The sequence below is a fragment of the Marinobacter sp. GH_1 genome, assembly GCF_048595985.1.
In the GTDB taxonomy this organism is placed as follows: domain Bacteria; phylum Pseudomonadota; class Gammaproteobacteria; order Pseudomonadales; family Oleiphilaceae; genus Marinobacter; species Marinobacter shengliensis.
Genome location: NZ_CP184460.1, coordinates 806,039 through 862,598 on the forward strand (window position 1 = coordinate 806,039; position 56,560 = coordinate 862,598).

53 protein-coding genes (2 of these 53 cut by a window edge) are annotated in these 56,560 nt (G+C 57.3%); 40 read left to right on the plus strand and 13 right to left on the minus strand.

The genetic code is table 11. The features are described from left to right. Window positions 1-208: the 3' portion of a PilZ domain-containing protein gene (locus ACNSOI_RS03720; protein ID WP_072678321.1), read on the plus strand. 161 nt of this gene lie to the left of the window's left edge; only the last 208 of its 369 coding nucleotides appear in the window; its start codon lies off the left edge, out of view; its stop codon occupies window positions 206-208. 199 nt (window positions 209-407) lie between these two features. On the opposite strand, the gene radA is transcribed toward ACNSOI_RS03720, so the two are convergent. Continuing rightward, entirely contained in the window at window positions 408-1,784 is a 1,377-nt protein-coding gene (radA, locus tag ACNSOI_RS03725) for a DNA repair protein RadA (RefSeq protein ID WP_420195164.1), read from the minus strand. A gap of 69 nt (window positions 1,785-1,853) precedes the next feature. Then, window positions 1,854-3,515 carry an energy-dependent translational throttle protein EttA gene (gene ettA, locus ACNSOI_RS03730; RefSeq protein ID WP_342631849.1) on the minus strand — a complete coding sequence of 554 codons (1,662 nt, stop codon included), beginning with the start codon at window positions 3,513-3,515 and terminating at the stop codon, window positions 1,854-1,856. A gap of 464 nt (window positions 3,516-3,979) precedes the next feature. On the opposite strand from ettA, the gene glyA reads away from it, so the two are divergent. The 8 genes from glyA to ACNSOI_RS03770 all read left to right on the plus strand — a co-directional run bounded on the left by glyA (window position 3,980) and on the right by ACNSOI_RS03770 (window position 10,594). After that, entirely contained in the window at window positions 3,980-5,233 is a 1,254-nt protein-coding gene (glyA, locus tag ACNSOI_RS03735) for a serine hydroxymethyltransferase (RefSeq protein ID WP_420195165.1), read from the plus strand. Between the two features lie 72 nt (window positions 5,234-5,305). Next, window positions 5,306-5,824, plus strand: a complete 519-nt coding sequence (gene nrdR, locus ACNSOI_RS03740; RefSeq protein ID WP_420195166.1) for a transcriptional regulator NrdR — start codon at window positions 5,306-5,308, stop codon at window positions 5,822-5,824. Next, window positions 5,821-6,936: a bifunctional diaminohydroxyphosphoribosylaminopyrimidine deaminase/5-amino-6-(5-phosphoribosylamino)uracil reductase RibD gene (gene ribD / locus ACNSOI_RS03745; protein ID WP_061332375.1), complete on the plus strand. Its 1,116-nt coding sequence runs from the start codon at window positions 5,821-5,823 to the stop codon at window positions 6,934-6,936. The genes nrdR and ribD overlap by 4 nt, the downstream gene beginning before the upstream one ends. A gap of 63 nt (window positions 6,937-6,999) precedes the next feature. Continuing rightward, window positions 7,000-8,115 (plus strand): bifunctional 3,4-dihydroxy-2-butanone-4-phosphate synthase/GTP cyclohydrolase II, encoded by a 1,116-nt coding sequence (ribBA, locus tag ACNSOI_RS03750; RefSeq protein WP_072678407.1) that lies wholly within the window; start codon window positions 7,000-7,002, stop codon window positions 8,113-8,115. Between the two features lie 48 nt (window positions 8,116-8,163). Continuing rightward, the gene (ribE, locus tag ACNSOI_RS03755; RefSeq protein WP_058091279.1) at window positions 8,164-8,640 is read left to right on the plus strand and encodes a 6,7-dimethyl-8-ribityllumazine synthase; all 477 of its coding nucleotides are present in this window, start codon (window positions 8,164-8,166) and stop codon (window positions 8,638-8,640) included. Beyond that, window positions 8,640-9,116 (plus strand): transcription antitermination factor NusB, encoded by a 477-nt coding sequence (nusB, locus tag ACNSOI_RS03760; protein WP_072678316.1) that lies wholly within the window; start codon window positions 8,640-8,642, stop codon window positions 9,114-9,116. The genes ribE and nusB overlap by 1 nt, the downstream gene beginning before the upstream one ends. 3 nt (window positions 9,117-9,119) lie before the next feature. Further along, on the plus strand, window positions 9,120-10,070 hold the full coding sequence (gene thiL / locus ACNSOI_RS03765; protein WP_420195167.1) for a thiamine-phosphate kinase: 951 nt from the start codon (window positions 9,120-9,122) through the stop codon (window positions 10,068-10,070). Window positions 10,071-10,084: 14 nt separating this feature from the next. Continuing rightward, window positions 10,085-10,594, plus strand: a complete 510-nt coding sequence (locus ACNSOI_RS03770; RefSeq protein ID WP_061332431.1) for a phosphatidylglycerophosphatase A — start codon at window positions 10,085-10,087, stop codon at window positions 10,592-10,594. A gap of 49 nt (window positions 10,595-10,643) precedes the next feature. On the opposite strand, the gene ACNSOI_RS03775 is transcribed toward ACNSOI_RS03770, so the two are convergent. Then, window positions 10,644-10,847 carry a DUF6316 family protein gene (locus tag ACNSOI_RS03775; RefSeq protein WP_058091282.1) on the minus strand — a complete coding sequence of 68 codons (204 nt, stop codon included), beginning with the start codon at window positions 10,845-10,847 and terminating at the stop codon, window positions 10,644-10,646. Between the two features lie 262 nt (window positions 10,848-11,109). On the opposite strand from ACNSOI_RS03775, the gene ACNSOI_RS03780 reads away from it, so the two are divergent. Beyond that, window positions 11,110-11,760 (plus strand): DUF2057 family protein, encoded by a 651-nt coding sequence (locus ACNSOI_RS03780; RefSeq protein WP_420195168.1) that lies wholly within the window; start codon window positions 11,110-11,112, stop codon window positions 11,758-11,760. Window positions 11,761-11,798: 38 nt separating this feature from the next. Here the strand turns inward: ACNSOI_RS03780 and ACNSOI_RS03785 are convergent, their stop codons facing one another. Together ACNSOI_RS03785 and ACNSOI_RS03790 are read right to left on the minus strand one after the other, a co-directional pair. Continuing rightward, entirely contained in the window at window positions 11,799-13,325 is a 1,527-nt protein-coding gene (locus ACNSOI_RS03785) for a WS/DGAT/MGAT family O-acyltransferase (RefSeq protein WP_420195169.1), read from the minus strand. 93 nt (window positions 13,326-13,418) lie between these two features. Beyond that, the gene (locus ACNSOI_RS03790) at window positions 13,419-14,333 is read right to left on the minus strand and encodes a LysR substrate-binding domain-containing protein (RefSeq protein WP_420195170.1); all 915 of its coding nucleotides are present in this window, start codon (window positions 14,331-14,333) and stop codon (window positions 13,419-13,421) included. A 214-nt stretch (window positions 14,334-14,547) separates the two neighbouring features. On the opposite strand from ACNSOI_RS03790, the gene ACNSOI_RS03795 reads away from it, so the two are divergent. Then, window positions 14,548-15,534, plus strand: coding sequence for a glutathione S-transferase family protein (locus tag ACNSOI_RS03795; protein ID WP_420195171.1), 987 nt, complete (start codon window positions 14,548-14,550; stop codon window positions 15,532-15,534). Window positions 15,535-15,581: 47 nt separating this feature from the next. Here the strand turns inward: ACNSOI_RS03795 and ACNSOI_RS03800 are convergent, their stop codons facing one another. Further along, on the minus strand, window positions 15,582-16,550 hold the full coding sequence (locus tag ACNSOI_RS03800) for a polyprenyl synthetase family protein (protein ID WP_420195172.1): 969 nt from the start codon (window positions 16,548-16,550) through the stop codon (window positions 15,582-15,584). Between the two features lie 241 nt (window positions 16,551-16,791). Here ACNSOI_RS03800 and rplU point away from each other — a divergent pair, with 241 nt between their 5' ends. The 4 genes from rplU to proB all read left to right on the plus strand — a co-directional run bounded on the left by rplU (window position 16,792) and on the right by proB (window position 19,884). Further along, the gene (gene rplU / locus ACNSOI_RS03805) at window positions 16,792-17,103 is read left to right on the plus strand and encodes a 50S ribosomal protein L21 (protein ID WP_061332366.1); all 312 of its coding nucleotides are present in this window, start codon (window positions 16,792-16,794) and stop codon (window positions 17,101-17,103) included. A 35-nt stretch (window positions 17,104-17,138) separates the two neighbouring features. Continuing rightward, window positions 17,139-17,399, plus strand: coding sequence for a 50S ribosomal protein L27 (gene rpmA, locus ACNSOI_RS03810; RefSeq protein ID WP_022987754.1), 261 nt, complete (start codon window positions 17,139-17,141; stop codon window positions 17,397-17,399). A 136-nt stretch (window positions 17,400-17,535) separates the two neighbouring features. Further along, the gene (cgtA, locus tag ACNSOI_RS03815) at window positions 17,536-18,729 is read left to right on the plus strand and encodes an Obg family GTPase CgtA (RefSeq protein ID WP_106693195.1); all 1,194 of its coding nucleotides are present in this window, start codon (window positions 17,536-17,538) and stop codon (window positions 18,727-18,729) included. A 30-nt stretch (window positions 18,730-18,759) separates the two neighbouring features. Further along, window positions 18,760-19,884 (plus strand): glutamate 5-kinase, encoded by a 1,125-nt coding sequence (gene proB, locus ACNSOI_RS03820; protein ID WP_420195173.1) that lies wholly within the window; start codon window positions 18,760-18,762, stop codon window positions 19,882-19,884. A gap of 72 nt (window positions 19,885-19,956) precedes the next feature. Here the strand turns inward: proB and rpsT are convergent, their stop codons facing one another. After that, window positions 19,957-20,226, minus strand: a complete 270-nt coding sequence (gene rpsT / locus ACNSOI_RS03825; RefSeq protein WP_058091292.1) for a 30S ribosomal protein S20 — start codon at window positions 20,224-20,226, stop codon at window positions 19,957-19,959. A 270-nt stretch (window positions 20,227-20,496) separates the two neighbouring features. Between rpsT and murJ the strand changes: the two genes are divergently transcribed. From murJ to ACNSOI_RS03880, 11 genes are all read left to right on the plus strand, one after another. After that, entirely contained in the window at window positions 20,497-22,086 is a 1,590-nt protein-coding gene (murJ, locus tag ACNSOI_RS03830; RefSeq protein ID WP_420195174.1) for a murein biosynthesis integral membrane protein MurJ, read from the plus strand. A gap of 122 nt (window positions 22,087-22,208) precedes the next feature. Beyond that, window positions 22,209-23,177, plus strand: coding sequence for a bifunctional riboflavin kinase/FAD synthetase (gene ribF / locus ACNSOI_RS03835; RefSeq protein ID WP_420195175.1), 969 nt, complete (start codon window positions 22,209-22,211; stop codon window positions 23,175-23,177). Window positions 23,178-23,211: 34 nt separating this feature from the next. Next, window positions 23,212-26,031, plus strand: a complete 2,820-nt coding sequence (ileS, locus tag ACNSOI_RS03840; RefSeq protein ID WP_420195176.1) for an isoleucine--tRNA ligase — start codon at window positions 23,212-23,214, stop codon at window positions 26,029-26,031. Next, complete coding sequence (gene lspA, locus ACNSOI_RS03845) at window positions 26,031-26,555, plus strand: signal peptidase II (RefSeq protein ID WP_106693200.1); 525 nt, start codon at window positions 26,031-26,033, stop codon at window positions 26,553-26,555. The genes ileS and lspA overlap by 1 nt, the downstream gene beginning before the upstream one ends. A 5-nt stretch (window positions 26,556-26,560) precedes the next feature. Next, a complete protein-coding gene (gene fkpB, locus ACNSOI_RS03850) occupies window positions 26,561-27,013 on the plus strand; it encodes an FKBP-type peptidyl-prolyl cis-trans isomerase (RefSeq protein WP_420195177.1) in 453 nt (150 codons plus the stop codon). A gap of 190 nt (window positions 27,014-27,203) precedes the next feature. Next, window positions 27,204-28,157 (plus strand): 4-hydroxy-3-methylbut-2-enyl diphosphate reductase, encoded by a 954-nt coding sequence (ispH, locus tag ACNSOI_RS03855; protein ID WP_420195702.1) that lies wholly within the window; start codon window positions 27,204-27,206, stop codon window positions 28,155-28,157. A 139-nt stretch (window positions 28,158-28,296) separates the two neighbouring features. Next, window positions 28,297-28,785: a GspH/FimT family pseudopilin gene (locus tag ACNSOI_RS03860; RefSeq protein WP_413639200.1), complete on the plus strand. Its 489-nt coding sequence runs from the start codon at window positions 28,297-28,299 to the stop codon at window positions 28,783-28,785. Continuing rightward, on the plus strand, window positions 28,770-29,258 hold the full coding sequence (gene pilV, locus ACNSOI_RS03865) for a type IV pilus modification protein PilV (protein WP_319634765.1): 489 nt from the start codon (window positions 28,770-28,772) through the stop codon (window positions 29,256-29,258). The genes ACNSOI_RS03860 and pilV overlap by 16 nt, the downstream gene beginning before the upstream one ends. Next, window positions 29,255-30,289: a PilW family protein gene (locus ACNSOI_RS03870; RefSeq protein WP_420195178.1), complete on the plus strand. Its 1,035-nt coding sequence runs from the start codon at window positions 29,255-29,257 to the stop codon at window positions 30,287-30,289. The genes pilV and ACNSOI_RS03870 overlap by 4 nt, the downstream gene beginning before the upstream one ends. Next, window positions 30,286-30,804 (plus strand): pilus assembly PilX family protein, encoded by a 519-nt coding sequence (locus ACNSOI_RS03875; protein WP_083557625.1) that lies wholly within the window; start codon window positions 30,286-30,288, stop codon window positions 30,802-30,804. The genes ACNSOI_RS03870 and ACNSOI_RS03875 overlap by 4 nt, the downstream gene beginning before the upstream one ends. A 23-nt stretch (window positions 30,805-30,827) precedes the next feature. Beyond that, window positions 30,828-32,297 carry a hypothetical protein gene (locus ACNSOI_RS03880; RefSeq protein ID WP_420195179.1) on the plus strand — a complete coding sequence of 490 codons (1,470 nt, stop codon included), beginning with the start codon at window positions 30,828-30,830 and terminating at the stop codon, window positions 32,295-32,297. 72 nt (window positions 32,298-32,369) lie between these two features. On the opposite strand, the gene ACNSOI_RS03885 is transcribed toward ACNSOI_RS03880, so the two are convergent. Beyond that, on the minus strand, window positions 32,370-33,671 hold the full coding sequence (locus tag ACNSOI_RS03885; RefSeq protein WP_420194073.1) for an IS1380 family transposase: 1,302 nt from the start codon (window positions 33,669-33,671) through the stop codon (window positions 32,370-32,372). A gap of 171 nt (window positions 33,672-33,842) precedes the next feature. On the opposite strand from ACNSOI_RS03885, the gene ACNSOI_RS03890 reads away from it, so the two are divergent. From ACNSOI_RS03890 to ACNSOI_RS03900, 3 genes are all read left to right on the plus strand, one after another. After that, window positions 33,843-35,855, plus strand: a complete 2,013-nt coding sequence (locus ACNSOI_RS03890; protein WP_420195180.1) for a pilus assembly protein — start codon at window positions 33,843-33,845, stop codon at window positions 35,853-35,855. Between the two features lie 66 nt (window positions 35,856-35,921). Beyond that, the gene (locus tag ACNSOI_RS03895; protein WP_319634761.1) at window positions 35,922-36,326 is read left to right on the plus strand and encodes a type IV pilin protein; all 405 of its coding nucleotides are present in this window, start codon (window positions 35,922-35,924) and stop codon (window positions 36,324-36,326) included. 28 nt (window positions 36,327-36,354) lie between these two features. Beyond that, complete coding sequence (locus tag ACNSOI_RS03900; protein WP_319634760.1) at window positions 36,355-36,633, plus strand: hypothetical protein; 279 nt, start codon at window positions 36,355-36,357, stop codon at window positions 36,631-36,633. An 18-nt stretch (window positions 36,634-36,651) separates the two neighbouring features. Here the strand turns inward: ACNSOI_RS03900 and ACNSOI_RS03905 are convergent, their stop codons facing one another. The 3 genes from ACNSOI_RS03905 to ACNSOI_RS03915 all read right to left on the minus strand — a co-directional run bounded on the left by ACNSOI_RS03905 (window position 36,652) and on the right by ACNSOI_RS03915 (window position 40,354). Then, window positions 36,652-37,158 carry a GspH/FimT family pseudopilin gene (locus ACNSOI_RS03905; protein ID WP_420195181.1) on the minus strand — a complete coding sequence of 169 codons (507 nt, stop codon included), beginning with the start codon at window positions 37,156-37,158 and terminating at the stop codon, window positions 36,652-36,654. A gap of 109 nt (window positions 37,159-37,267) precedes the next feature. After that, complete coding sequence (locus tag ACNSOI_RS03910) at window positions 37,268-38,653, minus strand: sigma-54-dependent transcriptional regulator (protein ID WP_420195182.1); 1,386 nt, start codon at window positions 38,651-38,653, stop codon at window positions 37,268-37,270. Between the two features lie 54 nt (window positions 38,654-38,707). After that, on the minus strand, window positions 38,708-40,354 hold the full coding sequence (locus ACNSOI_RS03915) for a sensor histidine kinase (protein ID WP_420195183.1): 1,647 nt from the start codon (window positions 40,352-40,354) through the stop codon (window positions 38,708-38,710). 93 nt (window positions 40,355-40,447) lie between these two features. On the opposite strand from ACNSOI_RS03915, the gene ACNSOI_RS03920 reads away from it, so the two are divergent. Then, window positions 40,448-42,112 carry an NAD+ synthase gene (locus tag ACNSOI_RS03920; protein WP_420195184.1) on the plus strand — a complete coding sequence of 555 codons (1,665 nt, stop codon included), beginning with the start codon at window positions 40,448-40,450 and terminating at the stop codon, window positions 42,110-42,112. A gap of 66 nt (window positions 42,113-42,178) precedes the next feature. Here ACNSOI_RS03920 and ACNSOI_RS03925 read toward each other — a convergent pair whose 3' ends face one another. Then, window positions 42,179-43,012 carry an outer membrane protein assembly factor BamD gene (locus tag ACNSOI_RS03925; protein WP_106693210.1) on the minus strand — a complete coding sequence of 278 codons (834 nt, stop codon included), beginning with the start codon at window positions 43,010-43,012 and terminating at the stop codon, window positions 42,179-42,181. A 63-nt stretch (window positions 43,013-43,075) separates the two neighbouring features. Between ACNSOI_RS03925 and rluD the strand changes: the two genes are divergently transcribed. From rluD to clpB, 3 genes are all read left to right on the plus strand, one after another. Beyond that, a complete protein-coding gene (gene rluD / locus ACNSOI_RS03930) occupies window positions 43,076-44,053 on the plus strand; it encodes a 23S rRNA pseudouridine(1911/1915/1917) synthase RluD (RefSeq protein WP_420195185.1) in 978 nt (325 codons plus the stop codon). Further along, window positions 44,043-44,801, plus strand: a complete 759-nt coding sequence (gene pgeF, locus ACNSOI_RS03935; protein WP_420195186.1) for a peptidoglycan editing factor PgeF — start codon at window positions 44,043-44,045, stop codon at window positions 44,799-44,801. The genes rluD and pgeF overlap by 11 nt, the downstream gene beginning before the upstream one ends. A gap of 341 nt (window positions 44,802-45,142) precedes the next feature. Continuing rightward, window positions 45,143-47,719: an ATP-dependent chaperone ClpB gene (gene clpB, locus ACNSOI_RS03940; RefSeq protein WP_106693212.1), complete on the plus strand. Its 2,577-nt coding sequence runs from the start codon at window positions 45,143-45,145 to the stop codon at window positions 47,717-47,719. 75 nt (window positions 47,720-47,794) lie between these two features. Here the strand turns inward: clpB and ACNSOI_RS03945 are convergent, their stop codons facing one another. Beyond that, window positions 47,795-48,274, minus strand: a complete 480-nt coding sequence (locus tag ACNSOI_RS03945; protein WP_061332346.1) for a DUF4124 domain-containing protein — start codon at window positions 48,272-48,274, stop codon at window positions 47,795-47,797. Between the two features lie 470 nt (window positions 48,275-48,744). On the opposite strand from ACNSOI_RS03945, the gene ACNSOI_RS03950 reads away from it, so the two are divergent. From ACNSOI_RS03950 to ACNSOI_RS03980, 7 genes are all read left to right on the plus strand, one after another. Further along, window positions 48,745-50,463 (plus strand): acetolactate synthase 3 large subunit, encoded by a 1,719-nt coding sequence (locus ACNSOI_RS03950; RefSeq protein WP_061332345.1) that lies wholly within the window; start codon window positions 48,745-48,747, stop codon window positions 50,461-50,463. A 2-nt stretch (window positions 50,464-50,465) separates the two neighbouring features. Next, complete coding sequence (gene ilvN, locus ACNSOI_RS03955; protein ID WP_058091315.1) at window positions 50,466-50,957, plus strand: acetolactate synthase small subunit; 492 nt, start codon at window positions 50,466-50,468, stop codon at window positions 50,955-50,957. Between the two features lie 63 nt (window positions 50,958-51,020). Continuing rightward, complete coding sequence (gene ilvC, locus ACNSOI_RS03960; protein ID WP_061332343.1) at window positions 51,021-52,037, plus strand: ketol-acid reductoisomerase; 1,017 nt, start codon at window positions 51,021-51,023, stop codon at window positions 52,035-52,037. Window positions 52,038-52,127: 90 nt separating this feature from the next. After that, window positions 52,128-52,940, plus strand: a complete 813-nt coding sequence (gene pssA / locus ACNSOI_RS03965; RefSeq protein ID WP_420195187.1) for a CDP-diacylglycerol--serine O-phosphatidyltransferase — start codon at window positions 52,128-52,130, stop codon at window positions 52,938-52,940. Window positions 52,941-53,712: 772 nt separating this feature from the next. Further along, entirely contained in the window at window positions 53,713-54,990 is a 1,278-nt protein-coding gene (gene ltrA, locus ACNSOI_RS03970) for a group II intron reverse transcriptase/maturase (protein ID WP_420194047.1), read from the plus strand. A gap of 127 nt (window positions 54,991-55,117) precedes the next feature. Beyond that, a complete protein-coding gene (gene msrP, locus ACNSOI_RS03975; RefSeq protein WP_106693214.1) occupies window positions 55,118-56,089 on the plus strand; it encodes a protein-methionine-sulfoxide reductase catalytic subunit MsrP in 972 nt (323 codons plus the stop codon). Then, window positions 56,089-56,560 carry the 5' portion of a sulfite oxidase heme-binding subunit YedZ gene (locus tag ACNSOI_RS03980; RefSeq protein ID WP_286253912.1) on the plus strand. Its footprint extends 152 nt past the window's final position, so 472 of the gene's 624 nt are visible here — the first part of the coding sequence; the start codon lies at window positions 56,089-56,091; its stop codon lies off the right edge, out of view. The genes msrP and ACNSOI_RS03980 overlap by 1 nt, the downstream gene beginning before the upstream one ends.

Consider the following 56,560-nt stretch of genomic DNA (forward strand, 5'->3'; position numbering starts at 1 on the left):
CAAGCCTTGTGAGGTGGTGATTCACCTGAATGAACATGAAGCCGCGATTGTGATGGCGGTGGAGTTGAAGCACGTGGAGGATCACCGGCTGGGATTTCGGTGTCAGTATATTGATCTTGAAAGTGCCACGCATTTGAAGCGGCTGGTTGAGTTAAATCTTGGGGATCAGGCGCTGTTGGAGCGGGAGTTTGCGCATCTGATTGACTGATGCGGATGTGTTTGTATTTCTCTGTTGGATTAGCGGTTTGCACGACTGATAGAGAGGGTGGTGTTGGGTGACCTTTCAAAAAATCTCGTAGGCCATGGATGGCCGGAGCGAAGCGCACAGGGATGTGCTCGTAGCGTTTTTTTGAAAGGTCACCCAACGCCGCCCTAACTCCAAGCCTGGGAAGGCTGGGTGCTAGAGCCTAAAGTTCCTCTAAAGCCGAAAGAGCATCAGAAAGCTTGGTCACCGGAATGACCTTCATGCCTTCCACAGGCTTGCGCGGAACGTTAGCCTTGGGAACCAAAGCCCGAGTGAAGCCGTGCTTGGCTGCCTCGTAAATCCGCTCCTGGCCATTCGGCACCGGCCGGATCTCACCGGACAGGCCCACTTCTCCGAAAATCACCAAATCCTGCGGCAACGCCCGATTCCGGAACGACGACACCACCGCCGACAACAGGGCAAGGTCCGCGCTGGTTTCGTTGACCTTCACACCTGCCACCACGTTCACGAACACATCCTGATCGGCTACATGCATACCGCCATGACGATGCAACACCGCGAGAAGCATCGCCAACCGGTTCTGGTCGGTACCCACGGCCACACGGCGCGGATAGCTGCCCTGGGCCATGTCCACGAGTGCCTGGATTTCCACCAGCATCGGCCGGGTGCCCTCCCAGACCACCATCACCACACTGCCGGGAGCAGCGTCTTCGCCCCGGTTCAGGAAGATGGCGCTGGGGTTTTTCACTTCTTTCAGGCCCTGTTCCAGCATGGCGAACACGCCCAGCTCATTCACTGCACCAAAGCGGTTCTTGATGCCCCGCAGGGTGCGGTAGCGGCTGTCGCTGGAGCCTTCGAGCAGGATGGAGCAGTCGATCATGTGCTCCAGCACCTTCGGGCCGGCCAGGCTGCCGTCTTTGGTAACGTGGCCAACCAGCAACAAAATCGTACCGGTTTGCTTGGCAAAGCGGGTGAGGAAAGCGGCGCTTTCCCGGACTTGAGAAACCGAACCCGGAGCGGATTCGATATCGGCCACGTGCATTACCTGAATACTGTCGATTACCAGGATGCGAGGCTTCTCCATTTCCGCCACCTGTATCAGCCGCTCCACAGAAGTTTCCGAGAGCATTTTCAGGTCTCTGGTGGGCAAGCCCAACCGTTTGGCGCGCATGGCCACCTGTTGCAGGGATTCCTCACCGGTGACGTAAAGCGCCGGGTGCTGCTCGGCTAGTTGGCAAACCGCCTGGAGCAGCAGGGTGCTTTTGCCCGCGCCGGGGTGCCCGCCCATCAACACTGCGGAGCCCTCCACCAGGCCGCCGCCCAGCACCCGGTCGAACTCCTGCATGCCGGTGCTGATGCGGGCCTGCTCGGCCAAGCTGACCTCATCGAGGCTTTTGACCTCAGACAGGCTGCCGGCGTAGCCCTCAAACCGGGCACTGCGGGCGCCCTTGCCTGGGCCGGAAACGCCGCGTACTTCGCTGATGGTGTTCCAGGCCTGGCAGGCCGTGCACTGGCCCTGCCACTTGGAGTAATCCGCACCGCACTCGGTGCATACAAAGGCGGTTTTGGCTTTGGCCATGGCAGAATTCCGTATCGGGCAAATCGGGGCGGGAGGAGCGAGCCGGCAAACGCCGGCTCAGTACCACAGTTACGCCAGCTTCTTGTACTTCATGCGCTTGGGCTGCATGGCAGATTCCCCTTTGCGCTTCTTGAAGTCGGCGTCGTAATCGGTGAAGTTGCCTTCAAAGTACACCACCTCACCGTCATCCTCGAACGCCAGAATGTGGCTGGCCACACGGTCCAGGAACCAGCGATCGTGCGAGATGATCAGAGCGGAGCCGGGGAAGTTCAGAATGGCTTCTTCCAGTGCGCGCAGGGTTTCCACGTCCAGATCGTTGGTGGGTTCGTCCAGCAGCAACACGTTGCCGCCTTGCTTTAGCAGCTTGGCCAGGTGCAGGCGGTTACGCTCACCACCGGAGAGATCACCTACCCGCTTTTGCTGGTCGGTGCCCTTGAAATTGAAGCGGCCCACATAAGCGCGGGAAGGTGTTTCGTAGTTGCCAACCTTGATGATGTCGTTGCCGTCGGACAGCTCTTCCCACACGGTTTTACTGCCGTCCAGGTCGCGCATCTGGTCTACGTAGGCCAGTTCCACGGTTTCGCCCACGGTAATGGTGCCGGAGTTTGGTTGGTCCATGCCGGCAATCATTTTGAACAGCGTGGATTTACCCGCGCCGTTACCACCGATAATGCCAACAATGGCGCCCGGCGGTACGCTGAAAGACACGTTTTCATATAGCAGGCGATCATCGAAGGCCTTGCTGATGCCCTCCACTTCGATCACCTTGCCACCCAGGCGTGGTCCGGGCGGGATATACAGTTCGTTGGTCTCGTTACGTTTCTGGAACTCCTGAGAGCTCATCTCCTCAAAGCGGGCCAGGCGGGCCTTGCTCTTGGACTGGCGGCCCTTGGCGTTGGAGCGCACCCACTCAAGCTCCTGCTTGATGGCTTTCTGGTGCGAGGCTTCCTGCTTGGCTTCCATTTCCAGGCGTTTTTCTTTGTTCTCCAGCCACTGGCTGTAATTGCCCTCGAACGGGATGCCGTGGCCACGGTCCAGTTCCAGAATCCAGCCGGCGACGTTGTCGAGGAAGTAACGGTCGTGGGTGATGGCGACCACAGTGCCGTCGTAATCGTGCAGGAAGCGCTCCAGCCAGGCCACGGACTCCGCGTCCAGGTGGTTGGTCGGCTCGTCCAGGAGCAGCATGTCCGGGCCAGACAGCAGCAGGCGGCACAGGGCCACACGGCGGCGCTCGCCCCCGGACAGCACTTTGACTTTCTGATCCCAGGCTGGCAGGCGCAGCGCATCGGCGGCCACTTCCATCTTGCGTTCGATATCGTGCCCGTCAGTGGCCTGGATGATGGCTTCCAGTTCGCCCTGCTTTTTGGCCAGGGCGTCGAAATCGGCATCCGGCTCTGCGTATGCGGCGTATACCTGGTCCAGTTCGGCCAGGGCGTTGTGCACGTGGGCAACGGACTCGTCGACGATTTCCTTGACGGTTTTCTCTTCGTCCAGCTCCGGCTCCTGTGGCAGGTAGCCTACATTGATCCCGGGCTGGGGCCGGGCTTCGCCGATGTAATCCTGGTCGACACCCGCCATAATACGGAGCAGGGTGGATTTACCGGAGCCGTTCAGGCCCAGCACGCCGATTTTGGCGCCCGGGAAGAAGCTCAGGGAAATGTCTTTCAGAATCTCCCGCTTGGGTGGTACCACCTTGCCCACGCGGTTCATGGTGTATACGTACTGGGCCATCTTGGCTTAAACCTCTTTTTGCTGGGTTTTGCCACGGAAGAACACGGAAGGACACGGAAAAATGAAAGACAAATACTTTTTGCCACGAAATCCACGAAAGAACACGAAAATTAACTGCATAAAAGAAAAGCTTTTTATCTTTTCCTTTCGTGTCATTTAGTGGATTTCGTGGCAAAACTATCTTTAATCTTCTTTCCGTGTCCTTCCGTGGATTCCGTGGCAAAAAGTCACTAAGGCAGGCCCACTCACAACCTGCCTGAAAACAGAACCCCGTAAGGTATCTAAACCCCAAAGGGATAGCAATTGAGCAAAAACCGGGATCACCGGTGTGCCGGTATCTGCGGACGGCATAAAGGATGATTTTTAACCCGCTTTCGGGATAGAATAGCGGCCCAATTTTTCAGGGGTTACGGCATGCACAGAGGCAGCGCCGGGCCAGCCATACAGACAGGGGCAGCACATCCATGTTTAATCGTGATATGAAAATCGCCGGTTTCGATGACGAACTGTGGAACGCCATGCAGGCGGAAGAGAAGCGTCAGGAGGCGCACATCGAACTGATCGCGTCTGAAAACTACACCAGCCCGCGGGTGATGGAAGCCCAGGGCAGTGTGCTGACCAACAAATACGCCGAAGGCTATCCGGGCAAGCGCTACTACGGTGGCTGCGAGTTTGTCGATATTGCCGAGCAGCTCGCTATTGACCGCGCCAAGGAGCTGTTTGGTGCCGCCTACGCCAACGTGCAGCCGCACTCCGGCTCCCAGGCCAACTCTGCCGTGTTCATGGCCCTGCTCAAGCCCGGCGATACCGTTCTCGGCATGAGCCTGGCCCACGGTGGTCACCTGACCCACGGTGCCAGCGTCAACTTCTCTGGCAAGATCTATAACGCCGTTCAGTACGGTATCAACACCGACACCGGCTTGCTGGACTACGACGAAATCGAGGCGCTGGCGGTTGAGCACAAGCCGAAAATGATCATCGCGGGCTTCTCTGCTTACTCGCAGGAGCTGGACTTTGCCCGTTTCCGTGCCATCGCCGACAAGGTAGGCGCGTATCTGTTTGTTGACATGGCCCACGTGGCCGGTCTGGTCGCTGCTGGCGTGTACCCGGACCCGGTACCTCACGCCCACGTGGTTACGACCACCACGCACAAAACCCTGCGCGGCCCACGTGGCGGCCTGATCCTGGCCTGTGACGACGAAGACCTGCAGAAGAAACTGAACTCTGCCGTGTTCCCGGGTGGCCAGGGCGGCCCGCTGATGCACGTGATTGCCGCCAAGGCCGTGTGCTTCAAGGAAGCCATGAGCGACGAGTTCAAGGCCTACCAGCAGCAGGTAGTAAAGAACGCCGCCGCCATGGCTGACGTGTTTGTCGAGCGTGGCTTTGACGTGGTTTCCGGTGGCACCAAGAACCACCTGTTCCTGGTCAGTCTGATCAAGCAGGACATCACCGGTAAAGACGCCGATGCCGCGCTTGGCAAAGCGCACATCACCGTGAACAAGAACGCTGTCCCGAATGACCCGCGCTCGCCGTTTGTGACCTCTGGTCTGCGCATTGGTACCCCCGCAGTCACCACTCGTGGTTTCAAGGAAGGGGAGTGTCGTGATCTGGCCGGCTGGATGTGTGACATCCTCGACAACCTCGAAGACGAAGCAACCATCAGCCGCGTGCGTGAGCAGGTAGAAGCGGTGTGTGCCCGCTTCCCGGTCTATGGCTAAGTGATAGCGTAACAAGACTGCCCGGGCGTTCTTGCGGAGCCCCGGGTTCTTCCTTTCCGGAGCATCTGAATTATGCATTGTCCTTTCTGTGGTGAGGCCGATACCAAGGTGATTGATTCCCGCCTGGTGGCTGAAGGTGATCAGGTTCGCCGCCGCAGGGAGTGTTTGTCCTGCCGGGAGCGGTTCACTACGTTTGAAAACGCCGAGCTGGTGATGCCCCGCGTGGTCAAGCAGGACGGCACCCGGCAGCCATTCGATGAAGAAAAACTTCGGGCAGGCCTGATGAAGGCGCTGGAAAAGCGGCCGGTCAGCATTGAGGAAATCGACGCTGCCCTGAATCGCATCAAGTACCGCCTGCGTTCCACTGGTGAGCGTGAAGTAAAGTCTATGCAGCTCGGTGAGGAAGTGATGACCGAGTTGCGTCAGCTCGACAAAGTGGCCTACGTTCGCTTTGCCTCTGTTTATCGCAGCTTTCAGGACATCAACGAGTTCAAGGAAGAGATTGAGCGATTGTCTCAGGGTAATGGTGAAACCGCGGCTGATGTGGCAAGGGCGTTGGCCGACAAGCAGTCCGAAAAAGGCAAGGCATGATTGCAGACCGTGACCGGGCGATGATGGCCCGGGCCATTCAGTTGGCCTGGCGTGGTCGCTATTCTACCCACCCCAACCCCCGGGTTGGCTGCGTGATTGCCAAGGGCAACCGCATCGTCGGGGAAGGCTGGCACGAACGTGCCGGAGAGGCTCACGCAGAAGTTCGCGCTCTGAGTCAGGCAGGCCAGGATGCCCGTGGGGCGACCGCGTATGTCACCCTGGAGCCTTGCAGCCATTATGGCCGAACGCCGCCCTGTGCCAGAGCGCTGATCGATGCTGGTGTGGCGCAGGTATTTGCCGCAACCAAAGATCCCAATCCGTCAGTGTCTGGCCGGGGGCTGGACATGCTCCGGGATGCCGGCATCAAGGTGACCGAGGGGTTGATGGCCGATGAAGCGGTTCGCTTGAACCCCGGTTTTATGAAGCGCATGAATACTGGCCGGCCCTGGGTTCGCCTGAAAATGGCCGCCAGCCTGGATGGCCGTACTGCCATGGCCTCTGGCGAAAGCCAGTGGATCACCGGGACCGAAGCCCGGAGGGACGTGCAGCGGCTGCGCGCCATCAGCGATGCTATCCTGACGGGAGTAGGTACCGTTCTGGCGGATGATCCATCGTTGACGGTGCGTCGGGATGAAATGGGGGAGATTGGTGATGCCACGGACCCCTCACGCCAGCCTCTGCGGGTTATTGCAGACCGGGACGCCCGCACACCGGCGACGGCGCGTATTCTCCAGGGGGGCAATGTTCAGGTGTTCTGCGCCAGTTCGGCACTGGCATCGGCGCCGGCGCAGGATCTGGCCGCGCTGGGCGTTAGCCTGACCGGTGTGGCCTGGAAAGATAATGGTGTTGACCTTGCTGAGCTGCTGGATGCCCTGGGCGAACTTGGCATCAACGAATTATTGGTAGAGGCGGGGCCAACACTGGCCGGAACGTTCATTCGGGAAAACCTTGTGGATGAACTCTGGTTGTATCAGGCGCCGGTATTTCTGGGCAGCACCGGGCGACCAACCGCTCATCTGCCGCTTGAAACAATGGCTGATAAAGTGCAATGGAAAGTGCTGGATCGGCGTCAGGTGGGTGAGGATCAGAGGCTGATCCTGGCCCGCAGCTAATCATTCAATTCATTCCCTTCGGTCGCAGCAAGATGCGGCCAGGGTGACAGGGTGCAGAACCGTATGGCACTGAACAGCATTGAAGACATCATCGAAGACATCCGCCAGGGCAAAATGGTGATCCTGATGGACGATGAGGATCGCGAGAACGAAGGCGATCTGGTCATGGCGGCAGAACATTGCACGCCGGAAGCGATCAATTTCATGGCTCGCTTCGGCCGGGGCCTGATCTGTATGCCGATGACCCGCGACCGGTGCGAACAGCTGGGCTTGCCGTTGATGGTGCAGCAGAATGCTTCCGGCTTCGGCACCAAGTTCACGCTGTCTATCGAGGCGCGTGAAGGCGTGACCACCGGTATCTCTGCGGCTGATCGCGCCCGCACGGTACAAGCGGCGGTTGCCCGCAATGCCAAGGCGTCAGACCTGGTTCAGCCGGGCCATATTTTCCCCTTGATGTCTGATCCTGGTGGTGTTTTGAGCCGGGCCGGGCACACCGAAGCCTCCTGTGACCTGGCGGCTCTTGCCGGTTGCGAGCCTGCCGGCGTGATCTGTGAAATCATGAATGACGACGGTTCCATGGCGCGCCGTGAAGACCTGGAAAGATTCGCAGAAGAGCATGACCTGAAAATCGGCACCATCGCAGATCTGATCCACTACCGCACCATGAATGAAAAAACCGTGGAGTGCGTGGAAGAGCATGACCTGGATACCGAGTATGGTCTTTTCAAGTTACGTACCTACCGAGACAACATTCAGGGTGCTACCCACCTGGCCATGGTGATGGGAGATATTGCTCCTGAAGAGCCTGTGTTTGTGCGTGTACACATCACCGATACCCTTCGGGATCTGCTGGGTGCACGCCGAAAGGACTCGCGCAGTTGGCCATTGCATCATGCCCTTGAGAAAGTGGCTGAGGAAGGGCGTGGCGTTGTGGTTCTGCTGAACAGCGCTGAAGACAGCTATAACCTGGAAGACCGAATCCAGGAATTCTACGACGAGGGCACAGCATCTGCCGGGAAGGGCAGTTCTGGCGTGTACTTCACCGTCGGAACCGGTTCCCAGATTCTGCGGGATATCGGCGTAGGCAAAATGCGCTTGTTGAGCCCGCCGGTAAAGTTCTCTGCCATTTCCGGTTTCGATCTGGAAGTTGTGGAATACGTACCCTACACCCCCGAATGATAAACCCGGCTGCGGCTCTGAGTGCCGCAGCTCGCGAAGGAGCCCAAGATGGCAGATATCAAAGTAATTGAAGGTGATTTTACCCAGTGCAGCGGCCGTTACGCGCTGGTGGTTGGCCGGTTTAACGGTTTTGTGGTTGAAAGTCTTGTAGATGGTGCTGTAGACACCCTGTTGCGCCACGGTATTTCCAAAGACGACATCGCCATCATCCGGGTACCGGGTGCCTATGAAATGCCGCTGGCCGTCAAGCGCGTAGCCGAAACCTCCGACTACGATGCCATCATCGCCCTGGGCGCGGTTATTCGTGGTGGCACGCCGCACTTCGAATACGTCGCCGGCGAAGCCTCCAGTGGTTTGGGCGCGGTCAGCCTGGAAACCGACGTTCCGGTTACCTTTGGCGTATTGACCGTCGATTCGATCGAACAGGCCATTGAGCGCTCAGGCACCAAGGCCGGCAACAAAGGCGCGGAAGCGGCCATTACTGCCCTGGAAATGGTCAGTCTGTTCAAAAAGTTGGGTGAGTAATGAACGAAGCGGGTGATACCTCCCCCCAGCCGGGGAAAACCGGCCAGCCCAAGGCTGGTGATCGGCGCAGGGCACGGGCCCTTGCCATGCAGGGCCTGTACCAGCGGCACTTCAGCAAAACGCCGATCTCTGACATTGAAGCGGAGTTCATGGTCGATAATGACATGAGCAAAGTAGACATCATGTATTTCCGGGATTTGTTGCGGGGCATCCATCGGGAACAGGCCGAGCTGGATAAACTGATCGAGCCTTTCCTTGATCGGCCCCTGAAAGAGGTGGATCCGGTTGAGCTGGCGATTGTCCGCCTGGGCACCTATGAGCTGAAGCATCGGATTGATGTGCCCTACAAGGTGGTGATTAACGAAGGCATCGAGATGGCCAAGCGTTTTGGCGGTACCGAAGGCCACAAGTTTGTGAACAGTATTCTGGATAAACTGAGCCAGCGCCTGCGCCTGGCAGAGACTCGCCCGCGTTGATTCATGGGTGAATTCGAGCTGATCCGTCGCTTCTTTGTGCCCCTGGCCAACAAGGCCATGACAGATCAGCTTGTGCTCGGCCCCGGGGATGATTGCGCTATCCAGCGCGTTCCCGAGGGCCGGGATCTGGTCTTCTCAGTGGATACGCTGGTTGAAGGCGTTCATTTTCCTGCTAACTATTCCCCTTTCTGTCTGGGATGGCGAGCGCTGGCGGTAGCCACCAGTGATTTGGCTGCCATGGGCGCTACACCTGTTTGCTTTACCCTTGCACTGACATTGCCTGAGGCGCAGCCTGAATGGTTGGCGGATTTTGCCCACGGGCTTGCTAAGGCCAGCGATGCTTTCGGGATTTCCCTGGCCGGTGGCGATACTACCCGGGGGCCGTTGGCGGTCTCCATCCAGGTACACGGTACGGTGACACAAGGCTCTGCTATCCGGCGCTCTGGCGCCCGCCCGGGTGATCTTATCTGCGTGTCCGGACCATTGGGTGCCGCCGGCGCCGCACTCGAATTTCTGGAGGCAACCGCCCCAGCTTCCGACGAGAAAGCCGTGCTGGCTCGCTACCATTTTCCTGAGCCCAGGCTGGCGCTTGGCCAACAGCTGATTGGCAGGGCTTCAGCGGCGATCGATATCTCCGATGGCTTGCTGGCGGATCTTGAACACATTCTCGAGCAGTCCGGTGTGGGTGCTGAGCTGGACGCCAATAGCATTCCAATGTTGCCGGAGTTGCGCCGACTTAAAGGGGGTGCGGCGCTCAGTCTGGCGTTGACCGCAGGCGACGACTATGAATTGTGCGTGGCCATCGCGCCTGATCAATACGCTGCCCTGGCACCGGAGGTGCAGGGTGGGTTGATTATTATAGGGCGTATTCAGCAGGCGTCGGGGCTGCGCGTTACGGGAGCGGACATGACGGAATCACCCGCCGGATTTGATCATTTTGGGAGATCGGTTTGAAGGACGAAGATCTGATGCATGAACCAGACAGTCCAACGGCTATACTGCCACCGGGCTTTTTGCGACACCCAGTGCATTTTCTGGCCTTTGGCTTCGGCAGTGGCGCCATGCCAAAGGCGCCCGGCACCTGGGGGAGCCTGGCGGCGATACCGGTATGGTACACCTTCGCCTGGTTGCCCCCGGTTGCCTATTGGCTGGTGGTTCTGGCGGCTTTCCTGGTGGGTATCTGGTTGTGTGGGAAAACCGCAGACGCGCTCAAGGTGCATGACCATGGAGGTATCGTCTGGGACGAGTTTGTAGGCATGTGGATAGCCCTTGGCCTGTTCCCGGACCAGATCTACGGTGTATTGATGGCGTTTCTGCTGTTCCGGCTGTTCGATGTGGTCAAGCCCTGGCCCATCAGTTGGCTGGATGCCCGGATGCCAGGAGGGCTGGGGATCATGGTGGATGATGTGGTGGCCGGATTCATGGCCCTGGTCTGCTTGTGGGGTATCGATGTATGGGTAATGCCCTTCATCATCTGAAGAACATTACCCGGCGGATGGGCCAGCCGGAGCTTCCGTTCGGCCAGGTTTAATGGAGTTGCTGTTCTTCCGGTAGCATCCTGACCACGTGCAGAAATCGCTTGAGGCCGATCTCTGCACGTTCCCGGGACGCAAAGGGACCGCTGTCAAAGCCTTCCCGGGTGGTGAAATACCATTTGCTACCTACACAGAAAAAACGACTGCTGCGAAAGGGTGCCGGGCCTTGTTCCCCGGTCCTGCGCTGAGTGTCCATGGTTGCTCCTGAGCCCGCTTATTCTTTTCTTCTCGGGCAACGCGTTTTGTTTGCCGACCTGATTAAAATTAATCCAATTGCCGCTTAATTCAACAATTTTTTACATTCTTGTGATCGGCGTTGCATGAGCCCGGTAAAAACCTCCGGTGCTTGGCGCCCGTATATCAAAGCTTTGCTTGCTCCCCATGGCCTGGATGGTCAGAATGCGAGAGCGTGTGATCCCGTCATGGCCGCCCAGGCCTCTCAAGGAAAAGGAGATGAAATGAGTATGTGTCACGTTTCCAGGGTTTTCAAGTTGGTTGCCCTGATGCTGAGCGTTACCCTGGTAGGTTGTGCATCATCACTGACACGAGTGGATGCCTGGCAGGGCGACCCCGAGGGGGCGGCGACCCCGGCAGTGTTGAAAGCCCCGGGTGAAATCCAGGTAGCTGCCATCAACGGCAGAAGCATGACCCGCTTCATGTTGGACGATCTGGCTCTGGACTACGGCTTGTTGCCCGGCGAAACCGAGGTCGTCTTTACCTACAAGACCATATGGGCCCGTACTGGTGTGGTTCGTGATGGTGAATCCAAAGTTCACACGGTTGAGAGCGAGCAACAAGTGGTGCGCTTCGATGCCCAACCGGGAGCGGAATATCGCTTCCGTTTCGACAAGCCGTCGTCGCGGCAGCAGGCTGAAGCCATGATGGCAGACTTTTCCGCAGCCATTATCGATAGTAACGGGGCGCTGGTGGCTGAATCCAGCAAGTGGGATGGGGCGTCTCAGGGCAGCGCTTCTCGCACGCCGTTGGCGGCATCTGGCGGTAGCGCCGGCAGCGAACCTGGCTCGACCACGCTGGAGCGCCTGAAAGCTCTGTGGGAAGACGCTACCGAGGAAGAGAAGCGAACCTTCCTTCGCTGGGCGTTTGAGTAATATTGTCGGCGGGCCGGGCGTTTGGTGCCCGGCCCGAGCTATCGGCGAAAGCGCTGAAGCCCGCCCTTGATCATGTTTTCAAGCGCCCCTAGTACCTCATCGGTCAGGTTTTGGCCGCTGCCGTGCGGAGTCTCCAGGCCCTGATCGGGGCCGAGGTCATGCAGGCATTCCTCGATCCCGGTCAGGCTATCCTCAATCAGGTCTTTCAGACTGTCTCCATCGGGAACCACGTCCGGGCACAGGGTAAAATTCAAAGTCAGTTGCCCCTGATAGCTTACGGCCACAATGACCAGCCCAAGGCTATCGAACAGCGGGGCCGTGTTGTATTGCCGGATCAGTCGCGCGCCTTGCAGGAACAGCGGAACCTGTGGTCCGGGTACATTGGTGATCGGCAAGTTGAAGAGCGGGTGATAACGCTGCGCCACCTGCAGTTCGGAATATAGCCGGGCAGACAGCGCCAGCAGGGTGGATGGCAGCAGTTCTGTCAGCCGGTCGGCGGCAATGGCTTCTCGGTAGGGTTCAGACTCCACCGCGTTCTGATGGATTCGCCGGATCCGGGCCGCGGGATTGGGTTCGTTAGTGGCAAGATCCAGCAGCATCGCAGACATCTGGTTGCCGGTGGCCTTGCGCAGGCTGCTGGAGCGCACGGAAATCGGCGTCATCGCTACCAGCGACTTGTCTGTGTCGCCACCCTGTTGTTTGAGGTAACGGCGCAGGGTTTCAGCGCATAATCCGAGCACAACGTCGTTCAGGGTGACATCTCCGAGGCTTGCCTTGATCGCTTTGAGCCGGGACAGGCTGACACTGGCGGAGACTATGCGTCGGTTGGCGGTAATCTGCCGGTTAAACGGGCTGTGGGGTGCGGTAAACAGGGGGAAGGGTACCGGCAGCTTCTGCAGCTGTTTCTTGACCAGGCCCCGGGCGGTGGCTTCTGCTGCGTTGTAAGCGAGTGAGGCAACCTGCATGGGGGTTTTGAGCATATTGGCGCCGGCCTGAAGAAATACACGCTCCTCGGATGGCTCCGGGCGTGCCAGCCAGGGGCGTGGTGGTGCGATGGGTCGGGGCTCCGGTGTGTATTCCAGTAACTTGCCCATGATCTCCTCGCCACTGAAGGCATCAATGGCGGCATGGTGCAGCTTGACGATCAGCGCAAAACCTTGTTTGTCGCCTTCCGGGTCGTCAATGCGAAAGCCGTCGACAAACGTGATGTGCCAAAGGGGCCGGTCACGTTTGAGCGGCTCTTCCATGATTTTTGACGCCAAAGACATCAGGCTCGCCTGTTTACCATGTTCACCCAGATTAACGTAGGCCAGGTGCCGCTCAATGCTGAAGCCGGGGTCATCGATCCAGTAGGGGCGCCCCAGGCGCAGGGGGATTTCCTTGAGTTTTTGCCGGAACAGGGGCACTACGTGCAGGCGGCTACGCAGGTATGACACAAACGTACTGAAGGCCAGGGGATCGCTCAGGCCGCTGGCGTCGAACAGGTACACACCGCCAATGTGCATGGGGGTGGTTTCTGACTCCAGGTAGAGAAACGAGGCATCCAGTTCCGACAGCTGACGCATCCAGCGCACTCCCTTGTGTGTCACGGTTAAGGTTGCGGGCCTTGGAGTATAGCCCATGGCATGATCGGGCCTATTGGCCCCGATGCCCCGATTTTATTCCGGTTGAAGCCATTTGTGGATGGTCTCATCGTTGCTGAGTCTGTCCCAGAACCACATCAGTGCCTTGCCTTTGTCTTCGCTGTGGCGGGCCAGATGTACGCTGATGGCGGCGCGGGGTTCACTCGTCTCTTTGGCAATAAGCGAGCCCCGAGCAAGCTGTTCCCGGATTCGCGGGTAGGGGAGCCAGCCAACGCCCAGGCCTGCCTCCTGGGCCAGAATTTTTTGGTCAATGTTGCTGACGGTGAGGGTTCTCTGGCGCCGGAATATTCCCGCATGGCCGGGTGGCAGCGAGCGCGACGTATCCGCCGCTACCGCTGCAGGATACTGTGCAATATCCGCTTCGGCCAGCGGGCCGGTCTCACTGGCGAGAGGGTGTTCTGCGCCTACGGCAAACACAAACGGTACCTCCCCCAGTGATTTGGTGGCGAAAGCTCCGGCAGGTTTGCTCAGCAGGTCAGCCCCGACAACCATATCAACGCGACGGCTTTGCAGGGCATCCCAGGCACCGGCGAAGACTTCTTCGATAATCTGCACATCAACCGGAACCCCGAGCTGATGAAAATCCCGAATGGCCGGAAACAGGCATTCAGCCGGCAGCAGCGAGTTAAAGCCAATACGCAGCCGGGTTTCCCAGCCCTGGGCCACCTGCCGCGTGGTATGGGCAAGGTTCTCAGCGGCTTCCAGCAGTGAACGCCCCTCCTCGAGCAGATACCGCCCCGCCGAGGTCAGCACAGCCTTATGGCCGCTGCGGTCAAAGATACTGACGTTCAGATCCTCTTCGAGCTTCTGAACCGTGTAACTGATGGCGGATGGCACCCGGAACAGCTCCGAGGCAGCCCCGGCAAAACTGCCCTTGCGGTCAATGGCGTCCAGCACTTTGAGTGCGTCAATCGTAATGGCTGTATGCATGTTCGAATAATCTGAAAGTGTTTGCCAGAAATGCTTGCTATCAGCCTACCAGCCCACCCGGTAACCTGTCTCCAACATTTGTAAACGGGGTCAGACCCCTGTGAATTAATGTGGACAAATAAATTGGGGTCAGACCCCTGTTGATAAATTGGGGTCAGACCCCTGTTGATAAGTCTGCAGTTATTCACAGGGGTCTGACCCCAGGGGAGGTTTTATGGGTTTGTTGGTTGATGGTCAGTGGCACGATGAGTGGTACGACACCGAGAAAACCGGTGGTAAGTTTGAGCGGGAAGCGGCGCGGTTCCGTAACTGGGTGACCGCGGACGGCTCGCCCGGCCCGGCCGGGGAGGGCGGTTTTGCAGCGGAGAGTGGGCGCTACCACCTGTATGTGTCGATGGCCTGCCCCTGGGCGCACCGGACACTGATTTTCCGGAAGCTTAAGGGGCTTGAGCAACACATTGGGGTGTCGGTTGTGCATCCGGATATGGTGGAGAATGGCTGGGAGTTCCGGGAGGATGACCCGGCTCACCATGATCACCTCTACCAGTCGCAGTTTATGCATCAGATTTACACGCGGGCCGCGCCAGACTATTCCGGGCGGGTGACCGTACCGGTGTTGTGGGATAAGCGCCAGGAAACCATTGTCAGTAATGAGTCTGCCGATATCATCCGGATGTTCAATTCCGCGTTTAACGGCCTGGAAGGCGTGAATTCCGGTCTGGATCTATACCCGGAGCAGCTGCACCAGCAGATCGATTCGGTGAACGAGCGGGTTTATGACACCGTTAACAATGGTGTTTACAAGGCCGGCTTCGCGACTGCACAGGACAAATACGAAGAAGCCTACAGCGCGCTGTTTGATTCTCTGGACTGGCTTGAGCAGATCCTGGCGGGGAAGCGCTATCTGACCGGCAGTCAGCTTACCGAAGCAGACTGGCGCTTGTTCACCACGTTGGTTCGGTTTGATGCCGTGTATTACAGCCATTTCAAGTGCAATCGACAGCAGATCAGGGATTATCCGAACCTGTCAGGTTATGTGCGGGAGTTGTACCAGGTGCCCGGCGTGGCCGAGACCGTGGATATTCGGCAGATAAAGCGGCATTACTATGTCAGCCAGCGCACGATCAACCCGACACAGGTGGTGCCGGTGGGCCCAGAGCTGGACTTCGATGCGCCCCATGGCCGCGAGCAGGTTGGCTAAGGCACTAGAACGGGCGGCGCCTGATGGTTTGCCGCCCGGCTCGATAGTCAGCTGACTCGGGCTACCGCCACTTCAGTCAGCAACTCCAAGGCCTTCCGGTGCTCAGACTCGGGCAGGGAGTTGAGCAGGTTGCAGGCGATCTGTGCCTGTTCCTTTGCCTTGGCCATGGTGTATTCAATGGCGCCGGAGGCTTTGACAATCTCCAGTACCTTGGGCAGGTCGTCCAGACCGCCCTTGCGGATGGCCTGTCGAATCAGTTGTCGCTCTTCGTCGCTGCCGTTGGCCATGGCGTAAATCAGAGGCAGAGTGGTTTTGCCTTCGGCCAGGTCGTCGCCCACGTTTTTGCCCATGGCTTCGGCGTCGCCCAGATAATCGAGAACGTCGTCCACCAGCTGGAACGCCAGGCCCAGGTGCTTGCCGTAGTCTTTCAGTGCAGCTTCCTGTGTGTCATCGGCACCCGCCAGCAGCGCGCCGGTATGGGAGGACGCCTCGAACAGCATGGCGGTCTTGTTGTGAATGACGACCATGTACTGCTCTTCGGTAAGATCCGGGTTTTTTACATTCATTAACTGCATTACTTCGCCTTCGGCAATCACCGCCGTGGCGTGGGACAGCACGTTCATGATCGGCAGACTTTCCAGTTCCACCATCATCTCGAAGGCTCGGGCGTAGAGGAAATCACCTACCAATACACTGGGAGCATTGCCCCATTTTGCGTTGGCGGTGCTGCGGCCCCGGCGCATGTCGGAGGTATCCACTACGTCGTCATGCAACAGGGTGGCGGTGTGCAGGAATTCAATGACGACGGCCAGCTTGAGGTGTTCGCTTTCGCTGTAGCCTGCGGCCCGGCTGGATAGCAGTACCAGAAGCGGTCTCAGGCGTTTGCCGCCGCTTTCAATGATGTATTGAGCGATCTTCTCAACCATCGGGACGTCAGAGGCAAGCCGCTGGATTATCAGGTCATTGACGCGGCTGAAGTCTTCCGCCACGGTGTCGTGGATACGCTGGGCTGTCATCGGGCTGGTACGTCCCTTGCTGGTGTTTTCGTTGAGTTTTCGGGCAGGACGCGGCAATGCTAGGTATTGCTGCCTACAGTGTCAACTTGCCCGGGAATCTGACTTGTATTGCCCGGCGGCTTTTCGTACAATCACGCGCCCAACTCATCCCAACCTGCGCTCCCTGCAATAGGGTCGCCAGAGCGCCTCCCTTAGAACCAGGTGGATAAGAGCAGGGATGGGTCAATCGCGGAGACTATGAATGTACGCAGTTATTGTTAGCGGTGGTAAGCAGCACCGTGTAAAAGAAGGCGAAACTCTGAAACTGGAAAAGCTGGAAGTTGAAACCGGCGGCTCTGTTGAGTTCGATCGTGTTCTTCTGGTTGCCAACGGTGACGACGTTAAAGTCGGTGCCCCGGTAGTTGATGGCGCCAAGGTGACCGCTGAAGTGGTTAGCCACGGTCGTCACGACAAGATCAACATCATCAAGTTCCGTCGTCGTAAGCATCACATGAAGCGTCAGGGCCACCGTCAGTGGTTTACTGAAGTCAAGATCACGGGTATCCAGGGCTAAGCCCTCGAATAACCCCTTAATGAAGGAGGCTGGTAATGGCTCATAAAAAGGCAGCAGGTAGTACCCGTAACGGTCGCGATTCCGAGTCGAAACGACTTGGTGTCAAGCGCTACGGCGGTGAGACTGTCACTGCAGGCAGCATCATCATTCGTCAGCGTGGCACCCGTTTCCACGCTGGCAGCAACGTAGGCATTGGCAAGGACCACACCCTGTTCGCGAAAGCGGAAGGTCAGGTGAAGTTCGAGACCAAAGGCCCGCAGAACCGCAAGTTCGTGAGCATCGTTCCGGCTGCGTAAGCAGCGGCGATCCGGTTCTGTCGAACCTTGGATGAGCCTGATATGCTGATCTGATCAGCCCTCAGGTGAATCCGGAGCCCCGCAAAGCTTCCATGAGGCTGCGGGGCTTTTTAGTTTATGCAAAGGCATCAGGCGTATGAAATTTGTAGACGAAGCCACCATCATTGTTGAAGCCGGTAAAGGCGGCCATGGCTGCTTGAGTTTCCGGCGGGAAAAGTATGTACCCAAGGGTGGTCCCGACGGCGGTGACGGCGGGGATGGCGGTTCCGTCTATCTGGAGGCAGACAGCGCTCTGAACACGCTCATCGATTACCGCTTCCAGCGCAAACACAAGGCCCAGAATGGCGAGCCGGGTGCTGGCCGTAACTGCACGGGTAACAAGGGTGAAGACCTTGTTCTGCCGGTACCGGTGGGCACCACCGTTGTCGATATGGATACCCACGAAGTGCTGGGCGATCTCACCAAAGAAGGTCAGCGCCTGAAAGTGGCCCAAGGTGGTTTTCATGGCCTGGGGAATACCCGTTTCAAGTCATCAGTCAATCGTGCCCCACGACAGACCAGCAAAGGCTCGGAAGGTGAGACCCGTAATTTGCGCCTGGAGCTGAAGGTTCTGGCGGATGTCGGTTTGCTGGGTATGCCCAATGCCGGAAAATCTACTTTCATTCGTTCGGTATCTGCGGCAAAACCAAAGGTGGCTGACTACCCGTTTACCACGTTGGTACCAAATCTGGGTGTGGTTAGTGTTCAGGCTCATCAGAGCTTTGTTATTGCGGATATTCCGGGGTTGATCGAAGGCGCTGCCGAGGGCGCAGGGCTGGGTATCCGCTTCCTTAAACATCTGGTGCGTACCCGCTTGTTGCTGCACTTGGTGGATGTGGCGCCTTACGATGGTTCGTCCCCCGTGGAGGCGGTAAAGGCCATTGCTCACGAGTTGGAGAAGTTCAGTGAAACCCTGGCGAGCCGCCCCCGCTGGCTGGTGCTGAACAAGGTCGATATGGTGCCAGAAGAAGATCGTGAAGCCCGTTGCCAGGCCATCGTGGATGAGCTTGGCTGGGAAGGTCCGGTATTCCGCATCTCGGCATTGAGTGGTGAAGGCACCAAGCCGTTGGTTCAGGCGGTGATGCGCTGGATTGAAGAGCAAGCGGAGCAGGAAGCTGAGAACCCAGAAGTTGCCGAGCAGGAGGCCGCTCGTCGCCGCCGGATGGACGAAGAGGCACGCGCCAGAATTGAAGCTGATCGACAGGCTCGCAGGGCTGCGCGAGAAGCCGATGACGATGATGACTTTGACGACGACGATTACGACGTCGAAGTCGTCTACGCCCCTGAGTAAACTGCAACCCCAAGGGACAGAATCACAATCATGAGTGAACGCCTCCAGCTCCGAAAGGCTCGACGTCTGGTTATCAAAATTGGTAGTGCCTTGCTTACCGATGATGGCAAGGGGCTGGATGTCGCGGCCCTCGGGTTGTGGGTAGACCAGATTGCGGAGCTGATTGCCGAAGACGTGGAAGTGGTGGTGGTGTCCTCGGGTTCGGTGGCTGAAGGCATGAGTCGACTGGGCTGGAGCTCGCGGCCCCAGCATTTGCACGAGTTGCAGGCCGCTGCGGCAGTTGGTCAAATGGGCCTGGTGCAAACCTGGGAGGCGCAGTTCAAGCGCCATGATATTCACACCGCCCAGATCCTGCTCACCCACGATGACCTCTCGGATCGCAAGCGTTATCTGAACGGCCGTAGCACGCTGCGCACCCTTCTGGATTATGGTGTGGTGCCCATCGTCAATGAAAACGACACGGTGGTGACCGACGAAATCCGTTTCGGTGACAACGACACCCTGGGCGCGCTGGTGGCCAATCTGATCGAAGCCGATGGTCTGATCATCCTGACCGACCAGCTGGGGTTGTTTAACAAGGACCCCCGTAAGCACCAGGACGCCGAGCTGGTTACCGAGCGTAGAGCCGAGGATCGTGATTTGGATGCGATGGCCGGCGGTGGCGCCGGGGCGCTCGGCCGTGGCGGTATGCTGACCAAACTTCGGGCCGCCCGGTTGGCCGCCCGTTCCGGAGCTTTCACAGTGATTGTCGGTGGGCGTATTGAGCATGCGATTTCTCGCCTGCGCCAGGGAGATGTGATTGGCACGTTGTTGCTTCCAGAGCAGGGCAGAATGGCGGCTCGCAAACAGTGGATTGCCAGCCATCTGCAAACCCGGGGTAAGTTGACGCTGGATGATGGTGCGGTAAAGGTGTTGCGCCAGGGCGGTCGCAGTTTGTTGCCGGTAGGCGTGAAGGCAATTGCCGGCCAGTTCCGGCGGGGCGAGATGGTGTCATGTGTTGACCTGAATGGTCGGGAAATTGCCCGCGGGCTGGTAAACTACGATGCTGACGAAGCAAGGGCCATTGCCGGCCGCTCAAGTGATCGCATTGCCGATGTGTTGGGTTATGTCTCTGACGAAGAGATGATTCATCGGGATAATCTGGTTGTGGTCTGATTTGTTCGTATAACAGGTAAATTTCAGGCACAAAAAAACCGGCATGAAGCCGGTTTTTTATGAGCGCAAGATTCAGGCAGCTTTCAGGGCCTTGATCTTGGCGTTCAGGCGGCTCTTATGACGAGCAACCTTGTTCTTGGCGAAGATGCCTTTGTTGACCATGCTGTCCAGAATCGGCTGAGCGGTCTTCAGGGCTTCTTGAGCGCCTTCGTAGCTGCCGGCTTTGATCTGGGCGTCTACTTTCTTCATGTAAGTACGTGCCATGGAACGCAGGCTGGCGTTGTGCTTGCGGTTTTTCTCGTTCTGACGAGCGCGCTTCTTGGCTTGCGGGGAATTTGCCACCGTAAAACTCCTGAAATTCGTTGCTGTAACTACTGAATATGTTTACATCGCAGGCGCGCCAAAACCAGCGCGTCGGAATAAATGACGCGGAACTATGCCGCCGAAAGCCCCAAATGTCAAGGCCGGCGGCGCAGTAATCCCCGCGTTGAAAAGGCCTGTGATACACTCCCGCATCGCCTGCATGGGGCCTGATCCGGCTGTGGCTGGCACCTTGCGGATTACCGAAACGCCGTTCCGGCTTGAACTCTGGATTTCTGGACGCCCATAACCATGTCATCGGAACCTCGACCAATAGATTCTCAGCCCCCAGTTCAGGAGCCGCCGAAAGCGCCCGGCTTGCTGCGTTCATCCGGGGTGGTTGGCGTGATGACTATGCTCTCGCGGGTGCTGGGGTTGGTGCGGGATATGGTGATTGCTCGCTATTTCGGGGCCGGCACCGCAGCGGATGCCTTCTTCGTGGCGTTCAAGATTCCCAACTTCCTGCGCCGCCTGTTTGCTGAAGGCGCCTTCTCTCAGGCCTTCGTGCCGGTGCTGTCGTCTTACCGGGAAAAACGCGACATCTCCGAGGTCAAGCGCCTAGTGGATGCGGTGGCTGGCTCTCTTGGCCTGGTGCTGCTGGCGGTTACGCTGGTAGCGATGCTCGGGGCTCCGGTACTGACCACGATATTTGCGCCGGGCTTTCTGGGCGATGAGGTCAAGTTTGCTTTGGCCAGCGATATGCTGCGCATTACCTTTCCGTACCTGCTGCTGATCTCTCTCACGGCGTTCGCCGGTGGCATTCTGAACAGCTACGACCGGTTTGCGATTCCGGCGTTTACACCGGTGTTGCTGAATCTGTCCATGATCGGGGCGGCTATTTTCCTGGCCCCGTTAATGGATGAACCCGTCATGGCGCTGGCCTGGGGCGTATTTATCGCCGGTGCCCTGCAGCTGTTTTTCCAGTTACCGTTCCTGATGCGCCTGGGGCTGCTGCCGAGGCCGAGGGTGGATTACAAACACGAAGGCGTCAGCCGCATTCTCAAACTGATGGCGCCGGCGTTATTTGGCGTGTCGGTTAGCCAGATCAACCTGTTGCTCGATACCGTGCTGGCGTCGTTCCTGCAAACCGGCAGCGTATCCTGGCTTTATTACTCCGATCGACTGGCGGAGCTGCCGTTGGGCGTATTCGGCATTGCCATTGCCACGGTGATTCTGCCCAGCCTGTCGCGCAAGCATGCGGCGGCGTCCAAAGATCAGTTTGCCGCCACCCTGGATTGGGCCGTGCGCGCGGTGCTGTTGATTGGTGTGCCGGCGGCGCTGGCACTGGCGCTGCTGGCAGAGCCGCTGATTGCCACCCTGTTCCATTATGGTGAGGTGACCGATCGTGATGTGACCATGTCGGCCCAGAGCCTGCGGGCTTATTCCGCCGGCCTACTGGCATTCATGTTGATCAAGGTGCTGGCGCCGGGCTTTTTCTCCCGGGAAGACACCAAAACTCCGGTCAAGATCGGTGTCATTGCCATGGTGGCCAACATGGCCTTCAATCTGGCGTTAATTGTGCCCCTGGCACATGCTGGCCTGGCGCTGGCGACGTCCATCTCCGCCTGGTTGAACGGCTACCTGCTCTGGCGCGGATTGCGCAAAGAAGGCGTCTGGAAAAGTCAGCCGGGCTGGCCCAGATTCCTCATGCAGTTGTTGGTGGCCAATGCTGCCCTGGCGGCGGTGGTGTTCTGGCTGAATGCCCCGGTGGCAGACTGGCTTGCAGCGAGCGGGCTGCAGCGGGCGACGGATATGGGGATTCTGGTCGTTGCCGGGGTGGCGGCCTATTTTGTGGCTCTGGCCCTGGTAGGTGTGCGGGTTCGCCAGTTCCGCCAGAAGTAAGCAGCCTCAAGATTTCTACCGCACCCCTGCATGGGGTATAATCGCGCGTTTTCTCACCAGCGCATCTCGCTTTTCGGGCAGGTGCGCCACAAAGCCAGCTGGCAAGTTAAGGTTCGCAGTACATGCGTCTGATTCGAGGCCTGACCAATCTTAAGCGCCTGTCCGGGCAAGCGGATTCGCCGCTCGCCGATGGCTGTGTGGCGACCATCGGCAACTTTGATGGCGTGCACCTGGGCCACAAAACCATTATTGATCAGGTAAAGCAGAAAGCCGCTGAGCTGGATGTGCCCTCGGTGGTGATGATTTTTGAGCCTCAGCCCCGGGAGTTTTTTCAGGGTGCTGACGCGCCACCAAGACTGATGCCGTTTCGCCAGAAATTCGAAGCGTTGTTGGCGGAGGGCGTGGATGTGGTGCTGTGCATCCGTTTCGACGAGCGATTCCGCAGTTACTCTGCCATGGGCTTTGTGGAAGATGTGCTCATCCAGGGCCTGGCGGTGCGCCATCTTGTGGTGGGCGATGACTTCCGTTTTGGCTGCGACCGGGCCGGGGACTTCAGATTGCTGGAGCAGGTGGGCCAAGAGCATGATTTTACCGTCGAAAACACCCGCACTGTGACGGTAGATGGCGAGCGGGTCAGCAGTACCCGCGTGCGCAATGCCCTGAATGTGAACGGCCTTAAGGAAGCGGAACGTTTGCTCGGGCACCCTTATCGCATTCACGGCCGGATTGTTTACGGGCGCCAGCTGGGGCGCCAGATCGGCGCCCCCACAGCCAACATTCTGCTGCATAAGATGCCGGCACTGCGTGGTGTGTACGTGGTGCGGGCCCGGCTTGAAACCGGTGAATGGCGCGATGGCGTGGCCAATATCGGCCTGCGCCCCACGGTAGACGGCAAGCGGCCGTCACTGGAAGTGCACCTGTTCGACTTTGCTGGCACACTTTATGGCCAGCACCTGGAAGTGGTGTTCTGCCATGGCCTGCGGGACGAAGTGAAATTCGACTCTGTTGACGAACTTCGGCAACAGATCGCCCGGGATTTTGAGCATGCCCGGGCCTGGCTGGCGAATAACCCCGCCACGCCGGAAACCTGATTCAACTGACCAACCAAAGAGTACGCACACAAACATGAGCGACTACAAGCATACCCTGAATCTGCCGGAAACCGCGTTCCCCATGCGCGGCAACCTGGCCAAGCGTGAGCCGGACATGCTCAAGCACTGGCAGGACCTGGACGTATACGGCAACCTGCGCAAGCAGCGTGAAGGCCGGGAAAAGTTCATCCTGCACGATGGCCCTCCCTACGCCAACGGCAGCATTCACATCGGGCATGCGGTCAACAAGATTCTGAAAGACATGATCGTGAAATCCCGCAGTTTCATGGGCTATGACGCACCCTACGTGCCCGGCTGGGATTGCCACGGCCTGCCCATCGAACACAAGGTGGAGCAGGAAATCGGCAAAGCCGGCGTGAAGGTGGATTACAAAACCTTCCGCCAGGCCTGTCGTGATTACGCGATCAAGCAGGTTGAAGGCCAGAAAGCCGATTTTATTCGACTGGGTGTGATGGGCGAGTGGGACAAGCCCTACCTGACCATGGACCCGAAAGTTGAAGCGGGCATTGTGCGGGCGCTGGGCAAGATCGTGGCCAAGGGCCACCTGGTGCGCGGATTCAAGCCGGTTTACTGGAGTGTGGTTGGTCAGTCCGCACTGGCAGAAGCCGAAGTTGAATACCAGGATAAAACCTCGACCCAGATCGACGTGCGCTTCACCGCCGTGGATCAGGACGCAGTCCTCAAAGCCTTCGGAACCGACGGCGGCCAGGGTGATGTATCCCTGGTGATCTGGACCACTACTCCCTGGACCATTCCCGCCAACCAGGCGGTGTCCATCGGCGCCGATCTTGAATACGCCCTGGTGCAGCTGGATGCCGGCAACGGCCCGGAGCGCATGATCCTGGCCACCGACATGGTGCAGGGCATCATGGCCCGCTGGGGCGTGGAAGATTATCAGGTGCTGGCCAATGTGGCCGGTGCCGCGTTGGAAAACCAGCTGTTGCACCATCCGGTGTATGACAAACAGGTTCCGGTGCTACTGGGCGACCACGTTTCCCTGGATGCCGGTACCGGTGCTGTGCACACCGCACCAGACCACGGCATGGAAGACTTTGAAGTAGGCAAAGCCTACGGCATTGGCACCATCAATCTGGTTAAAGCCGACGGCACCTACACCGAAGCTGCTGGCGAGTTTGCCGGTGTACACGTATACAAGGCCGACGAGCCGGTGTGCAGCGCGCTGGAGCGTGAAGGTAAGCTGGTACGTTCGGAGAAATTCCGCCACAGCTACCCGCACTGCTGGCGTACCAAAACCCCGCTGATCTACCGGGCCACGCCCCAGTGGTTCATCAGCATGGACAAGCTCAACCTGCGTGCCGATGCCCTGGAGGCCATCAAAGGCGTCCGCTGGGTTCCGGGCTGGGGCCAGAATCGCATTGAAGCCATGTTCGAGCAGAGCCCCGACTGGTGTATCTCCCGTCAGCGTACCTGGGGGGTGCCGATTACCCTGTTTATCCACAAGGAAACCCAGGAACTGCACCCCGACACCCAGGAACTGTTCGAGAAAGTCGCTCAGGCGGTTGAGGCCGGCGGCATTGACGCCTGGTACGAGTTGGATCAGAGCGAACTGCTAGGCGCAGACGCCGACCAGTACGAGAAGGTGCTGGATACCCTGGACGTATGGTTCGATTCTGGCGTCACCCACGACTCGGTTTTGCGGGTACGTGAAGAGCTGGGCCAGTTCCCGGCCGACATGTACCTGGAAGGCTCTGACCAGCACCGTGGCTGGTTCCAGTCGTCCCTGAAAACCTCCATCGCCATGAACGGCGTGGCCCCGTACAAGCAGGTGCTGACCCACGGCTTCACCGTGGACGCCAAAGGTTACAAGATGTCCAAATCCATGGGCAATGTGATCGCGCCACAGGAAGTGATGAACGAACTGGGTGCCGACATCCTGCGCTTGTGGGTATCCGCCACCGACTACAGCGGTGAAATGAGCGTCTCTAAGGACATCCTGCGCCAGACGGCAGACGGCTATCGCCGTATCCGTAACACCGCCCGCTTCCTGCTGAGCAACCTGACCGGGTTTGATCCGGAGCAGCACATGGTAGCGCCGGAAGACATGATTGCCCTGGACCGCTGGATGGTGGACCGTGCCCTGCAGCTGCAGAACGAACTGCACGAAGACTACGGCAACTACGCCTTCCTGAAAATTTACCAGAAAGTGTACAACTTCTGTGAGGCCACCCTGGGCGGTTTCTACCTGGACATCATCAAAGACCGCCAGTACACCACCCAGGCCGACAGCCTGGCCCGGCGATCCTGCCAGACGGCGCTCTATCATGTGGCCGAAGCGCTGGTGCGCTGGATTGCGCCGATCCTGAGCTTCACCGCCGATGAAATCTGGCAGCACCTGCCAGGCAAGCGCGGCGACACCGTGTTCTACGAAACCTGGTACGAAGGCCTGACCGCACTGCCGGACGACTTCAAGCTAGGCCGCGATTACTGGCGCGAGATCTACGCGGTGAAAGAAGCCGTCAACAAATGCCTGGAAGAAGCCCGTGCCCGTGGCGAGATCAAAGGCTCTCTGAGTGCCGAAGTCACCCTGTACTGCGAAGGTAGTTTGGCCGAGCGCCTGAACCACCTGGGCGAAGAGTTACGCTTTGTACTGATTACCTCAGAAGCTACCGTGAAACCGGTGAGCGAAGCGACGGGCGCCGAGCAAACCAACCTGGAAGGCCTGCTGGTGAAAGTGCAGCCGGCTGCCCACGCCAAGTGCGAACGCTGCTGGCACCACCGCGAAGATGTGGGTGCCAATGAGCAGCACAGCGACCTGTGCGGCCGCTGCGTCACCAACGTGGAAGGCCCGGGCGAAACCCGCGCCTACGCCTGATGGACGCTGTGATGACTGAAGCCCGTGTGGGTAGCAAATTAAAATGGTTGTGGCTGGCGGTGCTGGTGATAGCCCTGGACCTGGGCACCAAAGCCCTCGCCACCGCCATGCTCACCTACGGCAACCCCGTACCGGTGATGCCCAGCTTCAACCTGACCCTGCTGCACAACACGGGCGCTGCTTTCAGCTTCCTGGCGGATGCCGCCGGCTGGCAGCGCTGGTTCTTCGTAACCCTGGCCATCGTGGTCAGCGTGGTACTGGTAGGCTGGCTCAGAAAACTCCAGAGCCACGAAACCTGGATGGCCATCGCCATCGTACTCATCCTTGGTGGCGCCCTTGGTAACGTCTACGACCGGGTAGTGCATGGCTACGTGGTGGACTTCCTGCACTTCTACTGGCAGGACTGGCATTTCCCGGCCTTCAACCTGGCCGACACCGCCATCACCATCGGTGCCGCCATGATGATACTCGACGCATTCCGCAAACCCGCTGACGACAGCGGCGATGCCAACCGGAGCAACTGATTCCCATGAAAGACCTACCTATCGACAAGGGAACCCGCGTAAAACTCCACTTCGCCCTCAAATTTGAGGATGGCGAAACCGTGGACACCACCTTCGATAAAGAACCGGCCACCCTGGAAATCGGCGACGAAAACCTGCCGGAGAACTTCGAGGCCTACTTAATGGGCCTGAAAGCCGGCGACCACCAAACCTTCCAGGTGCCACCGGAAAAAGCCTTCGGCCAGCACAACCCCAGCAACGTACAGACCTTCAAACGCCACGAATTCAGCGCCGACATGGTGCTGGAGCCCGGCGTGGTGGTGTCTTTCGCCGACGCGCGCCAGCAGGAGCTGCCCGGTGTGATCAAACGGGTGGAAGGTGATCAGGTGGATGTGGACTTTAATCACCCGCTGGCAGGGCATACACTGAACTTTGAAGTGAAGATCATTGATGTGGAGCCGGCTGGGCCTACGCATTGATGGCCAAGGCGCGGCCCTGAACAGCTAACTCGAATATAGCGGGATGCGGGGAGGAGCTTTCAGGGACTGTCTGCAGCAGGAATGCTGCAGTCAAGCGTACACGGACGTATTCACAGCGTGTCCCTGAAAGCTCCTCCCCGCAGCACGCGGGCGACCAACTCCACCAGGCGGAAACTCCAAAGGCAAGATGATGCAAATCCGACTCGCTAACCCCCGTGGCTTCTGTGCCGGCGTAGACCGCGCCATAGAAATCGTAAACCGCGCCCTCGACGTATTCGGCGCCCCCATCTACGTACGCCACGAAGTCGTCCACAACAAATTCGTCGTCGACAACCTCCGCAACCGCGGGGCCATCTTTGTTGACGAACTGCACGAAGTGCCAGACGACAAACTGGTCATCTTCAGCGCCCACGGCGTGTCCCAGGCAGTACAGAACGAAGCCGCCCGCCGCGGCCTGAAAGTGTTCGACGCCACCTGTCCGCTGGTCACCAAAGTCCACATGGAAGTCATGCGCTACAGCCGCGACGGCCGCGAGTGCATCCTCATCGGCCACCACGGCCACCCGGAAGTAGAAGGTACTATGGGCCAGTACGACCACAGCAACGGCGGCGACATCTACCTGGTAGAAGACGAAGCCGACGTGCAAAAGCTGGAAGTGAAAGACCCCAGCCGCCTGGCCTACGTCACCCAAACCACCCTCTCCATGGACGACACCGCCCGAGTGATCGACGCCCTGCGCGCCAAATTCCCGGACATCGAAGGCCCCCGCAAGGACGACATCTGCTACGCCACCCAGAACCGCCAGGATGCCGTCAAGCAGTTGGCCGGAGACTGCGACCTGATGCTCGTTGTTGGTTCCCCCAACAGCTCCAACTCCAACCGCCTGCGGGAACTGGCCGAACGTATGGGCACCCCAGCCTACCTGATCGACGAAGCTGCCCAGATTGATCCGCAATGGCTGGAAGGCAAACAGGCCGTCGGTGTAACGGCAGGTGCCTCGGCACCGGAAGTGCTGGTGGCGGATGTGATTAGCCGGCTGAAGGAGCTGGGTGGGGAAGAGCCTCAGGAAGTGGCGGGCAGGGAGGAAAATATTGTGTTTTCCATGCCTAAGGAGTTGCGGATTGATGTGGTTGAGGTCAGTTGACCTCAATCACAGTTGAGCTACGTCACACTTTTTCCTAAAGCATCCCGCTTATCCCTGTGCAATAACCGTTTGTCATCTCAATACTGCACCCTTCAGTCCCCCTGCCTAGAATGAAATTGGGTTAATAATGGAGTAATCAATGTCACCGCTGATTCAACACCGGGGTTTTACGCTCATTGAGCTCCTCGTCACCTTAGCTGTGCTTGTCATTGTGACAACGGTTGCAGTGCCGAGTTTTCGTAATCTTGCTGAGAGTAATCGAATGACTGGTCTGGCCAACGAAATGGTCGCTGCCTTGAACCTGGCCCGCAGTGAAGCCGTGAAACGGGGAGCTCCTGTCTCTGTCTGCGCAGCAGCAAGTGGATGGGAGGGCGGCTGGTCAGTCCGAGAGGGGGCGGCCTGTACAGGAACCATCCTTCGGGTATGGGATGCGCCGGACGCCGGGCCGACTATGACAACAAAGCCAGCCAGTCTCAACAGGGTTACATTCGCGGCCCTGGGCAATAGAGCTAATGCGATCGAATGTATTCATCTTTCAGGCGCGAGCTCTTCAGATGACAGAGTGTTGTTGGTTGGGGCGTCTGGCGCTATCAGCGTGGCTCGGAGGGACGAATGTCCGACAACATAAAGTTTCAAGCCTCGGGTTATCTCCACGGTTCAAGGCCCGTGATGCAGAAAGGTTTCTCACTGATTGAAGTACTCATTACTGTGCTCATTCTGGCAATAGGCCTATTGGGGCTTGCGTCGCTGCAGGCGAACTCCTTAGTGGGTAATCAGCAGTCTTATATGCGCTCCCAGGCAACCAGTCTTGCCTACGATATGACAGACCGTCTGCGCGCGAACAAAAGGGCGGCTCTCGATGGGGACTATAACTCTTCATTCGGAGATGCTGTCACTTGTGGCGTGCCCCAGGGAGGAGGAACCGTTGCAGAGGATGATCTCGAATCCTGGCAAATTGCCTTGGCATGCGCCCTAACGGAGGGGCGTGGGGCCGTAGACGTCGACGGCGGGTCGGGCATTGCAACAATACGCGTGCGTTGGACCAATGGTCGCTCTGGCGGTACCGATACAGAAACGTTTGTCACGAGGACGGCATTGTGAGCATTTCAACCTTCGCACCGTCAAATCTGTCCAAGTCGAAGCAGGCTGGATTATCCCTCATAGAGCTAATGATTGCAGTATTGCTTGGGCTACTGCTTATTGCTGGTGTAATCAACATATTCCTGGGAACACAGCAAACCAATCGTACCCAGGAAGCACTAGCGCGAGTCCAGGAGACAGGCCGGTTTGCGGTAGAGATATTGAGCCGTCAGGCCCGAGAGGCCGGCATGAATGGCTGCCCGGCTGGTTCCGTGAACAATCTGCTTGATCCCAGTGGAACGGGTTACGATGCAGCCAGTATGGCTGGTTCCGAGCCTTTCTCTTTCATAGATCCGGATGATCTGGGCGGACATGTTAGAGGCCACGTTTTGACCATCAACGGAGCCCGTAGACTTGATTTGAATCTGGAGGCTTCAGGGAATGGATCCGCGGGAGGTGGTGGCCAGATTCCACCAATCAACTTGACCAGTAATAATGGTATCGCCAAAGGGACGATTATCACCGTGGTAGGTGCCGACGGGTATACCTGTGATCTTTTTCAAACAGGATCGGCACAGAATTCCAGCAATTTGCAGCGTTCGACCAACGATACTCCCGGCAATTTGAGCGTCTCCCAGGCTCGTGGTGTTTACTCCGCATTCTTCGGACCGATCGAAGTGTTTGAGATGGCGAGCTCCAGTTATTACATCCGAAATAATCCGGCAGGGATTCCCAGTCTCTATGTCTTGTCCCGAGGCGATCTGGATGAAGTCGTTGAGGGTGTGTACGACATGCGGTTGGAATATGGTATCGACAGCAACGGAAATGGTCGTGTTAACCAGTACGTTAATCATGAAAGTATGACTGCGAACCAATGGGAACAGGCAGCAACGATAAGGATTCATCTTCTTGCCTATAGCGGTGAAGAGGGCCAGATATTAGAAACCGCGCAAACGGGGTTGTTGTTCCGGGATTCACTATTTAATGCCCCTGATAACCGTCTTTATCAGGTATTCACCACCACGGTTGCTGTTAGAAATATGGTGCTATGATGGGTGCTTTCGATATTTTTGAGAAAAGTGAAAGTCAGAAAGGTTCAGCGCTAATCATTTCATTGCTGCTGCTGTTCATTTTAACAATTCTTGCCCTCGCTGGAGCCAGGAACTCTGTTCTGCAAGAGCGGATGACTGGAAATATGGTAGACCGGAACATGGCGTTCCAAGCTGCTGAGGCCGCAATGTCCGAGGGCGAGCGCGAACTTAGGGCCGGCGGATTCCGCAATGCAATATCGGAACGTGATAACCCTGGAAACCCTGATGCCTGGATTACGTTCTTCAACGACACCGGCAACGCAGGCTCTGTGTACGATTTCGATCTGAATATCTCATCGGATGATTATGATTACGAACTCTTCGCCAGCCCAAGGTTCGTTATCGAAGAACTGCCACAAGCCCCGAATCTGGTGGCTGACCAACCCCCCCTGCCAAGCCTGTTCCGAATTACCGTCATAGGCCAGGGTGGTACGGAAAACTCGATTGTTATCTTGCAGTCTGCGTCTCGACTTTGAGTCAACTCAACGGAGTGCTCACTATGAACAAATTTAAATTATCTGCCGGTGCCCGAAAGCTGGGCGTTATGTTCGCTAGCGCATTGATGGCATCGGTAACGCTTTCGTCAGCCACTGCTTATGCTGCCGTCGCCCAAAAACCTTTGTTTTTGACGGGGGAGGGGTTGCCTCCGAACGTTCTGCTTATTCCGGATACCTCTGAGAGTATGCAGGAGGGACTAATTGACGGCCGGGTGGCATTAGACTTTTCAAGCTGCACGCCGGGACAGATTACAAATCCCTCCGTGTGTGTAGCCGGTGCAGCAAACACGCAAAGTAAGGCAAGTATTGTTAAGCGCACTGGGTTGGCTTTGATAGACGATTATATGGACCAGATAAATCTGGGATTGCTGTCCTATCAACAAAGCCCCGCAAGCACTAGAAGGGAAGATTTTAATTCCGGGGGTACCGTCCGTTGGCGATTGGTGGAGCGCTTGTTGGATGTTCGCTATTCCAATAACGCCAATCCCAGTTGGTATGCACCCGGGACCGAGCAGGCCTGGAACTCAGATACAAAAACTAATCGTATACCGGACCCACGCGGAGGGAATCGATGGGTTTTCTTCAATACAGGGGTAGTTGGTTACGATTGGAATACCGCTGACGGCACGAATGGGCTGCCAACGAGTGACAGGGTTTTGTTTACCGAAGAGACCAATACTCGAGATACTGCGAATGACCCGCCCGAATGGTTCCGGCACACCTGGTCACAAATGACCAGTTCTGGTGGGTTGACGAACCTTGGCACGGTGGATATCTATATGACAGATATCCTGAGGCAGCGGGGCATTAGCTCTTGGGGGAGGAGTGTGCTTTTCCTTCCACTTAATCAGGTGGAGTGGAGAAGCACTACAGCGCCAGGTCTTGGCTATTTGCATGTTCCAATCGGCGGGCGAAATGCTGACGGCACTCTGGACTCAAACCATTGGGATCGTTTGCGCACCAAGCTGCAACCGCAGAGAGTGGATTGGAATGGATCCGGTAACCCCATGACGGATTCATCCTGGCCACTTGTCGCTGCAGGATTAACGCCGCTCGAGGGTACAATGCTGACCGCCCGCGATTACTTTTTGGGTGAACGTACGTACTTTAACAATGCTCAAGGAAGAGCGAATAGGGCCGCCATACCACAGAGTTGCGATGCTAATGCGGCTATTTGGATAACTGATGGTTTGCCGTCGGTAAGTTCTGATGGGACGCCTCTAGGACAGAATCCGGTGCAGGCTGTGAGACAGGCTGCAGACGCGGTTGCAACATTCCATGACGATACAGATATTCCTCTCTATGTGATTGGGTTTGCTATGCCGCCTGGCGTAGGCGGTTTGTTTGCAGGTCAAACTGACTTCCCAACTGGTAACCCGCTAGCCCGGATTTCTCATAGGTCCCCAGCAAGTCTCGCAGACTGTGCGGGTTACCGCCATTACCGCTCATTGGCGGCCGTGACTGATCAATAATCGATCAATTCCTGTTGTCCGGACACACGGCCCCCTTTCCCCCATTGAGTCGGGCCGGGGGAGCCCGGGCTTCTATCCCGGAACCAGTTGACGCACCAGGTCAGAGAGTTCGTCTTTGTAAGGATAGGCATCGCTCATCAACACCCGTATGCGCCGAGTGTTGCGAATGATGACCGCGCCCACCTTGATCAGCTTCAGCCGCAGGTTACTGGCGCTCATTCTCTCGAAGGGCGTCTTCTTCAAGTGGGCCCGTAATCGCTCGAACAGCGTGTAGGCAAAGCCCGACAGGAGCAACCGCCACTGATTGGTCCACCACCGCGTGCTGGAGGTGCGATCTGCGAACAGACACAACTGCTGATCCTTGATCCGGTTTTCCATGTCACCCCGGGCACAGTATTGCTCGTAGTAGAGTTTAACGCCGTCGTCGTAACGGGAACTGATAATGAACCTGGGGTTGGCACCCAGTTCGCCTTCCTCCAGACGCGCGATCACCCAGCGGGGGTGTTTCCAGGTTCGGGCCTGGTACTGGAACCGGTAGGTGGCGGAGACTTTTTCACCCAGTTCGTTGTGAGCCTTGCGAACCAGCATCGAGGGTACGTCTACCTCCTTGAGCAGCCGGCTGTTCTTGCTGATGCCGACCAGATAGTCCACGTTGTTCCGGTCGCACCAGCTCAGCAATCGGGGACGGTAAAAGCCGCTGTCACCCCGGAACACGATGCGGGTATCCGGCCAGTACTGCCGAATGAACTTCACCAGCAAGGCCAGAATGGCCCAGCTGTGGCGGCTGTCGCTTCGGTTGCTGGTGCGCAGGTAGCTCACCAGCAGATGGCGACCGCAGAACACGTACAGTGGGAAGTAACAATGGTGATCGTAGTAGGCGTTAAAGAACTTGCCGGGCTGGTCGCCATGCACCGGAACATCGGTGCCATCAAAATCCAGCACAATTTCCTTGGGTGGAGTCTCGTGCTGTTCAATGAAGTGATGCCACAGCAGTTCGTGGGCTTTGACCACCGCCTGCCGGTCCACGCGCTGTTCCATGCGGCACAAGGTCGATTTGCCCGCCAGAATGGCATCTTCACCGGTCGCGGTCTGAAGTGCCTGATCAGTGCGTAGCGCCTCGTGATCGTTCAGGTCTTCGTACCCGGCGGCCACGCCAAAGACCCGCTGCCGGATCATGGTCTGAAGCTTGTGGCGAACCAGTACCGGATTACGGGCATCGTTCAGAACCGTAGCCAGGCGCTGAGTGAGCTGGTGTTGTTTGTCGACTTCGCGAAGTAGGAGCAATCCGGCATCGGAGGTAATGTGGCCACCGGAGAAGTCGGCTTCAATTTGACGGCGAGAGAGTGGCGAGAAGGTCAGTTTTTCAGGTACCATTTTGGAAGCGGCTGTTGGTGCTTGGTGGATTGGTTAGGCTCTTGAAATCATAGCACTTTCAGCCGCTTTCTTTTATCCCGTCATGAGAAATCCGGGCTAGATCTTCTGGCTGAAAAGGGCGGTACTGGAAGCGCTTATGACGCTTCTTCAGAGGCAGAGCTTAAAAATATAATGGACGAAATATTCTCGCAGATCGTGCAGGAAGCGAGGGGAAGCGCTGCTTCAGCAGCAGCAAGTTCAACCAGTCTCCAGACAGATACAGCTATTTTTGTTGCGGGCTTCGACTCTCGTGACTGGACTGGTGAGCTAAAGGCTTACAGGGTTAATCGAAGAGAATCGGATGAAGATTCTTTGTTAGATGAATCTCCGGCTTGGAATGCCGAGGATAAATTACCAGCCCCATCAAGTCGGAATATACTGACATGGGTTCCGGATAGCTCCGCAACTGGATCTGTTGACTGGGCCAAGGGTGATACTAAGTCCTTTACAACTTCTGGGAGTGGCCTCAGTGCCGCTCAGATCTCCGTACTTTCTGCTGGTGGGATTGATGTAGATGATCTCGTTGGGTGGTTGCGCGGGGATCAATCCAACGAGGGAGCTGAGTCTGACGATCTTCGCCGGCGGACACGAGTGCTAGGTGACATCGTTAATTCCAGCCCGTTGTATATTCGAAACCAGAATTTTAACTATCAGTTATTCCCAGAGACTGAGGGCGGAGCCAAGTATAATGCGTTTCTGGATGCTAATCGCGCCAAAGCTCCTTTACTCGCCGTGGCTTCCAATAACGGCATGCTGCATGTGTTTGATGCCCGGTTGCCTTGTCGCTCTGGCGAAACTGCGGCTTCTGACGGTTGCTCCGCTGATGGTGGCAAAGAGGTATTCTCGTATGTTCCCAATGCGCTAATGTCTCGTCTCCCCAATCTTGCCAAGCAAAATTATGATCGAGAGTATTATTTTGACGGCTCTCCGCGCATTGGCCATGTCTATGATGGTACCAACTGGCGTCGAATCCTGGTTGCTAGTCTGGGTGCAGGCGGCAAGGCAGTTGTTGCTATCGACATAGATTCCCAGGAAGTTTTGTGGGAAATCGATGCATCTCATAACGATAATCTTGGTTATGTTCTGGGAGACCCTATTCTTGGCAAAGCCGCAAGCGGCGAATGGATAACGGTTATTCCCAACGGGTACGACAGCGTTAATAACCGGGCATCTTTGATTATTCTAAATACATTGACCGGTGAGGAGATCACCACCTGGACGCCGACAGGGTCCAACCCATCCGGTAACGCGATGTTTGAACCATTGCCGCTTGATGTAACTGGCGATCGAAGGATAGACCGGATTTACGCTGGTGATTTAGAGGGCAATCTCTGGCGCTATGATCTTGACCCCAAGGGCCCTGGTCAGTGGGGAGTGATCAATAAACTCAGGTCTGGAGGCAATGATGGTCCGCTGTTCAAAGCGGTGTCACCGGAAGGGCAAAAGCAGCCAATCACCGTGCGCCCCAATGCGGCAAGAGACTCTTCTGGCATTATTCATCTGGTCTTTGGCACAGGTAAGTATTTTGAAGTTGGTGATAATGCTGTAGCGAATGTTCCCACTCAGTCTCTCTACGGTATTCGCGATGAAGACGATACCGTTGCTCGGTCGGACTTGATCGAGCAGTCAATTATCTATGAGGGGACGGAGCACGGCTTTGATGTCCGGGTATCTACGGATCTTGTTGTTGGTAGTAATAGAAAAGGTTGGAGGCTTGATCTTATCTATGATGGCCAGAACAATGGCGAACGACTGGTGCAGAACCCGATTATCCGAGGCAGCAGAGCCGTATTTGCAACCTTGATACCTGAGCCAAATCCCAACCCTTGTGAACCGGGTGACGGCACTGGCTGGATTATGGAAATAGATGCTTTCAACGGTGCTCGCTTGAGCCAGTCACCGTGGGACCTCAGTGGCGACGGCTTCGGTGAAGAGAGCTTTGTTAATGTGCCTGGTCTGGGTCTGGTTCCAGCCAGCGGTATTCGTTCACCAGTTGGTATCCCAACGATTCCTGCAGTGGTTGAAGATCATCAGTTGAGTGATCGCGAATACAAGTTCGTGGTTGGCTCAACCGGTGACGTCTGGGAACTCCCTGATGAATCGCGGGATGGTGCTGGCCGTCAATTCTGGCGTCAGTTGCGGTAATCAAGTCAGGGCAAGGAGCGGCCAGCTATCAGGGTCGCTCTTTTATCATTTTCGAGGTATTAGGTTATGGTTTTAAAACGGCGTCACCATCAGGGATTCACCCTGATCGAGTTGATGATTGTGGTGGCGATTATCGGGATTATTGCTGCCATCGCTTACCCTTCTTATCAGCGATATGTGCTCAATTCATACCGAACAACGGCCGCGGGCTGCGTGATTGAACTGGCGCAGGCGATGGAGCGGCAGTTTACAGCGTCCATGAGTTATCCGGCAGCGTTACCTGTGCGGGGCTGCACAACAGAAAGCAATATGGATGATAGGTATTCATTTGCCCTGGATGGCGATAACTCCTCGACAACAACGTTCCGAATCACCGCAACACCTCAAGGCGCCCAGACTGCTGATGCGTGCGGAACGCTGGCCTTGAGTCATACCGGGCAGCGCGAGGCAGATGAAACAGGGTGTTGGTAAGCGTATAAATGGTTCAGGAGTACTGTTCATGAAAAAAATATTCATACTGGTTCTAATGCTGTTTTCCCCCCTTGCTTTAGCTAATGAGCGAGTTGTGGTGGTGGAAAACGCGGACTCCGTCGCTGTTACCAGAGTCGTTGTTGCTTCAGGTGAATACTTCCACTTTTCTCCCTCAGCAGTTGAGAGCAAAGATAAGCGTTATACGCTGTCTGATATAACTCCGGGTCGAAATCTGGTGATTGAAACTGAAGTTGGTCGCAACCAGCAAAAACAGATCGTTCAATGGCAGATGATCGAGTCGTTGTAAGCGTTCATTGTTTATTGGTTATTCATGAACAATGCGAGGCCTCCCGCTCCAGCTGACGATAATTTTGCTTCTGGAGCGCTCTATGTCTTCCCGGGCATTAAGGGTAACTTCAATCCGCCCAGGTGTCCCCTTGGTTTCTCCGGTACCCCGAAACTGAAAGAAGTTTTTGGTGGTCGGGAAAGCTAGTAACTTATTGTGCTTTGGTGCTGGGAGCATCTTTTTTAGGAATTCTTCGTTCGTGATCTCTTTCTGATTTAGGGGATCCAGAAATACTCCAAGGGGCTCATTCCAATTGTTGGTGCATTTGTTCTCGTGTATCGGACAAATCGTCACCAAGGCGTTGTGCGAAATCGCGGTATATCTCGCAAACTGAAGGGCTTGATAGAGTTCACGGACTTCGGATTGGTGTTTGCTTTTCTGTATCAAGCCAGAGAAGCTTGGATAAGCCATTGTGATAAGCGTTGTGAGTACGATTAGGCTGACAAGTAGTTCGAGCAGGGTAAACCCTGAGAAGCGAGCGTTCATGGTGCTTCCTTGCGTTTGTGTGAGAGACCGGATCCTTCCGATCATGTATTCGGCAAATGCTATAGTTCGATGCTGAGTAAATCTGTGAACCAGTTTGGCCTAGCTGGAATTACTCCATCCCCAATTTCTTCAACCGATACCTCAACGCCCGAAAACTGATCCCCAGCCTCTTGGCCGCCGCCGTCTTGTTCCACCGGGTTGCCTCCAGCGCCTTCTCAATCGCCTGCCGCTCGATGTTCTCCAGGAAGCCCTCCAGGTCTATCTCCCCCTCAGGCACAGGAGCCGGAGCCTCCGATGTGCCGGTGTCAGAGCTGCGCTCCGATACCGGGGTTCCGGGGATAGCACCACCACCCAGATGCAAATCAGCCGCATCAATCAAATCTTCATCACACAGCGTAAACGCCCGCTCCAGAATATTTTCCAGTTCCCGCACGTTGCCGGGGAAATCGTATCCCTGCAGGCGATCTATTGCGGCTGGCGTTAGTTTGGCCGGATCGCATTCGTACTCTCGGGCGATGCGCTGCAGAATATGGTCGGCCAGCAGGGAAATGTCTTCCGCCCGCTCGCGCAGAGGCGGTACCGCCAGTTCAATCACGTTAATACGGTAGAACAGATCCTGACGGAAACTGCCTTCCTGTACCAGTTCCGGCAGGTTTTTGTGGGTGGCGCTGAGTACGCGGATATCCACCGGCACTTCCTTGGTGTCGCCCACGGGTCGCACGGCTTTTTCCTGAATGGCGCGCAGCAGCTTTACCTGCATGGCCAGAGGCAGGTCGGCGACTTCGTCCAGGAACAGGGTGCCGCCGTTGGCGCTCCGGAACAGGCCCTCCTTGTTTTCGACCGCACCGGTAAAGCTGCCTTTCTTGTGGCCAAAGAACTCGCTTTCCATCAGTTCCGAAGGGATGGCGCCGCAGTTAACGGCAATAAAGGGGCCATCGGCCCTTGGCCCCTGCATGTGGATCATGCGGGCGACCAGCTCTTTACCACTGCCGGATTCGCCGCTGATAAACACCGGCGCCTGGCTGCGGGCCAGCTTACGGGTCTGGTTTCGCAGCTTGCGGATTTGTGGAGACTCACCGAGCAGAAGCCCCGGCTCGTCGGTTTCGGCAGTGTCGTGGTTTCTGGGTTCACTCAGCTTCAGGGCACTGTTCACCAGTTCCCTCAAGCGGGGCAGTTCCACGGGTTTTGAGACAAAGTCGAAAGCGCCGGCTTTCAGGGATTCGATAGCCGTGTCCATGTTGCCGTAAGCGGTGATCACGGCCACCGGCGTGCAGGGGGCGTGCTGCTGAATCCAGTGCACCAGGTCTATGCCATTGCCATCGGGCAGGTTCATGTCGGTGAGGCACAGCTGGGGCTTGTGTTGTTCAAGCAAGGCCCGGGCTGTAGTCAGGTCCGGTGCGGTGTAGGTGGTAATCCCCATGCGGGTGAGGGTGATTTCCAGCAAGTCCCGGATATCCGGTTCGTCGTCAACAATCAGCGCTGTTTGGTGTGTCATTATTTGTGTTCGGTTCCCTGTTGAATTTCAAACGCCCGCTGCCCCGCGCCCGGTTTAAATCATCCGCCCGGGATGCGCGAAGGTAATGCGAAAGCGACAGCCCGGCTGTTCATTCTCCACCAGCGACAAATGCGCCTGGTTGGCCTCGCAAAGTTCCCGGGCCAGGTACAGGCCAAGGCCGGTGCCGCTCTTGTCGGTGGTGAAAAAGGGCTCAAATACCGAGTGTCGGTGTTCCCGTGCAATGCCGGGGCCGAAATCCCGGACATCCACGTAAGCCCGCTCGCCATCGGCGGTGGCGCCAACCACTAATTGTATCCTGTTTTGGCCGGTCTGCTGTTTGCTGTAGCGCAAACCATTGTCACACAGATTCACCATGACCTGCTCAATCTGGCTCTTGTCAAAGCGAGCGGGCGGCACCGCGTCGTCTGCCAGTAACTCAATAATGGCTTTGGAGCCGTCGTCCCGGGTCTGTTGGAAGTCCTGGGTGAATTCGCTAAGCCAGTCCCTCACGTCCACTTGCTCTGAGTTGGCGGCCCTGCGCCGGGACAGGTCGAGCACGTTCTCAATAATGCCGTTCACCCGCTTCGAGTGTCGGCGAATGATATCCAGCATCTGTTTGTCGCCTTTGTCCAGGTTGGGCGACTCCTCCATCAGTTGTGCTGCGTGGCTGATGGCCCCGAGGGGGTTGCGGATCTCATGGGCGATGCCGGCGGTCAGGCGCCCTAGCGACGCCAGCTTCATTTGCTGGGCTTGCTGGGTGACTTTGCTCATATCCTCGATGAACACCAGAATCTGGTCACCCCGCTCCTGATCCAGTTGGGTAAAGTTGGCCTGTAGCAGGGGGGAGGTGGGCGACGCCTGAAACGGTTCGATGCGCATGTTGGGGTTTTTCAGCCAGGCCTCCAAACCTTTGCGCAACGGTTTGGGCAGTAATCGGTTGTGGTGCTCTGCGCTACTTTGGCTGGTGACCGACCCGAAAAGCAGCTCTTCCGCCGCTGCGTTAGCCAGTCGGACCTGGCCAAAACGGTCCAGTACCAGAATGCCCGTTCGCATGCGCTGGATGATCTGCTGGTTGATCTGCTCCAACTCCGCAATGCTTCGGGCCCTGCTGGTGGCCAGAGCCTCGCTGCGCATCATGCGCTTCGAGATGCCTTGCAAAACGAAGGCAGCGGCAAAATAGAGGATGCCCAGTGAGCCGGCGCGAACAATGTCGTCTGCAGATTCGTTGATCGCCAGCACCGCCCAGCTGGAGATGCCAAGGGAACAGATGGCTGCGAGCGCAGCGTAGAAAGTGCCCATGCGGCTGGGATTGAGGATGTTCCCAGCGGCAACGGAGACAATGACCAGATTGGCAAGGCCGTTGGTGATGCCGGTGCTGGCCAGCAACAGCCCATGCATTATCAGGATATCGATCAGAATAGACAGGGTAATGTGCCGCTGCCGTGGCTGCAGCCCGGCCAGCAGCATCAGGCCAACAAAGGCGTTGATGGCGAGATAAGACACCGCGCCTGCCTGGTAATAATCCAGCCAGCGAAATTTGGAATCGGTGGTGAATGGGTCCACAAACAGCAGGCCGACCAGCATCAGGCTGATCACCAGCCGGTAATGATTGTAGATACGGAACAGCCTCACCTGCTGATGGTGTGCTCGTGGCCCGAAAGGAGAGCGCGCGGCTGTGGCTGAAGATGCGTCGGTTACCATGGGTATGGTTATCTGCCTTTGGTCAGGAGAAATCCTTGTCTATGGAGGGTTATAATAGCCTTTTAACGGCAATAAGTTACAGGAGCCCTGATCATGACGGTAACCGGTACAACCACCGAAGACACTGCTGCGCCCCGTAAGCTACGGGTGGTGATGGCCCAGCTGGATTTTCTGGTGGGGGATATTCCTGGCAATACCGACTTGATCATTCAGGCCACCCGTGAGGCAGAGGAGCAGCATCAGGCCGATATCGTGCTGTTTCCGGAGCTTTGCCTGACAGGGTACCCGCCGGAAGACCTGTTGCTTCGGCCGAGCCTGGATTTGCGAGTGCAAGAAGCGCTTGAGCGTTTGAAGCAGGCGAATCTGGCCCCCGCCATGGTCATTGGTGCGCCTCTCCGCTCGGCGGGCTTGCTCTATAACGCGGCAGTGATCATCGACGCCGGGGAAATCCGGGGCCGGTATTTCAAACGCTGCCCACCAAACTACCAGGTGTTCGATGAGAAGCGCTACTTTGCCGAAGGTTCGCAGACCCTGGTGGTCGACATCAAAGGAGTTCCGGTGGGTATCACCGTGTGTGAAGACCTCTGGAAAGATGGCCCCCTGGAAGATGCGGCGGCCGCTGGCGCCCAGTTGGTCCTGAACCTGAACGCGTCTCCCTACGACATCGACAAGCAGGCCCGCCGCAAGGCGTTGCTGGAGCGAAAAGCCACGGAAAATCGTGTCAGTATCGTTTATGTCAACCTGGTGGGTGGGCAGGACGAATTGGTGTTTGATGGTGGCTCGATGGTTTATGACCACTCGGGTACTTTGAAAGTCGAAATTCCCCAGTTCTCCAGTGGCCTGTTCCCGGTGGATTTTCTGTGTGAACATCACTGCCAGCCGGTGTCTCAGCCACTGCCTCCGGAGCCGTCACTGGAAGCGAATGTTTATAACGCGCTAGTCACCGGTGTTCGGGACTACGTTAATAAAAACGGTTTCAAGTCTGTGGTACTTGGCCTGTCCGGCGGCATTGATTCCGCGGTGACTCTGGCCGTGGCGGCGGATGCCCTGGGCAAGGAGCGGGTGCGGGCGGTGATGATGCCATTCCGTTATACGTCAAGCGCCAGCCTGGAAGACGCGGAAGCTCAGGCGAGGGCTATGGGCGTTCAGTACGATGTGTTCTCCATTGAGCCCATGTACGACACCTTTATGGCGACCCTGGCCAAACCCTTTGAGGGCACGCGCCCGGACACCACGGAAGAAAACCTCCAGGCTCGCCTGCGCGGCGTGTTGTTGATGTCCCTGTCCAACAAGTTTGGCTCTCTGGTACTGACCACCGGTAACAAGAGCGAGATGGCAGTGGGTTATTCCACGCTCTATGGCGACATGGCCGGTGGTTTCGATGTGCTCAAGGATGTGCCGAAAACCCTGGTGTTCCGTCTGGCCTGGTATCGAAACAGCTTGTCACCGGTCATCCCCGAACGAGTGATTACCCGCCCGCCGTCGGCCGAACTGGCGCCAGACCAGAAAGACGAAGACAGCCTGCCCGGCTACGACATTCTTGACCAGATTCTGCATTTTTACGTGGAGCGGGATTACAGTGCCGAGGCGATTGTCGCGGAGGGGTTTGCCCGTGCGGATGTAGAGCGGGTGGTGCGCCTGGTGGATATCAATGAGTATAAGCGGCGCCAGGCGCCGATTGGCGTGCGTATTACCGAGCGGGGTTTCGGTAAGGATCGTCGCTATCCGATCACCAATGGATGGAAGCTTGGTTTCTGATTGCTTCCCCTTGAAAGAAATAAGGGCCGGTGGCGAATGCTCCCGGCCCTTTTGACATCTGGATGGTTATTCGTCGCCAATCAGGCCAAAGGTGACCACATTGGTGAGCGAACGATTCTGGCGGCGCAGGCGGTCAGACTGGAATTCGCCGTTCTCATCAAACGCCTCGCTGTTGGGAAAGTTGGTGCGCAGGGTGGCTATGGCGTCGCTGGCGCCTTTTTTCAGGTCCATTAACCGGAAGGTATCGGCCAGTAGAATCAAAGCTTCTTCCACGGACGGTGAAGACGGGTAATTCTCGACAACATAGCGGGCCCGGTTGTTTGCCGCGATGTATGCCTCACGCTTGATGTAATAGCGGGCAGCGTGCAGTTCCAGTTCCGCCATCCGGTTGCGCACAGCGATCATACGTTGGCGGGCATCCGGGGCGTATTCGCTGTCCGGGTAGCGGTTCAGAAGCTGAGAAAAATCCCGGAAGGCCTGCAGTTGCTCGCCAGGGTTTCGGGCGGCAACATCAATGGCGAAGTATCGCGCCGCCAGACCGATATCGAGATTATAGGAAGCAAGGCCACGCATGTAGAGGGCGTAGTCCAGGTGCTCGCTCTGCGGATTCAACCGCATGAAACGATCCGCTGCTGCCCGGGACCCCTCAAGATCAAGATTCTGGTAACGGGCGTAGATCAGGTCCAACTGGGCCTGCTCGGCATAGCGGCCGAACGGGTAGTAGGTTTCCAGGGCATCCAGGTTCTGCTCGGCTTCATTGAAGTTGCCGGAGTTCATCGCCTTTCGGGCATTATCGTAATAGGTCTTCTCCGGCAGCACTTCCACGTCCTTCTTGGAAGCGCAGCCAGTGGCCAGCGCTATCATTGTGGAAAGTAGCAGTAATCGGACAACTGATCTCATGCCGGAATCCCGTATAATGGTCACAACTTGAATGAATTTCGCATTGTAGCAAAAAGAGGCTGAATGTCTTCCAATAACCGGATTACCGGACATTACATAGTACCCCCGCAGCTTAGCGACAAGCGCCTGGACCAGGCCGCCGCCGAGTTGATGCCCGAGCATTCCCGCTCGCGCCTGCAGTCCTGGATCAAAAGCGGCGCCTTGACCGTTAACGGCACCGTTCGCAAGCCCAGAGACAAGGTGATGCTGGATGACGTTCTCGACCTGGACGCTGAACCGGAAGTACAGGTGACTTGGGAAGCTGAGCCCATCAGTCTGGACATTGTCTATGAAGACGAGCATCTGCTGGTGATCAACAAGCCGGCCGGCCTTGTGGTACATCCTGCCGCCGGCCACGCCGATGGTACCCTGGTCAACGCCCTGTTGAACCACGCGCCAGAGGTAGAAAACTTGCCCCGGGCTGGTATTGTGCACCGGCTGGATAAAGACACCTCTGGTATCATGGTGGTGGCGCGCAGCCTGATTGCCCACACCTCCCTGGTGGACCAGCTGCAAACCCGCACCATGGGGCGGGAGTACGAAGCGGTCGTAGTCGGCTCATTGACCGGCGGCGCCACTGTAGACGCGCCCATCGGCCGGCACCCCCAGGATCGCAAGCGCATGGCGGTGGTTCCCTCCGGCAAACCGGCAGTTACCCATTACCGTTTGCTGGAACGTTTCGCCGCCCACACCCACATCCAGTGCAAACTGGAAAGCGGCCGAACCCACCAGATCCGCGTGCACATGACCCACGTGCGCCACCCTCTGGTGGGTGACCCTGCCTACGGCGGTCGCCTGCGCCTGCCCAAAGGCACCACGGAAGAGCTTCGCCAGGCCCTGGCAGCATTCAATCGCCAGGCCTTGCATGCCAGAAGGTTGACCCTGGAACACCCGGAAACCGGCGAAACCCTGAGCTGGGAAGTACCACTGCCGGAAGACATGGTCCAACTTATCGAAGCCCTGCGCAAACACGCCCGGGAGCTGGAAAACAGTGATTTCTGATAACAACACCCTAACCCCGAGCTGGCGCGCGCCAGCTCATGTGCGGGCCCTGTGCACAACCCGAAAAGGTGGCTTAAGCCTGCCGCCCTGGGAAGCCCTGAACCTGGGCGGTCACGTTAACGACAACCCGGATCACGTGGCTGAAAACCGCAACCGCCTGGCCGCCTTCACCGGTCTGGATGCCACCAACATCGGCTGGCTCAACCAGGTTCATGGCACCGGTGTGCTAGAACTCACGCCAGACAACGTAGATTCAATACCCGAAGCCGATGCCAGCTACACCCGCCACCCCGGCATCGCCTGCGCCATACTCACCGCCGACTGCCTGCCCGTCATCCTGACAGACACCGACGGCGCCATCATAGGCGCAGCCCACGCCGGCTGGCGCAGCCTGTGCGGGGGCGTACTCGAAAACCTGATCACTGCCATGGCGGTACCCCCGTCCAACCTCCAGGCCTGGCTCGGCCCCGCCATAGGCCCCGACAGCTTCGAAGTCGGCCCCGAAGTCCGGCAGGCCTTCCTCGACCACAACCCCGAAGCCGATCAGGCATTCACCCCCTCAAAACAACGGCCCGGCCACTACCTGGCTAACATCTACCAACTCGCAAGTCAGCGTTTGAAAGCAGCCGGCGTTACGTCCATCTCAGGCGGCAGTTTGTGCACCGTCAACGACAGCGACTGGTTCTTCTCGTATCGAAGAGACGGTGAAACCGGAAGAATGGCGACGTTGATCTGGATGAAATCATAATCAAACCCAAGACGTCTCGGGCGAAAAACTCCGAAGCATCGGGCTGGGGCAGGGAGCGCTTTCCAGAACTGTCTGCAGCAGGGATGCTGCAGTCAAGCCTACAGGGAAGTATTTACGGCGTGTTCTGGAAAGCGCTCCCTGTTCCAGCCCCGACGACGTAATAGCATGCCCGTAACGAACCAAACTCCACGCCAAGACTGACCGCCGTCAAATTTCTGACGAAATAGCCCCAAGCCAACTTGAAGTCCCCCAGGTTGCCCCTACATTAACTGTCAAAGCAACACGAATACCCTTCACCAACCACCAACTGGTATTCGCACAAAATTCGGGGAAACGAACACATGAGAATCGACAAACTCACCAGCAAACTGCAAAGCGCCCTGGCCGATGCCCAGTCCATTGCCGTCGGCAAAGACCACAACTTCATCGAGCCCGTCCACTTGATGCAGGCCCTGCTCGACCAGCAGGGTGGCTCGATCAAACCCCTCCTTCAGCAGGTAAGTGTAGAGCCCGGCCGCGTGCGCCAGGCCATCGCCAAAGAAATCGAAAACCTGCCGGAAGTGCAGGGCAACGCCGGCGACGTGTCCATGTCAAACGACATGGGCCGGCTGTTCAACATGGCCGACAAACTGGCCCAGAAGCGCGGCGACCAGTTCATTTCCAGTGAGCTGATTCTGCTGGCGGCCGTCGAAGACCGCGGCTCCCTTGGCCGTGTGCTGAGAGAACAGGGCGTGGACAAGGCTGCCCTGGAAAAAGCCATTGATGCCGTGCGCGGCGGCGAAACCGTCAACGACGCCAGTGCCGAAGAAAATCGTCAGGCGTTGTCCAAATACACCATCGACCTCACCGAGCGCGCCGAAGCCGGCAAACTGGACCCGGTCATCGGCCGCGATGACGAAATCCGCCGCACCATCCAGGTACTCCAGCGCCGCCGCAAGAACAACCCCGTGCTGATTGGTGAGCCGGGTGTGGGTAAAACGGCCATCGTTGAAGGCCTGGCCCAACGCATCGTCAACGGTGAAGTGCCGGACGGCCTCAAGGATAAAAAGGTGCTGTCTCTGGACATGGGTTCACTCATCGCCGGCGCCAAGTTCCGCGGTGAGTTCGAGGAGCGCCTGAAAGCCGTGCTTAACGAACTGTCCAAACAGGAAGGTCAGATCATCCTGTTCATCGATGAGATCCATACCATGGTCGGCGCCGGCAAAGCCGAAGGCTCCATGGACGCCGGCAACATGCTCAAGCCCGCGCTGGCACGGGGAGAGTTGCACTGCGTAGGTGCCACCACCCTGAACGAATACCGGGAAAACATCGAGAAAGACGCAGCGCTCGAGCGCCGTTTCCAGAAAGTACTGGTGACCGAGCCCAGTGAGGAAGACACCATTGCGATTCTTCGTGGCCTGAAAGAGCGTTACGAAGTTCACCACGGTGTGGAAGTGACCGATGGCGCGATCATCGCCGCCGCGAAACTGTCCCACCGTTACATCACCGATCGCCAGCTGCCGGACAAGGCCATTGACCTGGTGGATGAAGCAGCCAGCCAGATTCGCATGGAAATGGATTCCAAACCCGAGGCGTTGGATCGTCTGGAGCGGCGCCTGATTCAGCTCAAGATCGAACGTGAGGCCCTGAAGAAAGAAACCGATGCGGCCTCCAAAAAACGGTTGGAAGAGTTGTCCTCGGTGATCGGCAATGTCGAACGTGAATACGCCGATCTGGAAGAAGTCTGGAATACCGAGAAAGCGGCACTCCACGGCTCCCAGAAGATCAAGAGCCAGCTGGAGCAGGCCCGGATTGACCTGGAAAACGCCCGCCGCGCGGGTGACCTCGGCAAAATGTCCGAGCTTCAGTATGGCACCATCCCGGAACTGGAGCGCCAGCTGGATATGGCCAGCCAGGCTGAAATGATGGAAATGAAGTTGCTGCGCAACCGGGTAACCGACGAGGAAATTGCCGAAATTGTCTCCAAGTGGACCGGCATTCCGGTATCGAAGATGCTTGAGGGCGAGCGGGATAAACTGATGCGGATGGAAGACGCCCTCCATGACCGGGTGATCGGCCAGCATGAAGCGGTCGAGGCGGTCTCCAATGCGGTGCGTAGGTCCCGGGCCGGGTTGTCTGATCCCAACCGGCCGAATGGCTCGTTCCTGTTCCTCGGGCCGACCGGTGTGGGCAAGACCGAGCTGTGTAAGGCCCTGGCATCGTTCCTGTTTGATACCGAAGAGGCCATGGTGCGGATCGATATGTCCGAGTTCATGGAGAAGCACTCCGTCGCTCGTCTGATCGGTGCGCCTCCCGGTTACGTGGGCTACGAAGAGGGTGGATACTTGACCGAGGCGGTGCGCCGCCGGCCGTATTCGGTGCTGCTGCTGGATGAGGTCGAAAAGGCCCATCCTGATGTGTTCAATATCCTGCTGCAGGTGCTGGATGATGGTCGCCTGACCGACGGCCAGGGCCGTACGGTCGACTTCCGGAATACCGTGATCGTGATGACCTCCAACCTGGGATCCCACATCATTCAGGAAAAGGCGGGTGAGGAAAACTACGACGCCATGAAGGCGGCAGTCATGGAGGAGGTTGGAACGCACTTCCGCCCTGAGTTCATCAACCGGGTAGACGAAGTGGTGGTGTTCCATCCGCTGGCGGAAAGCCAGATTCAAGGTATTGCCCGTATCCAGATCGAGAATCTGGCGCGGCGATTGAAAGATCAGGATATGAAGCTTGAACTGGACGATGCGGTTATGCAACTGCTGGCGGAAGTGGGCTACGACCCGGTCTACGGTGCACGTCCTCTCAAGCGGGCGATTCAGCGGATGATTGAAAACCCGCTGGCGCAGAAGCTACTGCAGGGCGGCTTTGTGCCCGGCGACACTATTCGTGCCGCTGTAGAGAACGACCAGTTGGTGTTCTCGAAGGCCTGACAAAGCCGGGCGTCAGCCAATAAAAAAGGCCGGGCAACCAAACGTGGTTGCCCGGCCTTTTTTGTGGTGAGAAAACTAGCGTTGGGCCGGTGCAGAGCCTTCCGGCCCGCAGTTTTCTTCCATAATCTCCCGGAATCGGCGACGTTGCTCTTCAATTTCGTCCGGCGCCAGATAGCGCATCTCGCCGTTCTCCTCAACCCGGATTCGCGCGTTGCTGTTCAGCACGTCCAGGTTTGACCGGGCGGTGGCACAATTGGCTTCCCGCTGCTTGCGGCGCGCTTCCTCAACAGCGGTCTCCTGACGGCGCTGTTCCTGGGAGCGCTGCTGCTCCTGCAGTTCTCCCAGCTGTTCCTGGGCACTCTGGCGCTGGCCTGACTGGCTTCTGCTGGTCGTGCCGGAGCGGACATTCACCTGCTCCGAGTTCGCGCCCGTTGGCTGGCGGTCGCCAAAGTGGGTTACGCCGTTCTCATCTGTCCATTTATACACTGAAGCGCCGGCCACAAGGCCCGGTGTCATCGCCATCAGAAGTGTCAGCATCAGGATTTTTCGATTCATGTCTCTGCCCGTTTCTTGTCTACTGCCTGGGGATATCATGCCACCGAAACGATGGATTTTCCCTTGCCTGGTTCAAATCTCTTGCACGTTATATCCGGTCAGTATGGCAGAGTGTAGAGGAAAATGGTCGCAATTAAGCCACAGCGCCTATTGACAGTGAGTTTCCCGCTGTCAGAATTACCGATTGCCTGAAGACTGGGGTCAATACGGCAGGCAATCCCGAGCGAGTATCCCCCGTTAATCACCACACTGAGTTCGCCACGCGCTGGCGGGCGCTGGTTGTTGCTTACGTGCAACCCGTTGATTGGTCGTTCTCCGCAACCCTCAGGAGGGCGGCTGGCCAGGAGACAACCTCTTTTTCATGGTGTGGAGGAGTGCCGGTTCCGCTTTCAAAAGAAGCAGGGAAACCGAAAATCCAGGCAACCGGGGCGAAACCCGGCTCATTCACTCGTAGAAGAGGGTAGAAAATCGTGGAGTTATTGTCTGGCGCCGATATGCTGATCCGCTCCCTGCAAGATGAAGGGATCGAATACATATACGGCTATCCGGGTGGTGCAGCCCTTCATATTTATGATGCGCTGTTCAGGCAGGACAAAGTCAAGCATATTCTGGTTCGGCACGAGCAGGCGGCGGTCCACATGGCCGACGGCTACGCCCGTGCAACCGGAAAACCAGGTACCGTACTGGTGACCTCGGGTCCTGGAGCCACCAACACTATTACCGGCATTGCCACCGCCTTTATGGATTCCATCCCCATGGTGGTTCTGTGCGGCCAGGTTGCATCCACCCTGATTGGTGAAGATGCTTTCCAGGAAACCGATATGATGGGTGTTTCCCGCCCGGTGGTGAAGCACAACCTCAGTGTGCGTCATCCGGAAGAGATTCCCGAAGTCATTCGCAAGGCCTACTACATTGCCGCGACCGGCCGCCCAGGCCCGGTGGTGGTGGATATCCCCAAGGATATGACCACCCCGAACGAGCGCTATGAGTATTCCTATCCCAAGAAAGTGAAACTGCGCTCCTATAACCCGGCGGTTCGTGGCCACGCAGGCCAGATCAAGAAGGCCGTGGATATGCTGATGGCAGCCAAGCGCCCGATGATTTACGCCGGTGGTGGGGTGATTCTGGGTAAGGCCTCCAGCCAGTTGACTGAGCTGACCAAGACACTGGGATTCCCGATCACCAATACCCTGATGGGCATTGGCTGTTATCCGGCGACTGACAAACAGCACCTTGGCTGGCTGGGCATGCACGGCACCTACGAAGCCAACATGGCGATGCACCACTCAGACCTGATTCTCTGCGTCGGTGCGCGTTTTGATGACCGGGTAACCAATGCCACCGAGAAATTCTGCCCTGGCGCTCGCATCATCCATATCGATATTGATCCCGCGTCTATTTCCAAAACGATTGATGCCGATGTGCCGATTGTGGGCCCGGTGGATGCGGTTCTGAAAGAAATGCTGTCATTGGTCAAAGAGTCCAAAGACAAGCCGGATGCGGATGCGCTCGCGGCCTGGTGGAAGCAGATTGAAGAGTGGCGAGCATTCCACGGGATGCGTTACGAGACCAGTCCGGACGTCATCAAGCCGCAGGAAGTGGTTGAGATGCTCTGGAAGCTCACCAACGGCGACGCCTTTGTGACCAGCGATGTTGGTCAGCACCAGATGTTCGCGGCCCAGTATTACAAGTTTGATAAGCCCAACCGCTGGATCAACTCCGGGGGCCTTGGCACCATGGGCTTCGGCTTGCCGGCAGCTATGGGCATCAAGCTGACTCACCCGGATGACGAAGTGCTGTGCTTCACCGGTGAGGGTAGTATCCAGATGAACATTCAGGAGCTGTCTACCTGCAAGCAATACAATCTGCCTGTGAAGATCATCAACCTGAACAACCAGGCACTGGGTATGGTCAAGCAATGGCAGGACATGAACTATGAGTCCCGGCACGCTGAATCCTACATGGAGTCATTGCCCGATTTCATCAAGCTGGCGGAAGCCTACGGTCATGTCGGTGTTCGCATCGAGCGCAAGGAAGATCTCGAGCCCAAGCTCAAGGAAGTTCTGGCGATGAAAGACAAGCTGGTGTTTGTGGACATCTACGTTGACCGCTTCGAGCATGTGTACCCTATGCAGGTTGCCCGTGGTTCCATGAAAGACATGTGGCTCAGCAAAACGGAGAGGGTGTGATCATGCGTCGAATCATTTCTGTTTTGCTTGAAAACGAACCCGGTGCCTTGTCTCGGGTAGTTGGTCTGTTCTCGCAGCGCAACTACAACATCGAGACCCTGACCGTGGCCCCGACGGAGGATGAGACGCTGTCCCGCCTGACCGTCACCACCACCGGCTCTGATAAGGTCATCGAACAGATCACCAAACAGCTGAACAAGCTGATTGAAGTGGTCAAGCTGGTCGACCTCACCGAAGGTTCGCACATTGAACGCGAACTGATGCTGGTGAAGCTCAAGGCGACCGGCTCCCAGCGTGCGGAAATCAAGCGCACGGTGGATATCTTCCGAGGCCAGATCGTGGACGTGACCAGTTCCGTGTACACGGTGCAGTTGGCGGGTGACAGCGAAAAGCTGGATGGCTTTATCCAGGCGGTAGGTACCTCCGGAATCCTTGAAGTGGTGCGTACCGGCGTGTCAGGTATCGCTCGTGGCGAAAAGGTGCTCAGCCTCTGAGGCTGCTTTGCAAATTTGAACATCATGGCCCGGCAGGGCCATTACATATAATAGAGGTTTCTCATGCAGGTTTATTACGATAAGGATTGTGATCTTTCTATCATCCAGGGCAAGAAAGTTGCCATTCTGGGTTTCGGTTCTCAGGGCCACGCCCACGCGTGCAACCTGAAAGACTCTGGCGTTGACGTAGTAGTTGGCCTGCGCGCCGGCTCTTCCTCCATCGCCAAGGCCGAAGCCTATGGCCTGAAGACCAGCGACGTGGCTTCGGCCGTTGCTTCCGCCGACGTTGTCATGGTGCTGACTCCGGATGAGTTCCAGGCCCAGCTGTACCGCGAGGAAATCGAGCCGAACCTGAAGCAGGGCGCTACCTTGGCCTTCGCTCACGGCTTCGCGATCCACTACAACCAGATCGTTCCCCGTAAAGATCTGGACGTGATCATGGTTGCCCCGAAGGCACCGGGCCACACGGTGCGCACCGAGTTCACCAAGGGCGGTGGTATTCCTGATCTGATCGCCATCTTCCAGGACGCTTCCGGCAACGCCAAGAACGTTGCTCTGTCCTACGCCAGCGGCGTAGGCGGCGGCCGCACCGGTATCATCGAAACCACCTTCAAAGACGAAACCGAAACCGACCTGTTCGGTGAGCAGGCGGTTCTGTGTGGCGGCGCGGTTGAGCTGGTTAAAGCCGGCTTCGAAACCCTGACCGAGGCAGGCTACGCTCCGGAAATGGCTTACTTCGAGTGTCTGCACGAGCTGAAGCTGATTGTTGACCTGATGTACGAAGGTGGCATCGCCAACATGAACTACTCCATCTCCAACAACGCCGAGTACGGTGAGTACGTAACCGGCCCGGAGGTGATTAACGAGCAGTCCCGTGAAGCCATGCGCAACGCACTGAAGCGCATTCAGAGTGGCGAATACGCCAAGATGTTCATCTCTGAGGGCGCCCTGAACTATCCGTCCATGACCGCTCGTCGTCGCCAGAACGCGGCGCACGAGATCGAGACTGTAGGCGAGAAGCTGCGCTCCATGATGCCGTGGATTTCCGCGAACAAGATCGTAGACAAAGAAAAGAACTGATCCGGAATTTCCGGTACGGTTTGAAAGCGCGGCCCTAGTGGCCGCGTTTTTCGTATATACTCCGCCCAAATGCTTTCCGGAGTTTATGGAATGACTGAAGATAAAAAAACTGTCGACAAGCCCGAGTCACAGGGTGGTCCCGAGCCAGATATTGCGGCTGGTGAAGTGATTGAAGAAGAGGTGGTTGAGGGTGCCAAGGTGCGCCGTAAAGGTATCTATCTCCTGCCCAATGCGCTGACAACGGCCTCCCTGTTTTCGGGGTTCTATGCCATTGTCTCGGCGGCCAATGGTGTTTTCGATAATGCCGCCATCGCGATATTTGTTTCCATGATTCTCGACGGCCTTGATGGCCGGGTAGCGCGGATGACCAATACCCAGAGCAAGTTCGGGGAAGAATACGATAGCCTTGCCGACATGGTGGCGTTCGGCGTTGCGCCCGGAATGGTGGCTTTTTTCTGGGCTCTGAACGGCCTCGACAAGGTTGGCTGGGCTATTACATTCATCTACGTTGCCGGAGCTGCCCTGCGCCTCGCTCGTTTCAACACCCAGATTGGATCGGTGGACAAAAAGTACTTTGTGGGGCTGCCGAGCCCGGCAGCTGCAGCGTGTGTGGCGGGTCTGGTCTGGTGCTTCCATCAGTATGAGCCAGCCACCTGGTTGACCCTGCTTTCGATTATTGTTGTCGGCGGCACCGGCCTATTGATGGTCAGCAATGTGCTTTACCGCAGTTTCAAGGATCTCGATATGCGGGGGCGGGTGCCATTCGCGGCCATCCTGCTGGTAGTGCTGATTCTTGTGGTGATCGCCCTTGACCCGGCAACCGTATTGTTTACGGCATTCCTGATATATGCACTGTCTGGTCCGGTGCGCGCCTTGTTCAGACAAAAGGCAAAACGCGCCTGATGCTATAGTGCACCCGCCCGGGGACGTCCGGGCGGGAATTTCGTTTGCCCGGCGAAGCCGGCAAACCCGGCCATCTGAAAGAAGATGGCGTCACCCCGACTGAGGGGAAGACAATCCGACTGGCAAGGGCGCCACTGGCCAACGGTGGGGTCTGAAGGAAGCCATAGGAAGTTAACGGTACACAACGCAAGTGAACCTGCTTCGGCAGTTCAGGTGGGTCAGCGTGCGAAATAACGCGAAGCCCGATACTCAGTCAGACCTGGGCTGTGTTTGAGGGTGGCATCGTTAACAGGGAGCCGGTGCAGTAACCGGGGAAGCCTGACACCGAATCCGGCGACGCCGGAGGCTGTGGCGCAAGGTGAAAGCCGAGGCCGCAGTCGGTGCGAGGTGGCAGATGAAGCCGTAGTAGTGAGGAAGTTCCGGCCTGAGAAGCCTGGTAACAGCGTGGAGGACAAAACCGGAATGACCGCTGGCGGAGGTTCAGCGGACCGGTCAGGGTCAAAAGCTCTGATCGGATGCGAAGGGCGGAAGTCATTAACGAGAATGACGGACGACGAGTGAGAGGTGGACGCTGTGTTCACAAGCTGCCCGACGGGGCAGGGACGTGCACTGGGGTGCTGCGGGAACGCAGTGGCTCTGGTGTTCTCCGGACAAGGGAGTAGAGCGATACCGTGGCGGCAGATTGCCAGAGCGCTAGTACCCGGACGGATCGCCTGAAACAGACCGGCAGCCAGACCGATCCTCGAAGCCGTCACCACAGAGATGAGCAGGCATGAGGAAATACTACAGTCTGTACGGGCAATTGCTGTCAAAACAGCGCCTGTATGAAGCCTTCAGACACATCAAACGCAACAAGGGCGCGGCCGGAATCGATGGGCAGAGCCTGGGTGCGTTTGAGGCGAATCTGGAGGTGGAGCTGTCGTGCCTGTTGCTCGAGCTGAAGGAAAAGCGCTATCGGGCGCAGCCGGTCAGGCGCGTCGCCATTGCCAAGGACGATGGTGGTGAGCGTTTACTGGGCATTCCAACGGTTCGGGACCGGGTTGTGCAGCAGGCGTTGCGCAGCATCCTAGAGCCGATCTTCGACCCGGGCTTTCACCCGTCGAGCTACGGGTATCGTCCGGGACGCAGTGGTCACCATGCCATTGGCAAGGCGGAGTTGTTCATCCGCCGATACCGGCGTGAGTGGGTCGTGGATATGGACCTGTCGAAATGCTTCGACACACTCAACCATGACCTGATCATCCGCCAATTCCGCCAACGGATCACGGACGGCAGTGTCCTGTCACTGCTGCGCCAGTTCCTGGAAAGTGGCGTGATGGTGGGATACCACCTCGAAGAGACGGAACTGGGAAGCCCTCAGGGTGGCGTGATCAGTCCGCTGATCGCAAACGCCTACCTGGACGCCTTCGACCAGTTCATGAAAGCGCGGGGGCACCGGATCGTTCGCTACGCGGACGACATCCTGATCCTGTGCGGCTCACGAGCGGGCGCGGAGAATGCGTTACGGGTTGCCCGGCGCTATCTGGAAAATGAGTTGAAGCTGACGGTCAATACCACCAAAACCCACATCGCCCATAGTGATGAAGGGGTTAAGTTCCTGGGCGTGGTGATACATAGCAAGTACACCCGCATACAGGGAAAGAAGGTGGTCAGGCTTAAGCAGAAGCTGAAATCACTGACGAAGCGAAACCGGGGCATCGGACTCGCGGCCATTATACGTGAGCTGAATCCGGTGTTGCGGGGCTTTGTCAGCTACTTCCGGGTGGCGAACTGCGCGCGGGTGTTAAAGCAGGTGATGAGTTGGCTAAGGCGGCGCCTGCGCTGCCTCCAGCTCAAGCAGTGGAAAAAGCCGAGTCGGCTGCATCGGAGGCTGAAACAGCTAGGTTACCAACCCCCGTTCCGGCATATCAAGATGCAAAGCTGGCGCAACGCGGCGTCCCCACTGGCCAGTCTGGCCCTGCCCAACACCTACCTGCACAATGACCTGAAGTTGATGGATCTTGCGAAGGTCAAAACCGGCATCACTGTCCCCGAGTTCGGGGTAAGTTAATGGCATGAGCCGTATACGTGGCCCGTATGTACGGTTCTGTGAGAGGGATGAGGCGGTAACGCCTCACCCTACTCGCTTCCGGGAATCTACGGTCACTTATTCAAACCGCTTCCTCTGGAGTCAGCCCATGCTCATCAAACGGCGCCCTTCATGGTCTTTGCCCGAATCCGAAGTCACTCCCCGGTCTGTCTATCTGAACCGACGTAAATTCATGACCGGAGCTATTGCCTCTGCTGCAGCCCTCGCTGCGCCCGGCCTTTTGCGGGCAGGTGGCAGCCCGACAACCACACCGTTGACCTTCCGTGAAGCGCCGGAGTACTCGACCGACGAGAAGAAAACGCCCTTTGATGCAGTAGCCAAGTACAATAATTTCTATGAGTTTGGCACCGGCAAGGGCGACCCTGCCAAGTATGCCCACGAGATGTCTGTGGACCCCTGGTCTGTGGAGGTTGATGGCGAGTGTGCCCGGCCAGGTCGTTACGCCCTGGAAGATCTGCTGAAGCCCCACGACTATGAAGAGCGAATCTACCGGCTCCGCTGTGTTGAGGCTTGGTCTATGGTGATTCCCTGGGTTGGCGTGCCGTTAGCGACAGTATTAAGCCGCCTGGAGCCGAATTCGCGAGCGAAGTACGTGTACTTCGAAACCCTGCATGACCCAAAACAGATGCGAGGGCAGCGCTCCCTGTTCAGTACCATAGATTGGCCGTACAGGGAGGGGCTACGTATGGATGAGGCGATGAACGAGCTTTCTTTCCTGGCGATTGGTCTCTATGGCGAAACCCTGCCTAATCAGAATGGCGCTCCGATCCGCCTCGTGGTTCCCTGGAAGTACGGATTCAAGAGTATTAAATCGATAGTTCGGATTCGGTTTCTGGAAGAGCAGCCTAAAACGACCTGGGAATTGCTTGCGCCAAGTGAGTACGGATTCTATGCCAACGTAAACCCTGAGGTGGATCATCCGCGTTGGAGTCAGAAGAGAGAGCGGCGTTTACCCTCTGGTGTGCTCCGTCCGAATTGGATGGAAACCCGAATGTTTAATGGTTACGAAGAGCAGGTTGCGCATCTCTACAAAGGGATGGACCTGGCCAAGTTCTACTGATGTTGCCTGCAGCCGAACGAATGGTGTCGAGCGTTGTGGCGAAAGTTACCGTCTTTTGCGTCGCCTTGATGCCGCTGATATGGCTGGTGTCCGATGTTGTGGTTGGCCGAATAGGGCCGGATCCTGGTCAGGAGATAACAGAACGGCTGGGTATTGCGGCCTTCCAGTTATTGCTTGTGACGCTTCTGATAACGCCGTTGAAGAAAATGACCGGCTGGTCCGGTTGGTTGCGCCACCGGCGCATGCTGGGTTTGTTTGCCTTCTTTTACGCAGTGTTGCATGTGTTTGCGTTCTTGCAGCTGATTCTCGGTTGGGGCGATTTGTGGGCGACCTTCACACGCCGGCCTTACATCGCCTTGGGTGCTGTTGCCTTCCTCCTGATGATTCCTCTCGCATTAACGTCAACAAAAGCGATGATGAAGCGGATGGGTCGTCGATGGAAACCGGTCCACCGCTTGATCTACCTGTCGG

Bases quoted from the DNA above. Each gene is read 5' to 3' on its own strand.
- ACNSOI_RS03925 (WP_106693210.1), bottom strand. From the start codon at position 43,012: ATGAGATCAGTTGTCCGATTACTGCTACTTTCCACAATGATAGCGCTG.
- ACNSOI_RS03800 (WP_420195172.1), bottom strand. From the start codon at position 16,550: ATGACAGCCCAGCGTATCCACGACACCGTGGCGGAAGACTTCAGCCGC.
- ACNSOI_RS03785 (WP_420195169.1), bottom strand. From the start codon at position 13,325: ATGCGTCAGCTGTCGGAACTGGATGCCTCGTTTCTCTACCTGGAGTCA.
- ACNSOI_RS03945 (WP_061332346.1), bottom strand. From the start codon at position 48,274: ATGAATCGAAAAATCCTGATGCTGACACTTCTGATGGCGATGACACCG.
- ACNSOI_RS03880 (WP_420195179.1), top strand. From the start codon at position 30,828: ATGAACAAATTTAAATTATCTGCCGGTGCCCGAAAGCTGGGCGTTATG.
- ACNSOI_RS03780 (WP_420195168.1), top strand. From the start codon at position 11,110: ATGAGTATGTGTCACGTTTCCAGGGTTTTCAAGTTGGTTGCCCTGATG.
- ribF (WP_420195175.1), top strand. From the start codon at position 22,209: ATGCGTCTGATTCGAGGCCTGACCAATCTTAAGCGCCTGTCCGGGCAA.
- ACNSOI_RS03795 (WP_420195171.1), top strand. From the start codon at position 14,548: ATGGGTTTGTTGGTTGATGGTCAGTGGCACGATGAGTGGTACGACACC.
- rluD (WP_420195185.1), top strand. From the start codon at position 43,076: ATGTCTTCCAATAACCGGATTACCGGACATTACATAGTACCCCCGCAG.
- ilvC (WP_061332343.1), top strand. From the start codon at position 51,021: ATGCAGGTTTATTACGATAAGGATTGTGATCTTTCTATCATCCAGGGC.
- ltrA (WP_420194047.1), top strand. From the start codon at position 53,713: ATGAGGAAATACTACAGTCTGTACGGGCAATTGCTGTCAAAACAGCGC.
- nusB (WP_072678316.1), top strand. From the start codon at position 8,640: ATGAACGAAGCGGGTGATACCTCCCCCCAGCCGGGGAAAACCGGCCAG.
- ACNSOI_RS03770 (WP_061332431.1), top strand. From the start codon at position 10,085: ATGCATGAACCAGACAGTCCAACGGCTATACTGCCACCGGGCTTTTTG.
- glyA (WP_420195165.1), top strand. From the start codon at position 3,980: ATGTTTAATCGTGATATGAAAATCGCCGGTTTCGATGACGAACTGTGG.
- ribD (WP_061332375.1), top strand. From the start codon at position 5,821: ATGATTGCAGACCGTGACCGGGCGATGATGGCCCGGGCCATTCAGTTG.
- radA (WP_420195164.1), bottom strand. From the start codon at position 1,784: ATGGCCAAAGCCAAAACCGCCTTTGTATGCACCGAGTGCGGTGCGGAT.
- rpmA (WP_022987754.1), top strand. From the start codon at position 17,139: ATGGCTCATAAAAAGGCAGCAGGTAGTACCCGTAACGGTCGCGATTCC.
- ilvN (WP_058091315.1), top strand. From the start codon at position 50,466: ATGCGTCGAATCATTTCTGTTTTGCTTGAAAACGAACCCGGTGCCTTG.
- proB (WP_420195173.1), top strand. From the start codon at position 18,760: ATGAGTGAACGCCTCCAGCTCCGAAAGGCTCGACGTCTGGTTATCAAA.
- nrdR (WP_420195166.1), top strand. From the start codon at position 5,306: ATGCATTGTCCTTTCTGTGGTGAGGCCGATACCAAGGTGATTGATTCC.
- thiL (WP_420195167.1), top strand. From the start codon at position 9,120: ATGGGTGAATTCGAGCTGATCCGTCGCTTCTTTGTGCCCCTGGCCAAC.
- ACNSOI_RS03890 (WP_420195180.1), top strand. From the start codon at position 33,843: ATGGACGAAATATTCTCGCAGATCGTGCAGGAAGCGAGGGGAAGCGCT.
- clpB (WP_106693212.1), top strand. From the start codon at position 45,143: ATGAGAATCGACAAACTCACCAGCAAACTGCAAAGCGCCCTGGCCGAT.
- ACNSOI_RS03900 (WP_319634760.1), top strand. From the start codon at position 36,355: ATGAAAAAAATATTCATACTGGTTCTAATGCTGTTTTCCCCCCTTGCT.
- rplU (WP_061332366.1), top strand. From the start codon at position 16,792: ATGTACGCAGTTATTGTTAGCGGTGGTAAGCAGCACCGTGTAAAAGAA.
- ACNSOI_RS03875 (WP_083557625.1), top strand. From the start codon at position 30,286: ATGATGGGTGCTTTCGATATTTTTGAGAAAAGTGAAAGTCAGAAAGGT.
- ACNSOI_RS03790 (WP_420195170.1), bottom strand. From the start codon at position 14,333: ATGCATACAGCCATTACGATTGACGCACTCAAAGTGCTGGACGCCATT.
- ribBA (WP_072678407.1), top strand. From the start codon at position 7,000: ATGGCACTGAACAGCATTGAAGACATCATCGAAGACATCCGCCAGGGC.
- ispH (WP_420195702.1), top strand. From the start codon at position 27,204: ATGCAAATCCGACTCGCTAACCCCCGTGGCTTCTGTGCCGGCGTAGAC.
- ribE (WP_058091279.1), top strand. From the start codon at position 8,164: ATGGCAGATATCAAAGTAATTGAAGGTGATTTTACCCAGTGCAGCGGC.
- ACNSOI_RS03915 (WP_420195183.1), bottom strand. From the start codon at position 40,354: ATGGTAACCGACGCATCTTCAGCCACAGCCGCGCGCTCTCCTTTCGGG.
- ACNSOI_RS03910 (WP_420195182.1), bottom strand. From the start codon at position 38,653: ATGACACACCAAACAGCGCTGATTGTTGACGACGAACCGGATATCCGG.
- msrP (WP_106693214.1), top strand. From the start codon at position 55,118: ATGCTCATCAAACGGCGCCCTTCATGGTCTTTGCCCGAATCCGAAGTC.
- pilV (WP_319634765.1), top strand. From the start codon at position 28,770: ATGTCCGACAACATAAAGTTTCAAGCCTCGGGTTATCTCCACGGTTCA.
- ACNSOI_RS03905 (WP_420195181.1), bottom strand. From the start codon at position 37,158: ATGAACGCTCGCTTCTCAGGGTTTACCCTGCTCGAACTACTTGTCAGC.
- ACNSOI_RS03895 (WP_319634761.1), top strand. From the start codon at position 35,922: ATGGTTTTAAAACGGCGTCACCATCAGGGATTCACCCTGATCGAGTTG.
- cgtA (WP_106693195.1), top strand. From the start codon at position 17,536: ATGAAATTTGTAGACGAAGCCACCATCATTGTTGAAGCCGGTAAAGGC.
- ACNSOI_RS03860 (WP_413639200.1), top strand. From the start codon at position 28,297: ATGTCACCGCTGATTCAACACCGGGGTTTTACGCTCATTGAGCTCCTC.
- ettA (WP_342631849.1), bottom strand. From the start codon at position 3,515: ATGGCCCAGTACGTATACACCATGAACCGCGTGGGCAAGGTGGTACCA.
- pssA (WP_420195187.1), top strand. From the start codon at position 52,128: ATGACTGAAGATAAAAAAACTGTCGACAAGCCCGAGTCACAGGGTGGT.
- fkpB (WP_420195177.1), top strand. From the start codon at position 26,561: ATGAAAGACCTACCTATCGACAAGGGAACCCGCGTAAAACTCCACTTC.
- murJ (WP_420195174.1), top strand. From the start codon at position 20,497: ATGTCATCGGAACCTCGACCAATAGATTCTCAGCCCCCAGTTCAGGAG.
- ACNSOI_RS03885 (WP_420194073.1), bottom strand. From the start codon at position 33,671: ATGGTACCTGAAAAACTGACCTTCTCGCCACTCTCTCGCCGTCAAATT.
- lspA (WP_106693200.1), top strand. From the start codon at position 26,031: ATGGACGCTGTGATGACTGAAGCCCGTGTGGGTAGCAAATTAAAATGG.
- ileS (WP_420195176.1), top strand. From the start codon at position 23,212: ATGAGCGACTACAAGCATACCCTGAATCTGCCGGAAACCGCGTTCCCC.
- ACNSOI_RS03775 (WP_058091282.1), bottom strand. From the start codon at position 10,847: ATGGACACTCAGCGCAGGACCGGGGAACAAGGCCCGGCACCCTTTCGC.
- ACNSOI_RS03920 (WP_420195184.1), top strand. From the start codon at position 40,448: ATGACGGTAACCGGTACAACCACCGAAGACACTGCTGCGCCCCGTAAG.